We start from the raw sequence: 57,671 nt of genomic DNA, 5'->3' as shown, positions 1-57,671 counted from the left end.
CAATACGCCTATTTCCACTGGGCGCTGCATCCCTGGGCGATCTATGCCATGGCCGGGCTGGCGATGGCCTATTTCAGCTATCGCCGCGACCTGCCGATGCTGGTCTCAAGCGCCTTCCACCCGCTCTTGGGCGACCGCGTTCACGGACCCATCGGGCGCACCATCGACGTGCTGGCGATCATCGCCACGCTGTTCGGCACCGCGACCTCGCTGGGACTGGGTGCGCAGCAGATCAACAGCGGCCTGAACTACCTGTGGCAGACCGGGGAATCGGCGACCATCGCGCTGGCCATCATCTCCGCACTCTCGGTGCTGTTCATCCTGTCGGCGGTGTCGGGCGTGGGCCGGGGCATCCAGTTCCTCAGCAACATCAACATGGTCGTCGCCGTGCTGCTGCTGCTGTTCCTGGCGCTGCTGGGCCCGACCGTCTTCATCCTCGACACGCTGATCGAGGCGATGGGCTATTACTTCGGCGACCTGGTGTCGATGTCCTTCCGCACCTCGGCCTTCAGCGACAGCAAATGGCTGGCCAGCTGGACGATCTTCTACTGGGCCTGGTGGATTTCCTGGGCGCCTTTCGTCGGCGTGTTCATCGCCCGCATCTCGCGCGGGCGCACCATCCGGGAATTCGTCGTGGGCGTGCTGATGATCCCCAGCGCCGTGACCTTCATCTGGTTCTCGGTCATGGGCGGCAGCGCGCTGTTTTCCGAGCTTGCCGGCGCCGGCGGGCTGGTCGAGGCCGTCGCGCGGCAGGGCGAGGCGGTGTCGCTGTTCGCGCTGCTCGAACAATATCCGCTGGCGGGGCTGACCTCGACCGTGGCGATGTTCCTGGTGGCGATCTTCTTCGTCTCGGGGGCGGATGCGGCCTCGGTGGTGATGGGGATGCTGTCCTCCTACGGCACGACGCATCCGCGCGCGGGCGTGGTGGTGCTCTGGGGCCTGCTGGCGGGCGCCTCGGCCTCGGTGCTTTTGGTGATGGGCGGGCTGAACGGGCTGCAGACCGCCTCGATCATCGCGGCGGCGCCGTTCCTGGTGGTGATGGTGGGGCTTTGCGCCTCGCTGTGGAAGGGGCTGCTGGACGATATCGAGGTCCATGGCCATTTCGAGGAGATCGACCCCCATACCGGCGGCATCAAGGACCATCCCTGACCGGCCCCGCGCCTGCCCCCGCCAGGGCGCCGGTGCCGTCGCCCCGGCCCCGGCCGCACCCGTTCCGTCGGCGGACGGTGGGGGGCGCCCCCGCCCCCTCGCCCTTCTGGTAGAGGGGGCGGGCACCGGCAAGGTCAGGCCAGGTCGCGCAGCGTCGCCTCGCGCGCCCAATAGCGGCGCTTCGCGGTCTCGGGCAGCCGGTCATAGGGCACGACGCCCTCGTCCGGCGCGATTCCGGCGCGGTCCAGGATGACCTGCGATCCCTTGCAATGCCCGATGGCCTTCAGATGGGCATAGGCGTCCATGACGAAGCCGATGGCCGCGGCATCGCGGGCCAGCTTCTGCGCCGCCTCGGGCGCCAGGATCATCCCAACGGCATCGAACAGCACCGAGGGCGAGCCGGCGAGCTGGCCGTCCGCCTGCATCTCGCCGCCCTGCAGCTTCAGCGGGCCCAGCTTGGGGGCGATGGTGAAGACGCTGCCGCCCTCGGCCCGGATCGCGGCGATCAGCCCGTCGATCCCGTCCTTGTCCGAGCCTTCGTCGAAAAGCAGGCCGACCTTGCGGCCCTTGAGGGTCTCGTTCCAGTTCTTCTGGATCGACAGCGCATCCGAGGGGTCGAGGTCCAGCGGCGCGCGGAAGGGCTTGGCGGCCTCCGGCAGCGCCATTCCCAGCCCCTTGGCCACCCGTTCCGCCAGCACTTCATCGATGTTGCGCAGCTGGCTGACGACGCGCCGCCGCACATGCTCCAGCTCCACCTTGGACAACTCGAAGACCAGGGCCGAGGCGATATGCGCCTGCTCGTTCTCGGTCTGCGAGCGCCAGAACAGCCGCGGCTGGCTGTAATGGTCGCCGAAGCTCTCGGCCCGGATGCGCAGCTTGTCGCCCTGCACCCCGGCCGGGGCGGTGGCGAAGCCCTCGGCGCTGGCGCGGGGGCCGGGGTCCTCGCCGGCCTCGTCCAGGCTGTTCGGCTCGTAATTGGCGCGGCCGCTGGGCACCCGGGTCTGCATCATCCCGTCGCGCATCATGTTGGCATAGGGGCATTTCGGCGCATTCACCGGGATCTGGTGGAAATTCGTCGTGCCCAGCCGGGATTTCTGCGTGTCGAGATAGGAAAACAGCCGGCCCTGCAGCAGCGGATCGTCGCTGAACTCGATGCCCGGCACGATGTTCGAGGGCAGGAAGGCGACCTGCTCGGTCTCGGCGAAGAAATTGTCCGGGTTGCGATCCAGCACCAGCCGGCCGACCACCCGCAGCGGCACGATCTCTTCGGGGATGATCTTGGTGGCGTCCAGCACGTCATAGGGCAGGCTGTCGGCCAGCGCCTGGTCGAAGATCTGCAGGCCCAGATCCCATTCGGGGTGATCGCCCGCGGCGATCGCCTCGTAGAGGTCGCGGCGGTGATAATCGTTGTCGGCGCCCTGCAGCTTGGCGCTTTCGTCCCAGACCAGCGACTGCATGCCCAGCCGCGGACGCCAGTGGAACTTGACGAAATGCTCCTCGCCCTTTTCGTTGACCAGCTTGAAGCTGTGCACGCCGAAGCCCTGCATCATCCGGTAGCTGCGCGGGATGGCGCGGTCGGACATCGCCCACATCACCATATGCAGGCTTTCCGGCATCAGCGAGACGAAATCCCAGAAGGTGGCATGCGCGGTCGCGGCCTGCGGATAGCCGCGGTCGGCCTCCATCTTGACCGCATGCACCAGGTCCGGAAACTTGATCGCGTCCTGGATGAAGAAAACCGGGATGTTGTTGCCGACCAGATCCCAGTTGCCGGCTTCGGTATAGAACTTCACCGCAAAGCCGCGCACGTCGCGCGGCGTATCGACCGAGCCCGCGCCGCCCGCGACGGTCGAGAAGCGGACGAAGACCGGGGTCTTCTTGCCCTTCTCGGCGAAGAGGCCGGCGCGGGTCAGCTCGGGGATCGGGTCGGTGCATTCGAAATAGCCATGCGCCGCCGAGCCGCGGGCATGCACGATGCGCTCGGGGATGCGCTCGTGGTCGAAGTGGAAGATTTTTTCCCGCAGCAGGAAATCCTCCAGCAGCGTCGGGCCGCGATGGCCCGCGCGCAGGCTGTTCTGGTTGTCCGAGATCGGGATGCCGTGATTGGTGGTCAGCGTCTCGCCGCCGCGCTGCTGCGTTTCGCCGGCATTGCCGCGTTCCGTCTGGTAAGAGCGTGCCATCTTTCCTGCCTTCTTCCGAGGTGGGGGCGGCGGGAAGGCTGGGCCGCCCGCCGCGGGCTCGGGGGGCCAACGTCACGGCAGGGCGCGGGTTCCATGCAGCCCGCATCGGCACGCCACGGGATCCTTGGGCTTTCGCGGCATCCGGCGGTTTCGGAGGGAGCGCGCCTAGACCCTCTCCAGCGCCACGGCGATGCCCTGGCCGACGCCGATGCACATGGTCGAGAGCGAGCGCCGCCCGCCGGTCCGGGCCAGTTCCAGCGCCGCCGTGCCGGTGATGCGGGCGCCCGACATGCCCAGCGGATGCCCCAGCGCGATGGCACCGCCGTTCGGGTTCACCCGTGGGTCGTCCTCGGCGATGCCCAGCTGGCGCAGCGTGGCGATACCCTGCGCGGCGAAGGCTTCGTTCAGCTCGATCACGTCGAAATCGGCCGGGGTCAGGCCCAGCCGCGCCATCAGCTTCTGCGACGCCGGCGCCGGGCCGATGCCCATGATGCGCGGCGGCACGCCGGCCGTCGCCCCGCCCAGCACCCGGGCGATGGGCGTCAGGCCGTGCTTCCGGGCCGCCGCCTCCGAGGCCAGGATCAGCGCCGCCGCCCCGTCGTTCACCCCCGAGGCATTGCCCGCCGTGACCGAGCCGTTCGGAAACAGCGGCCGCAGCTTGGCCAGCGCCTCGGCCGTGGTGGCGCGGGGATGCTCGTCGGTATCGACCACGATGGGCTCGCCCTTGCGCTGCGGGATCGTCACCGGGGTGATTTCCTGCGCCAGCCGGCCGCTGGCGATCGCCGCCGCCGCCTTCTGCTGCGAGGCCAGCGCCATGGCATCCTGCGCCTCGCGCGAGATGCCGTAATCGTCGGCGACGTTCTGGCCGGTCTGCGGCATCGAGTCGGTGCCATAGGCCGCCTGCATGGCCGGATTCACGAAGCGCCAGCCGATGGTGGTGTCGTGGATCTCGGCATGGCGGGAAAAGGCAGTCTCGGCCTTGGGCAGCACGAAGGGCGCGCGCGACATCGACTCGACGCCGCCGGCGATCATCAGCCCGGCCTCGCCCGCGGCGATCTGGCGCGCGGCGACCAGCACCGCGTCCATGCCCGAGCCGCAAAGCCGGTTGATGGTGGTGCCCGGCACTTCCAGCGGCAGGCCGGCGAGCAGCAAGGACATGCGGGCGACGTTGCGGTTGTCCTCGCCGGCCTGATTGGCACAGCCATAGATCACGTCGTCGACCGCCTGCCAGTCGAGCCCGGCATGCCGCGCCATCAGCGCGCGCAGCGGGATGGCGCCCAGGTCGTCGGCCCGCACCGGGGACAGCGCGCCGCCGAAGCGGCCGATGGGCGTGCGGATATAGTCGCAGAGGAAAACTTCGGTCATGTCACAGCTCCGGTGCGATCAGGTCGCCGACCGCTCCGTCCAGATGCAGCCGCGCGCCGGTCACGGCTTGCAGGTCGTCAAGGGAAATCGTGACCAGCTTCTCGCGCAGCACGAAACGGCCGCCTTCGATGTCCACCACGGCGAGCGAGGTATAGACCCGGGTCACGCAGCCCACGCCGGTCAGCGGCAGGGTGCAGGCCTCCAGCAGCTTCGGCTTGCCGTCCTTGGTGACGTGATCGGTGATGACGGCGACGCGCTTGGCACCATGCACCAGATCCATCGCGCCGCCCACCGCCGGCACGCCCTTCGGCCCGGTGGACCAGTTCGCCAGGTCGCCGTTCTGCGCCACCTGATAGGCGCCGAGGATCGCCACATCCAGATGCCCGCCGCGCACCATGGCAAAGCTGTCGGCATGGTGGAAGAAGGCCGCGCCCGGCTTCAGCGTGATCGCCTTCTTGCCGGCATTGATCAGATCCCAGTCCTCCTCGCCCGCCGGCGGGGCCTCGCCAAAGCCCAGCACGCCGTTCTCGGTATGGAACACCGCCTGACGGCCGGGGGGCTGGAACTTGGCGACCATCTCGGGAAAGCCGATGCCCAGGTTCACATAGGCGCCGTCGGCGATGTCCTGCGCCGCGCGCCAGGCGATCTGGGCGTTGGAAAGCTTCGTGGTCATGCCTGCACCTCCTGGGGACGGACGGGGGGATGGGCCGCATCGGCGCGGTTCAGCGCCTCTTCCTGCGCCGGGTTGGCGACCTCGACGATGCCGGAGACGAAGATGCCCGGCGTCACCACATGCTCGGGGTCGATGCCGCCCGGCGCGACCGCTTGCGTCACCTGCGCGACGGTGCGCGCCGCCGCCATCGCCATCAGGGGCGAGAAGTTCCGCGCCGCCATGCGATAGGTCAGGTTGCCGTAATGGTCGCCCAGCTCGGCCTTGATCAGCGCGAAATCGGCCTTGAGCCAGCGTTCCTGCACATAGGGCCGGCCGTCGAACTCGGCGACCGGCTTGCCCTTCGCCAGATCGGTGCCGTAGCTCGTCGGCGTATAGAAGGCCGGGATGCCGGCGCCGCCGGCACGGATGCGCTCGGCCAGCGTGCCCTGCGGGACCAGTTCCAGCTCGATCTCTCCGGCCAGATACTTGTCGGTAAAGACCCGCGGATCGGCCGAGCGCGGGAAGGAACAGACCATCTTGCGGACCATGCCCTGCTCGATCATCGCGGCGATGCCGACATGGCCGTTGCCGGCGTTGTTGTTGATGACGGTCAGGTTGCCGGGGCTGCCGGTGGCCAGATAGCGGTCGATCAGCGCGTGGATCAGCTCGATCGGCGCGCCCGAGCCGCCGAAGCCGCCGATCATCACCGTCGCACCGTCCGGAATGCCGGCGACCGCCTCGGCCAGATTGGGGATGCGTTTGTCCATGACCTCCTCCTGCGGGTTCCGGGGATGTCATGCGCGCATGGCCGTCGTGATGCCAGAGATTTCGTGCGTATGTTGACATTTGTTCAAACTGCGTAAAAATCTGTGCGCATGGTGAACAAGACCGATTTCATCGCCTCGCTGGCCAAGGGGCTTGGCGTGATCGAGGCGTTCCGGGCGGAACGTCCCCGGCTTTCCATCGCCGAGGTGGCCGAGGCGACGGGGCTGGACCGGGCGACGGCGCGGCGCTGCCTGCTGACCCTGCACGAGCTGGGCTATGCCGATTACGACGGCAAGTTCTTCACCCTGACGCCGCGCGTCCTGCGGCTGGGCATGGGGGCGCTGGCGGCGCTGCCGCTGGCGCAATTGGTGCAGCCCTGGCTGGACCAGCTGTCCGAGCAGATCGGGCAATCCACCTCGGTCTCGATCCTCGACGGGACCGAGATCGTCTATCTGGCGCGGGCGGCGCAAAGGCGGGTGATGTCCATCGGGCTGATGCCGGGTTCGCGGCTGCCGGCGCATTGCACCTCGATGGGCCGGGTGCTGCTGGCCGCCCTGCCCGAGCCCGAGGCGCGCGCCATCGTCGAGCGGTCCGACCTGACGCCGCGCACCCCGCACAGCCTGACCGCGCCGGACGAGATCATGGCGCGCATCCGGCAGGCCCGCGCCGAGGGCCATGCGGTGATCGACCAGGAGGTCGAGTTGGGCCTGCGCTCGCTTGCCGTGCCGCTTTACAACGCGCATGGCCGGGTGGTGGCGGCGCTGAACACCGGCGTGGCGGCGGTGCAATCCTCGGCCGGCGAGCTGGCGGCGCTTTACCTGCCCGCGCTCCTGAAGGTGCAGGAGGGGCTGCGCCGGGTGCTGCGCTGAGGCCGGGGCGACGGGGGCGGCTTGGCGAATTGACGAACATTCCGTGAACATCTAACTTGTCCGCATGACAAGGACGACTCTTCAGGACAAGCTCGCCATCCTTGCGGATGCGGCGAAATACGACGCCTCCTGCGCGTCGGGCGGCGGCCGGGACGGGTCTTCGGGAATCTGCCACGCCTATACGCCGGACGGGCGCTGCATCTCGCTGCTGAAGATCCTGATGACCAATTTCTGCATCTTCGACTGCGCCTATTGCGTCAACCGCGTGTCGTCCAATGTCGAGCGGGCGCGCTTTTCCGTCGAAGAGGTCGTCACGCTGACGCTAGAATTCTATCGGCGCAACCATATCGAGGGGCTGTTTCTCTCCTCGGGGATCATCCGCTCGCCCGACCAGACCATGGCCGAGATGGTGCGCATCGCCCGGACCCTGCGCGAGGGGCACGGCTTTCGCGGCTATATCCACCTGAAGACCATTCCCGACGCCGCGCCCGACCTGATCCGCGAGGCCGGGCTCTGGGCCGACCGGCTGTCGATCAATGTCGAGCTGCCGCAGGATGTCAGCCTGCGCAAGCTCGCCCCCGAGAAGCGCCCCGAAACCATCCGCAACGCCATGGCGCAGGTGCGGCTGGAAAGCGAGGCCGCGCAGGAGAAAAGCCACAGCGGCCGCCCGGCCCCGGCCTTTGCCCCGGCCGGGCAGAGCACGCAGATGATCGTCGGCGCGGACGGCGCGGACGACGTGACGATCCTGAACAGCGCCAGCCGGCTTTATGCGGGCTACGGGCTGCGGCGGGTCTATTACTCGGCCTTCTCGCCGATCCCCGACGCCTCGGCGGCGCTGCCGCTGGTCCGGCCGCCGCTTCTGCGCGAGCATCGGCTTTATCAGGCGGACTGGCTTCTGCGCTTCTACGGCTTCACCGCCGAAGAGATCGCGGCCGGCGCGACGGCCGGCCATCTGGATCTGGACCTGGACCCGAAGCTCGCCTGGGCGCTGCGCCATCGCGGGCTGTTCCCGCTGGAGGTGAACCGCGCCAGCCGGGACATGCTGCTGCGGGTTCCGGGCTTCGGCAGCCGCACCGTCGAGCGGATCATCGCCGCGCGCGCAAACCGTGCGCTGCGATACGAGGACCTGGCCCGCATGGGCGCGGCGATGAAGAAAGCGCAGCCCTTCATCACCCTGCCCGGCTGGTCGCCCGGCAAGCTGACCGACAGCGCCGGCCTGCGCGCCCGCTTCGCCCCGCCGGCCGAGCAGCTGCGCCTGCTGTGAACTACGCCGCCCCCCTGCCCGAATGCGGCACCTTCGAGGCCTGGCACGACGCCGCGCGCGTCGCGATCTCGCATCGCATCCCGCCCGAAGCCATCGACTGGGAGGCAGCTGCCGGGCTTTTCGCGGCCGGTCCCCTGCCCCCGGCCCCGGGCAGCCATCGCGCCCGGGTGCCGCCGGCCTTCATGGCGCTGGCCCGGTCGGTGATCTGGCATTCCGCGCCGGCGCGCTTCGGGCTGCTTTATCAGGCGCTGTGGCGCATCGACCGCCGGCAGGGCGATCCGCTGTCGCAGGCCGATCCCCTGGGCCGGCGGCTGGCCCTGATGGCGAAATCGGTCGAGCGCGACATCCACAAGATGCATGCCTTCCTGCGTTTCCGCGAGCTCCCGGCCGAGGGTTCGCGCCGCCGCTTCGCCGCATGGTTCGAACCCGGGCACAACACGCTGGAGCCCGGCAGCCGCTTCTTCGCCGAGCGTTTCGCCGACATGGACTGGGTGATCGCGACACCGCGCCTGACCGCCCGTTTCCGCGACGGACGGCTCGGCTTCGGCCCCGGCGGCATCAGGCCCGACCTGCCCGAGGATGGCGCCGAGGCGCTTTGGGCGACCTATTTCGCGAATATCTTTAACCCGGCGCGGGTCAAGCTGGACGCGATGCGGTCGCATATGCCCAGGAAATACTGGAAGAACCTGCCCGAGACCCGGCTGATCCCCGCCATGCTGAAGGATGCCGGCGCGCGGGTCGAGCGGATGCGTCAGGCCGGGGCCACCTTGCCCCGGCCCGGCGCCGCCGCCGTTTCCGCCCGCTACCGCGCCGGCCTGTCCCGGCTGCCCGACCAGCCCGAAATGCTGCCCGAAACGCTGAACGAGGCCCGCGCCGGCGCGCGTCAGTGCCGCCGCTGCGGGCTGTGCGAGGCGGCGACGCAGACCGTCTGGGGCGAGGGCGCGCCCGATGCCCGGCTGATGATCGTGGGCGAGCAGCCCGGCGACCGCGAGGATCTGGAGGGCCGCCCCTTCGTCGGGCCTGCGGGCCAGCTCTTGCGCGCGGTCATGGCCGAAGCCGGGGTGGACCCGGCGCAGGTCTGGCTGACCAATGCGGTGAAGCATTTCAAGTTCGCGCCGCGCGGCAAGCGGCGCCTGCACCGCAATCCCGACCGGCAGGAGATCCGGCATTGCCGCTGGTGGCTGGGTCAGGAGCTGGGCCTGATCCGCCCCGGCGCGGTGCTGGCCCTCGGCGCCTCGGCGGCCTATGCGCTGACGGAACGGGACGGCGCGCTCGCCGCCCGGCGGGGCGGGGTCGAGACGGGCCTGCATGGCGGGCCGGTGCTGGTCACCTGGCATCCCGCCCATATCCTGCGCCTGCCCGATCCCGCCCGGCAGGCGCAGGCCCGGCGGCAGCTGGCCGCCGACCTGGCCGCCGCCTTCCGGATCAGCGGCGCGGCCGGAGCCGCCTGACATAGGGTCCGGGACCGCCCCGCCCGACCGGCACCGCCGCTATGCCCGGCGGCGCAGCCGGCCCCAGCCCTTGAACAGCCCGCGTTTCGCGGTGCTCTCGAATATCTCCTCGGGGCCGTTCGGGTCGAGGATCTCGTTCTCGGCCAGCCATTCCTCGATGCCGGTCAGTTCGGGGACGCGATAGGGAACCAGGCTGCGGCCCGGCCCGCGCAGCGCCTCGACCGTGGCGATCAGCGAACCGGTCTCGGCAAGCTTCGCCGCCACCTGCTCCGCGCTCACGCCCAGATGCTCGGCCAGCAGGTCGTCGCGCAGCGCCGCGATCCGGGAAGCGGCATGGGCATTGCCCGGCTCGTCGGCCGACAGGATCACGTCGCATTCGGTATCCAGCCGCATCGAGCGGTTGTTGAAATTCGACGAGCCGACCCGCAGCACCCGGTCGTCCACCACCATGACCTTGGCATGGACATAGATCCCCGCCCCGCCCCGGGTCTGCGGATGATAGATGCGCAGACGGCCCCGGCTGTCGATCCGGCGCAGGGCCTCGACCAGCCGCGCCCGGGCGGTGTCCATCGCCAGCGGCTCCAGCCAGCCGTTGGCGGTATGGGGGTTGACGATGACGATCTCGGGCGGGTTCTCGCCGGCCAGCCGGCGGGCGATGGCATGGGCGATCCGGCGCGAGGCGAAATACTGGCTTTCGGCATAGATCATCCGCTCGGCCCCGGCGATCAGGTCCAGATAGGCGGCCTCGATCTCGTGCACCGGCTCCACCCCGTCCATCGCCGGGATGCTGCGGGCGATGCCCAGGCGGATGTCGGTGAAGGTCGGCCGCGATCCTTCCGGCCAGCAATCGTGGCAATCCTCGCAGGCCGGCAGCGTCTCGCCGGTCGCGGCCCGCCAGCGCGCGCGGGCCAGATCCCCCATCGCGCGCGCCGCCTCTCCGTCGAAGGCGCTGGTGGCGTCGTGCCAGGGGTCGTGCGGGCGGCCGCCCGGCCCGATGCGGCGCGGGTCGTCGTCCAGGTGCTCGCGCCGGTCCCAGCGTTCGACGGTCATGTCGATGCCGCCGCAAAAGGCCAGGCAATCGTCGATCACCACGATCTTCTGGTGATGCGAGCCGGCCGGCGGATGGGCGCCGTCCAGCCGCAGGGTGATGCGCGGATGCGCCTTCCAGCGCAGGATCGTCCAGAGCGTATTGCCGCGGAACATCGCCTTGACGGCGCCGGTATCCCAGCGCAGCAGGCGGATTTCCAGCGCCGGGCTGCGCTCGGCCAGCCAGAGGATGAAGTCGCCCAGCCGCGCGGGGCCGCCGTCCCCGGCCTGTCCCATCTCGATCCTTGCGTCGAAATCCCAGCCGATCAGCATGATCGAGCGCCGCGCCTTGAGCATGGCCCGGCGGGCGGTCAGGAAATAGTCGGCGGCATCGACGATAAAGGCGAAACGCTCTGCCGGCGCGACGCGCCAGCAGTTCCGCCCGGGTTGCAGCAGGGTCTCGGGACTCATCACCATCCGGTTTCCGCAAGGAACTGTTTCGCCACGCAACCTCTGCCCGCCGCTGCGGTTCCCCGGACCGGGACGAAAATCGTACCCGGCGCAAAGAACCCGGCCGGTCCCGCCGGGTCATGCGCATCCCGGCGGGCAAAGAAGCGGCGGGCTATTTCACCAGCTCGCGGAGGATCGTGTCCAGCCCGATCACGCCATTGCCCAGCTGGCCCTGGTTGATCAGCCGGTTGCGGCGCTGGCGGGCCTGCTCGGCATGTTCGCCGCGCGGCCAGTTCTGCAGATATTGCGTATAGCCCTGCACGGTATCGAGCTGCCGCGCCCGGGCCCAGGCGCGGTCCTCGCGGTCGCCGCGCGGCGCGTCGTCACCCCTCGCCGCGGCCGCGGCCAGGCGCTGCCGCGCGTTCTGGGCATAGATGCCGTTCGGATAGCGGTCCAGATAGGCGCGCAGGTTGCGCACCCCGCCCTTGGCGCCGGTCTGCTGCCAATAGGCGCGGTCCTGCTGCTCGCGGCTGGGCGCCGCCGCATTGGCCTGGCTCCGCAGCGTGCCCAGCTGCGCCGAGGTCAGGTAGCCCGTCACCGCATAGCCGTTGCGTTGCTGCCAGCCGCGGATGGCCGAACGGGTGCGCGAGCCGAAGACCCCGTCCGCCCCGCCGGTCGAATAGCCCAGCGTGTTCAGCCGGCGCTGGATCGTCACCCGGTCGGCGCGCGACAGGTTCAGCCGGCTTTCGGCCAGTTCGGCCTGCGACGGCTGGCGCGCGGGCGCGGCTTGGCGCGGCTGCTGGATCTCGGGCTCGCGCGGCTGGACCGGAGCGGGCGCGGGGGCAGGCGCCGGCCGCAGCTCGGTCAGCCGGTTCTGCGCCGCCTCGGCGAATTCCCCCCGGGGATAGCGGGCCAGATAGTCCTCATAGGCCGCAGCGGTATTGGCCGCCGCCGCCTCGGCCCAGAGGTCGCGGTCGGCCTGCGCCGTCCCCAGCGCGTCCAGCCGCGCCTTGGCGGCCGCCGAATAGATCCCGCTGGGATAGCGGTCGAGATAGCCGCGATAGGCCGACGCCGTGTCCTCGGCCGCCGCCTTGGCCCACAGATCGCGGTCGGCCTCCAGCGGATCGGCCGGGGCCTCGGCGGTCCCGGCACCGGCTTCGGCGGCCACCAGCACCAGCTCCGCATCGCCGCCCTCGGCCATGACCAGCCGGTCGTCGGCGCGCAGCAGATCCGCGACCGAGGTGCCGGGCTGCAGCAGCGCCGCCGCCGCCGCGCTGGTCGCCGCGGGCGGACCCGACAGCACCGTCACCCCTTCCGGCGGGGTCAGCGGGCCGATGCCGTTTTCCAGCCCGGCGGCATGTTCCATGCCCTTCTCGTCCAGGCCGAGCAGCAGCACCGCCCCCGGCCGCGCCTGCTTCATCAGGTCCAGCACCATGGACAGCGGCACGCCCTGCCCGCCGGCGCCGACCAGATCGGGCTTCTCGGCATCGGTGCCCATATACCAGCTGTCGCTGCCGCCATGCAGGAAATGGCCGTTCAGCAGCACGATCCGCGCCCCCGGGTCGTCGTCGGGCCGCAGCAGATCGGCCAGCGCCTGCCGCACGTCCTTGACCGTCAGGTCGGCGCCGGCCACGGTGCGGAACCCCGCCGCCTTCATCGCGTCCGAGGCGGCGCCGGCATCGGCATCGGCCAGTTCCGGCGCGTGCCGGTAGCGGGCATTGGCGATCACCACGCCGCGATTTTCGGCCAGGGCCGGTCCCGCCGCGACCAGCGCGGCCAGAAGAAGCGACAGGTGGCGCATGGCTTTCTCCTTCATCGGCAATGCCCTCATAATGCCGCAGGGGCGGTATCGTTCCCGGTTAGCGGCCTGCCCGCAGCCTCACAAGTCCGGGACCGGACACATGGCCGCGAGGGTCCGCAGCTTCGGCGACGGATCGCCGAATGGCCGGTCAGTAGATCGGCGGCGAGACGATCCAGATCACCTCGGCGGGCTCGTCGCCGGGATTTTCCCAGGCATAGGCCGCGCCCCTGAACTGGAAGCTGTCGCCGGGGCCAAGCGCAAAGCGCCGCCCGCCGATCTGCAGCACCAGCCGTCCCGAGATCACCACGCCGCCGTCCTCTTTCTCGCGCGCGGGGCGGATGCCTTCGCTTTTCGAACCGGGCGCGAAGACCGAGCGGATCATCTCGAAGCCCCCGGTCAGCCCGGGCGAGAGCAGCTCTTCGGAAAGCCCGGTATCGGCCGAGCCGATGCGGCTGCGGTCGGCGGCGCGCACGATCAGCCCCTGCTCCTCGGGCTGGCGGGCGGCCGAGCGGAAGAAGAAGCTGATGTTCAGGTCGAAAAGCAGCGCGATCCGGCCCAGGTCCTGGACCGAGGGCGCGGTCACGCCGCGCTCGACCTGGCTGAGCCAGCCGACCGATCGGTCCAGCCGCCCGGCGCATTCCGCGATGGTCATGCCGCGCGCCTTGCGCAGCGCCCTGATGTCCTGACCGATCCTGTCCATGGCCCCGTGCTAGAGGAACGGCATCGCCTTGGCCAGAGAAATGATGCTGATACCCCGCCGCATCACCATAATGAAAAACAATGCTTGAAATTTCATTCAGACGTGGCAGGGTGGCGGGCAGGATTCTCCAGCCAGGAATGCGCCCATGCCCGACCTTCCCCGCTCCGCCCGCGTCGTCATCATCGGCGGCGGCATCTCGGGCTGCTCGGTCGCCTATCACCTGGCCGAGCGGGGCTGGACCGACATCCTGCTGCTGGAACGCAGGCAGCTGACCTGCGGCACGACATGGCATGCGGCGGGGCTGGTCGGGCAGTTGCGCGCCAGCCAGAACATGACCCGGCTGGCGAAATATTCGACCGACCTCTACACCCGGCTGGAGGCCGAGACCGGGCTGGCCACCGGCTTTTCGCAGCGCGGTTCGATGACGGTGGCGCTGACCGAGGCCCGGCGCGAGGAACTCTTGCGGCAAGCCTCGATGGCGCGCGCCTTCGGCATCGAGGTGAACGAGCTTTCCCCCAGCAATATCAAGGATCTGTATCCGCATCTTGAGATTTCGGATGTGGTGTCGGGCGTGCATCTGCCGGGCGACGGGCAGGCCGATCCGGCCAATATCGCGTTGGCGCTGGCCAAGGGCGCGCGGATGCGCGGCGCCCGCATCCACGAAGGCGTCAAGGTCACCCGCGTCACCGCCGACCGCGGCCGCGTCACCGGCGTGGACTGGCAGGCGGGCGACGAGCGCGGCCATATCGCCGCCGCTCATGTGGTCAATTGCGGCGGCATGTGGGGCCGCGACCTTGCGGCGCAGAACGGCGTCACCCTGCCGCTGCATGCCTGCGAGCATTTCTACATCGTCACCGAGGCGGTGCCGGGCCTGTCGCAGCTTCCGGTGCTGCGCGTCCCCGACGAATGCGCCTATTACAAGGAGGATGCCGGCAAGATCCTGCTCGGTGCCTTCGAGCCGGTCGCCAAGCCCTGGGGCATGGCCGGCATCCGCGAGGATTTCTGCTTCGACCAGCTGCCCGAGGACGTGGACCATTTCGAGCCGATCCTGGAAAAGGCCATCGCCCGCATGCCGATCCTGGCCGAGACCGGCATCCATACCTTCTTCAACGGGCCGGAAAGCTTCACCCCCGACGACCGCTATTACCTGGGCGAAGCGCCCGAGCTGGCCGGCTACTGGCTGGCGGCGGGCTACAATTCCATCGGCATCGTCTCGTCCGGCGGGGCGGGCATGGCGCTGGCGGCCTGGATGGACAAGGGCGAGCCGCCCTTCGACCTGTGGGAGGTGGATATCCGCCGCGCCCAGCCCTTCCAGCGCAACCGCCGCTATCTGCGCGAGCGCGTGACGGAAACGCTGGGGCTGCTTTATGCCGATCATTACCCTTACCGCCAGATGGCGACGGCGCGCGGGCTGCGCCGCTCGCCCCTGCACGAGCACCTGAAGGCGCGCGGTGCGGTCTTCGGCGAGGTCGCGGGCTGGGAGCGCGCCAACTGGTTCGCCGGGCCCGGCGAGCCGCGCGAATACCGCTATTCCTGGGGCCGGCAGAACTGGTTCGCAAACAGCGCCGGGGAACACCGGGCGCTGCGCGAGGGCGTCGGGCTGCTGGACATGTCGAGCTTCGGCAAGATCCGGGTCGAGGGGCGGGATGCGCTGGCCTTCCTGCAGCGGCTCTGCGGCAACGACATGGACGTGACGCCGGGACGCATCGTCTACACGCAGATGCTGAACGCGCGCGGCGGCGTCGAGTCCGACCTGACGGCGACGCGGCTGTCCGAGACCGCCTTCCTGCTGGTGGTGCCCGGCGCGACGCTGCAGCGCGACCTGGCCTGGCTGCGCCGGCATCTGGGCGACGCCTTCGTCACCATCACCGACATGAGCGCCGCCGAGGCGGTGATCCCGGTCATGGGGCCGCGCTCGCGCGCGCTTCTGTCCCGCGTCTCGCCGGACGATTTCTCGGAGGCGGCGCATCCCTTCGGCACGGCGCGCGAGATCGAGATCGGCCTGGGCCTGGCCCGCGCGCATCGCATCTCTTACGTGGGCGAGCTGGGCTGGGAGCTTTACGTCAGCTCTGACCAGGCCGCGCATGTCTTCGAGGTCCTGGCCGAGGCGGGCGAGGATCTGGGCCTGCGGCTTTGCGGCCTGCACGCGATGGACAGCTGCCGCATCGAAAAGGCCTATCGGCATTTCGGCCATGACATCACCGACGAGGATCACGTGCTGGAGGCCGGGCTGGGCTTCGCGGTCAGGACCGGCAAGGGCGATTTCATCGGCCGCGAGGCGGTGCTGCGCAAGCGCGAGCAGGGCCTGACCCGCCGGCTGCTGCAGTTCCGCCTGCGCGACCCCGAGCCGCTCTTGTTCCATAACGAGCCGATCCTGCGCGACGGGCGCATCGTCGGGCAGCTGACTTCGGGCGCCTATGGCCACACGCTGGGCGGCGCCATCGGGCTGGGCTATGCGCCCTGCCGGCCGGAGGAGACCGCCGAGGAGCTGCTGGCCTCGGCCTGGCGGATCGAGGTTGCGGGCCGGCTGGTCGAGGCCGAGGCGAGCCTGAAGCCGCTCTACGACCCCCGCTCGCTGCGGGTCGCGGGCTAACGGGATGCGGCGGCGGCCGGCCGCCATGCGAAAGATCGCCTCGGGGCGCGCGCCACGCGCCGGACGGTAGCGGTCCCGGCCATTCGACGTCCGAGAGGGGAACGGGCGGTTCCCCCGCCTCCGGGCGGGCGTCGCGGCGCCGGTCCGCGGCCGGGTCCTTCCTGCGGAGGCGCCCGCCGTGCCGTTTTCCCTGCCCGGCGACGGCCGGAAACCTGCCGCAAAGATACGTTGACCCTGCGAATGGTCCTGTGCGTAAATTTTTCCGACCGGCCGCGCCGGCGCGAAACAGACCCGTCAGCAAGTCAAAGCATGGTTCCCAGTTCCCTTTACCGCCCCGATATCGATGGATTGCGCGCTGTCGCCGTCGGCCTTGTGGTCCTGTTCCACGCCGGCGTTCCCGGGCTTGACGGGGGCTTCGTCGGCGTCGACGTCTTCTTCGTCATCTCGGGCTATCTGATCACCTCGATCCTGCTGCGCGAGGCGCGCGACGGCAGCTATTCCCTGGCCCGATTCTACGAGCGCCGGATCAGGCGGATCTTTCCGGCGCTGGTCGTCGTCCTTGCCGCGACCACGCTCGCCGGGTTCCAGATCCTCACCCCCGAACAGCTGGCCGCCTATGGCAAGAGTATGATGGCCACCATGCTCTTCGTGGCGAATTTCCATCTGGGCATGACCTCGAACTATTTCGCGCCGGACGCGGAAACCCAGCCGCTGCTGCATACCTGGTCGCTGGCGGTCGAGGAGCAGTTCTACATCGTCTTCCCCCTGGCCCTCATCGCGCTGCTGCGCTGGTATCCGCGCGGTGCGAAAGCGGCGCTGTGGCTGGCGGCGCTGCTCAGCTTTGCGGCCTGCGTGGTGCTGACCGGGCTGCGGCCGACCATGGCCTTCTACCTCGCCCCCACCCGCGCCTGGGAACTGCTGGCCGGCAGCCTGCTGGCGATGCACGCGCCGCGCGCCTTGCCGGCGGGGCGGGACTGGATCGCGCCGCTGCTGGGCGCCGCCGGGCTCGGCCTGATCCTGGCGGCGGGGATCGGCATCACCGCCGACACGGCCTTTCCCGGCTGGGCGGCGGCGCTGCCGGTGCTGGGCGCGGCGGCGCTGATCCTGGCGGGCGGGCTGGGCGGCGGGGCGGCGACCCGGCTGCTGTCCACGCCGCCGATGCGCGGCCTGGGGCTGATCTCGTATTCCCTTTACCTGTGGCACTGGCCGGTGATGGTGCTGTTGCGATTCTGGACCATCGATCCGCCGACACCCCTGCAAAGGACGCTGGCGGTGGCGGCGTCGGTCGCCCTGTCCATCCTGTCCTGGAAATATGTCGAGCAGCCGTTCCGCCGCCCCCGTCGCGGGCCCGGACGGCTGCGTCACCCGGCGCTCTGGGCCGGGGCGGGCTGCATCCTCGCGGTCTGCGCCCTCTCCGGCCTGATCGTCCAGGGCCGGGGCCTGCCGGGCCGCTTCACCGCCGAGGAGCGGATGCTGCTGGTCGAGGAGGTGAAGGACGGCAGTCTGCCCTGCGACGGCTTCAGGAACTGGCGCGAAATCGCGCATTGCCCGGTCGGCGCGCCGGACGGGCCGGAAAGCTTTCTGGTCTGGGGCGATTCGCACGGGTTTTCGCTGCTGCCGGGGCTGCACGAGGCGATGAGGTCGCTGGACAGGCGGGGGCTGTTCGTCGGCATTCCCGGCTGCGTTTCCCTGCTTGGCCTGACCCGGACCAGCGAGCCCTTTCCCCGGCTGTGCTACCCGCTGGGGGATCACGTGCTGTCGCTGCTGGACGAGCGGCCGGACATCCGCACGGTCTATCTGGTCAGCCGCTGGTCGGTCTACGCGCAGGGCATGCGCTTCAAGCATGCGCCCACCGCCCGCCAGAGCCTGATCGTCGATCCCGAAAGCCCGGGGCCCAGCCTTGCCGAGAACCCGCGCGCCTTTCGCCGGGCGCTTGACCGCACCATCGCGGAATTCCGGCGCCGGGGGCTGGAGATCGTGGTGGTGAACCAGGTGCCGGACGTGGGCTATCACGTCTCGATCGCCACGGTGATGACCGCCCGCACCCACAGAAAGCTGGACCTGCGCACCAGCCGCGAGGAATATCAGGCCTTTCAGCACTCGACCCGGGCGATCTTCGCCCCCTATGCCGCGCGAAAGGACATCGCGCTCTTGCCGCTGGAACAGCTGTTCTGCGAGGGCGCGATGTGCCGGATCACCACCCGGGACGGCCTGCCCGCCTATTGGGACGACAATCACCTGTCCCGGCGCGGCGCGCTGGAACTGGCCCCGGCCCTGGCCGAATTGCTGCGCCGGGGCCTGGCCGACGGGCCGCCCGGCAGGCGGGACTGACGCGGCGCCCTGGCTAGTCCGGCAGCGCCCCGCGCCGCGCAAGGCGGATCAGCGCGCCCGGATCGTCGTCGATCAGCACCAGCAGGGCGCCGTCGGGGGCGACCTCGATGTCGCGGATACGGCCCAGGCCCGCAGCCAGCCTCTGCTCTCCGGTGACGCGGTCGCCCTCGATCTTCAGCCGCACCACCGCCTCGGCCCGCAAGCCGCCGATCAGCGCGTCGCCCTGCCATTCGGGGAACATCGGCCCGTCATAGAACGCCATGCCGCTGGGGGCGATCACCGGGTCCCAGTAATAGACCGGCTGCTCCATCCCGTCCTGCGCGGTCAGGCCGGCGCCGATGGGCCCGCCGTCATAGGTCAGCCCATAGCTGATGACGGGCCAGCCGTAATTGCGCCCCGGTTCCGGGCGGTTCAGCTCGTCCCCGCCCATCGGCCCGTGCTCGACCGTCCACAGCCGGCCCTGCGGGTCCAGCGCCGCGGCCTGGATGTTGCGGTGGCCGTAGCTCCAGATCTCGGGCTGGGCCTCGGGCGCCGAGAAGGGATTGCCCGGTGCCGGCTCGCCGGTCGCCGGGTCCAGCCGCAGGACCTTGCCCAGATGGTTCTGCAGGTCCTGCGCCACCGGCTCCTCGGGCGGGATGGCGCGCTCGCCGGTGGTCACGAACAGATAGCCGTCGGCGCCGAAGACCAGGCGCGAGCCGAAATGCAACGGCGATTCCACCGCGGGCTGCTGGCGAAAGATCACCCGCACGTCTTCCAGCCTGCTGCCGTCCTGCGACAGCCTGCCGGTCGCGACCGCCGTGGCGCTCTGCCGCTCGCCGCGCGGTTCCGAGAAGCTGAGCCAGACCTGCCGCGTGCTGGCGAAATCGGCGGCGACGGCCACGTCCAGCAGGCCGCCCTGGATCTGGGCATCGACCTCGGGCAGGCCCTGGATCGGCGGCGACAGCTGCCCGTCGCGATAAAGCCGCAGGGCCCCTGCCCGTTCCGTCAGCAGCAGCGCGCCATCGGGCAGCAGCGCCATGCCCCAGGGATGGCGCAGATCCTCGACCAGCGTGGTCCGGCTCAGCCGCAGCGCCCCGGCGATGACCGGGGCGCGGGTCTGGCCGTCGAAGGCCGGGCTCTGGTCCGGGGCATTCGGCGGCGTATCGTTGAAATCCGCCCGCGCGGGCAGGCCGGCCGCAAGCGCCAGCAGCGCGGCGGCGGCAAGGGGACGAAGCGGGGTCAGCATGGTTTCCTTTCCTGTCCAGCCCGTCGGGCGCCCTGGCCTTCACGGCGATTTGCGCTTGCTTTTGGCCTGCCGGAAACGGCGCGGCCACGGGCTATTCTGTAGCCGTTCCGGCAAGCCTTCGTCAATGCGGCGGACCCGGAGGAAAACGGCAGGAAAAAACCCGCAAAAGTTGTCGAAACAGGCAGGAAATACAAGCCAGAAATTGCTTGTCTTTATGCGGAGATGCGGGCAGGCTTTGCCCTATCTTGTCGAATTGTATCGAGGAATCGGAAAGGCATATCGGCACCGGTCGCCCCGGCATCGCCGGCGCGCAGGGGAACTTGCAATTTTTGCCACACAATAACCTTTGAGAAAGCCAATGTCTCAGCGGGTTATCTGGTCAGTTTTTGAATATCTGCTGTGATGAGGCTGCTAAACTCTGGGCGATGTGGACATGTCGTATATCTCTTGGTCGCAAGGCATTATGGTCAGCGTCGTCGTGCCGGTCTATTCCGGCAGCGATTATCTGGAATCCCTGGCCGGCGCGCTAAGCGATCTGCGCCGCGACTGGCAGGAACAGGAAGCGCCGTTCCTGCTGGCCGAGGCGATTTTCGTGGACGACGCGGCCATCGACGATTCCGGCGCCAAGATCGACCGGCTGGCCCTTCAGCACGACTGGATCGTGCCGCTGCACCTGTCGCGCAATTTCGGCCAGCATCCGGCCACCATCGTCGGCATCCTGCACAGTTCCGGCGACTGGGTGGTCACCATGGACGAGGACATGCAGCACCGGCCCGAGGTGATCGCCGCCATGCTGCGCAAGGCCGTGACCGAACATGCCGACATCGTCTATGCCAATCCCGCCTCGGCGGTCCATAACGCGGCGATCCGCGACCTGACCTCGCGCAGCTTCAAGCGGCTGATGCAATGGCTGACCGACAATCCCAGCCTGACCAGTTTCAACAGCTTCCGGCTGATCCGCGGCCCGGTGGCGCGGGCCGCGGCCAGCGTCTGCTCGCACGACACCTATCTGGACATCACGCTGAGCTGGTTCACGCAAAGCATCCGCGCCATCCGGGTCGAAATGAAGGACGAGCGATATATCCGCACCGGACGCAGCGGCTATAGCCTGAAATCGCTTTTCTCCCATGCCTGGAGGATGATCTTTTCCAGCCAGATAAAACTGCTGCGCATCGGCGCGGGGCTGGGATTGCTGGCCATGGCCGTTTCCGTTCTGGCGGCGCTGTATTTCCTGACGGTCAAGCTGTTCTTCCCGGCGGATATTCAGGTGCAGGGCTGGACCTCGCTGTTTCTGGCGATCATGTTTTTCGGCGGGCTTTCCGCCTTCATGCTGGGGATCGTGCTGCAATATCTTTCCTCGCTCGTGCTCAAGGTGCATGGCAAGCCCACCTTCTTCACCATCGACCGCTCCGGCGACGCGGCGGCGGCGCAATGGTTCGACGATGCGCGGGACCCGCGGCCATGAGGATCCTGCAGGTCGAGGGCGCTTCGGTTCTGCTGTTCGGCCTGGGATTGATCGGCAGCGCCGTGGACCGCGCCCTGCGCCTGCGATTCCGGGCGCAGGGATGCGACCGGCCCTATGACTGGCACGATGCGGATCTGCGCCGCGCGCAGGCGGCGGCGATCCGGCTGGCGCTGCGGGATGCGGACAGGGTCGCCGTGGTCTGGACCAGCGGCCAGAGCGGCTTCGGCTCGACCGAGGCGGACATGGGCCGGGAAACCGCCCTGCTGGCCGAGGTGATCGGCATGGCCGAGACCCTGCGGCAGGGCCGGCAGGTCGATTTCCACATGATCAGCTCGGCCGGCGGGCTGTTCGAAAGCCAGACCCATTGCTCGGCCGAAAGCCGCCCCCGGCCGCTGCGCCCCTATGGCCTGGGCAAGCTGCGGCAAGAGCAGGCGCTGGCCCGGGCCGACGGGCTGGACCGGCGCTATGTCTATCGGCCGAGCTCGGTCTACGGGGCCACCCGCTCGAAGCGCGTCGGGCTGGTGACGGCGCTGGTCACCAATGCGCTGACCGGCCGGACGACGCGCATCTTCGGCAATCCGAACACGCTGCGCGACTACGTCCTGTCCGACGACATCGGCCATTACATCGCCGGCAAGGCCGCAGGCCCCGACGAGCCCCCCGGAGAGCGGACCTTCCTGCTGGCCCGCGGGCGCTCCGCCTCGGTCTTCGAGGTCATCGAACGGGTGCGGGAACGGGTGGAAAGGCCGCTTCTGCTGCAATTCGACCCGCATCCCTCGAATGTCCGGGACATGAGCTTCCTGCCCTCCGCCCTGCCCCGGGACTGGCATGCGACCCCGCTGGTCGCCGGGATTTCCCGGATCGCCACCATGGCCCGCAGCGGCATTGCCTGAAAGGAGCCCCGATGTCCGTGCCTTTCCCCGCATATGCTGCCACGACCGGCGGGCCGGCGCTTTTGCGGCGCGGGCTGGTGCTGCTGTGGCTGGTCTCGGCCCCTGTGCTGTGCCTGCTCTACCTGAAGATCGAGCCCTCGCCGGATCAGGCGCAGTTCGACTACATGGCCTGGATGGCCACGCAGGGCCACCCGTTCTATGCGGGCAGCTTCGACATGAACTGGCCGGGCGGCATGCTGCTGCACCTGGCCGCGGTGCGGCTGTTCGGTCCCGCCCCCTGGGCCTGGCACCTGGCGGATTTCCTGCTGGTGCAGGCGGCGGCCATTGCGGCGGCGCTGTTCCTGAAACGGGCGGGCTTCCGGCTGGCGCCGGCAGTCGTCCTGCTGCTCTATCCGCCGATCTATGTGACGGCCGGCGGCTGGATGGCCGGCCAGCGCGACATCGTGGCGATGGGCCTTTTGGTCATGGCCTGCTGCGCCATGCTCGCGCCCCCGCCGGCCGAGCGGCGCGCCCTGTTCTGCGCCGGCATGCTGGTCGCCTGCGCGGTGCTGATCCGGCCCACCTATCTGTCGGTGCTGGCGGGCCTGCTGATCCTGGAAGGATTGCCGCGCGCCTGGCTTGGCCAGCCCCGCCGCCACGGGCCGGCGGCCCGCATGGCCGCGATCCTGGCCGGTTTCGGGCTGGTGGTGCTGGCGGTCCTGGCCTGGGCGCTGGCTATGGGGAACCTGGACGACTGGTATCAGCAATCGGTGCTGTTCACCGCGCAGGTCTATGTGGCCGAGCCGCCGATGGACATGGTGCAGACCCTGGTCGTGCTGTTCACCCGCTGGTGGCACTGGCTGACGCTGTGCGCCGGGATCGGCCTGCTGCTGTGGGTGCTGCGGGATCGCGGTCTGCGCTATCCGCTCTGGCTGCTGCTAGGCCTTGCGGCGGCGATCCTGCTGTCCTACGCGGCGCAGCGCAAGGGCTTCGGCTATCACATCGCGGGCTTCCTGCCGCTGCTGGTGATGCTTGGCGCGGTGGCGCTGGACCAGACCGCCGAACGCTGGCGCGGGGCGGCGGATCCCCTGCGGCAAAGGGCCTTCGGCGCCGCGCTGCTGGCGATGGCCGCCCTGGCGGTCGCCGGCACCGGCGCCAAGCTGGCCAGCGATGCCTGGCTGCTGAAGGATGTCCGGGCCAACGGCATCGTGCCGGTGACGGGGAATTACGACATCCCCGCCGACGATCAGGCCCGGCTGGTCGAGATGATCCGCAGCCAGACCGGCCCCGAGGACCGGATGGTGCTGTATGGCACCGCCTACCAGATCCCCTATCTGGCGCAGCGCCTGCCCGCCTATCGCTTCATCACCCCGGCGATCGAGCTGATGGCGCCGGATTTCGTGCTTTACGATGCCTGGCTGGAGGAGGTCCGGGCCGGCCTCGACCGGCACCGGCCGCGCTTCGTCCTGATCGTCGGGGCGCCCTTCCAGCAGAGCCCGGCCGGACTGCGGCCCCGCGAGGCGGACCAGCCGGTGCTGGCCACCCTCCTGTCCCATATGGGCGACGATTACGCGGTGGCCATGCAGGGCGAATTCGGCACGCTGTTCAGGAGAGCGGCGGATTGAGCCGGGGCCGGACCGATCTGCGGCAGGTCCTGCGCTTCGTGCTGGTCGGGGCCTCGTCGACCGGGCTCTACTTCCTGCTGCTCTGGCTGTTCCGGGACCGGGTGGAAAGCATCATCCTGCTGACCTCGTTCTGCTATGCGGTCAGCATGGTCTACAATTACGCGCTGCAAAGCTGGCTGACCTTCCGGGCCGGGCCGCCGAACCTGCGCAGCATGCTGCGCTTCCTGGCGATGCACCTGACCGCGATGGCGCTGAACTCGCTCATGATGGCGGCGCTGGTCGACGGGCTGGGGGCCCCTCTGTTTCCGGCGCAGATCCTGGTGACGGCGATCATCTCGGCGATGATCTTCCTGGTCTCCAAGCACTGGGTCTATCGCCGGGCCGGCTAGGGGATGGCGGCCCGGCGGCCCCTTCAGTTCAGCATCACCATGGCCAGAAACGGCCCGGTCTCGAACAGCATGTCCGAGAAGCGCCGGAAATTCTCGGGGCTGACCGGCGGCGCCTCCGAGAAATAGTCGGCCAGCGCCCAGCCCTGGATCACCCCGTCGACCGGCAGCGGCGCCGGGTTGTCCAGCCAGGCGGCCAGATCGATGCCCAGCGGCCCGCGCCAGAACGGGACGGTCCTGTCGCCCGCCAGCAGCGCCTCGCCATCGGCCAGAACCGCCTGCCAGGCGATGCCGGTGCCGGGCGGAAAGGCGATGCCGGTGGCCGAGACCTGCCGGTCGTTCGGAATCCATTCGCCGGCATTGTCGGTTTCCTGCCCGACCAGCGTCCAGAAGCGCCGGTTCTCGGCGATGGTCTGCCGCCAATGCGCGCGGGCGGCGCGGGTGCGCCCGGCGTCGGGCTGATGGCGAAGCATATCGATGGCGATGGCCAGCGGGTCGATGGCATCGTCCATCATCGGCGGCAGCACGCCTTCGCCGCCCGCGCGGCGGCTTTCGTCGATCCGCGCCCGCGTGGCAAAGACCTTTTGCAGGCTGGGCGTCGGGTCGAAGGCCAGCAGCAGCTCGGCCCCGCCCGAGACCAGATGCGTATAGGCCGCAAGCCAGGCGGCATCGGCGCGGTCGAAGCGGATCACCGGCAGCGCGGGCGGCACCGGCTTGCCCGTGTCGGGATCCAGGGCGGGACTGCCGGACCAGACGACGCCCTCCAGCAGCTCGGCCGCCCCCTCGCCCGGCGCGCGCCGGCCGTCCCCGTCGAGGTCGAACCACAGATCGCCCAGCGAGATCGCCAGCCCGAAATCCTCGCCCCCGGCCAATCCCTCCAGCGCGGCGCGGCTGCGCGCCATGGCGGCCAGCGTGGCTTCGGTCTGCTCGGCCAGCGCCTCGGGCGGCATCGGCTGCGGCGTGACGGTCTGCGGCAATTCGGTGGAAAAGCCGAAGAGCGCGGCGCCGAAAGGGGTGATGCCATGGCGCACCCGCCAGCGCCAGGCGGACTCGACCGCGCCGAGGAACTCCAGCCCGGCGATGGCGAAACGTTCTTCGGGGGTGGGCGCGGGCAGCGCCTGCAACCGCGCCAGCACAGGCGCGATACCCTTTTCCGCGATGTCCCGCGACAGGGCCGAGGGCTCGACGGGTTGCGGCTGGGCCTGCTGCGGCTGGGCCTGCGCCGGCAGCGCGGTCAGGGCCAGGATCAGCGGAAAGGCCAGCCCTCTCATGGCCGGCCCCCGGACAGGCGGCGCGCCAGATCCTGCCGGGTCCAGTCCGCCAGCGCCAGATCCGCAGCCTGATCGCGCGCCTCGATCCAGGCCGGATCGGCGCCGAAACGTGCGTCGAGCCGCGCCATCAGCGCCCGCGCCGGACCGTCGCCCGCCGCCGCGGCCGAGGCGGCAAGCCGCCAGGCCAGCGCATAGCTGCGCGGCACGCCATCGCCCTGCTCATGCGCCAGCGCCGCATCGCGCAGCGCCACGGCCGAGGCGAAAGCGTCGCCGGGCGGCTCGGTCCCGGCGGGGTCCTGCGCCGCCAGCAGATCCGCCGTTGCCAGCAGCGCCTCGATTCGGTCCAGCGCCGCCGCCGCGCCTTCCGCCCCCTGCGCCGCGGCCCGGAGCGCATGGCCATAGGCGGCGGCCGGATCGCCCTCTGCCGTCAGCCGCGCCAGCGTCAGCGCCACCTCGGCATCCTCCTGCAGCGGCGTCAGCAGCGTGATGGCGCGGCGGGCGCTCTGCGGCACCCCGCGCCCCTCGGCCAGCGCCAGACCCAGCGCGCGGTCGTCCTGCCCCGCCTGGGGATCGGCGATCAGCGCCACGGGGGGCGTGGGCGGCGCGTTGGAAAAGCGCGGCCGGAACAGCGCCGCCGCGTCCTCGGGACCGGTCCAGAGCGTGCTGTCGAAGGCCACGGGCTCGGCCGGGCGCAGCTCGGCGGTGACGCGGCCCGGCTCGGCCAGGAAGGCCCGCAAGGCACGGACCAGCCCCTGCTGCGTCTCGTGCAGGGCGCTGCCCGGCTCGGCGGTCAGCAGCGCCTGCAGCGCCTCGGGGCTGCTCGCCTCGGGCGGCAGCAGCGGCTTCAGCCGTTCCCAGACCCCGAGGTTCTCGGCCGACAGATGTGCCGCCCGCAGCGTGCCGCGCAGACCGATCCGCGGCGCCTCGTCCGCGGGCAAGTCGTCGGGCGCCGCCTCGGCGTCCGGAGGGGTGCCGCCCGCGCCCCTTTCCGCCAGTTTCGCGAAGAAGTCCGGTGAAAACAGGGAAATATAGTCGAAATCTGCACTGCTTTCGAGCCGGGCGATGCCGGGGCTGATCGCCTCGATATCGGCCAGCAGCGCGCCGCTGCCCGCCGATTGGTGCAGATCGACCGACAGGGTGGATAGGGGGATGCTGTCGCCGCCCGTCACCACGCCGATCATCACCGCATTCGGGCCGAAGCAATTGTTGGCGATGCGCAGGTCAGAGGCGTCGAAGCGCAGCCGCGACGTCTCCTCGGTCCAGAGGCTGAGCCCCGAGACCTGCAGCCGGCCCAGCGAAATGCGGCAGTTCTCGTGCCTGCCCAGCCCGGCGACCTGCAGGTCGCGCAGCACAAGCCCGCCGCGCGCCGCGTCGATCTCCAGCCCGCCATAGCGAATATCGGCCAGCATCCTGCCATAGGACAGCGCGCCGCGCACCAGCCCCGCGGCGATATTGGCCGGCGAGAAGATGCTGCCGGGCGCGGGCTCGGCGATGGCGCCGGCGGCCAGCAGCGAGATCGCGGTGCCGGCGGCAAGGCAGCGGGCGAAGGGGCTCATCGGCTTTCTCCTCTTGCAGCTTCGGCCAAAGGGGAAAGCATCGGCGCGGAAGTTGCAAGCCCGCGCGGCACGTCGCATCCGAGCTTGCCGGGGACCGCGCTCGGCCGCCATGCGGACCGGCCTTTGGCCGACCCGCCGCAAGGCGGTGGATCGGCGGGCCGCGGAACGCGCGCGTTCAGCCGGCGGCGCCGGGGCGGCGCCAGCGCCGGCCCTGCTGCAGCGCGCCCCTTGACAGCCGGTCCATGAGCAGCGCCACCGCGACGATGGCGAGGCCGGCGCGCAGGCCGAGGCCCATCTCCATCCGCGTCAGGCCGCGCGTCACCTCGGCGCCCAGGCCGCCGGCGCCGACCAGGCCCGCCAGCACCACCATGGCCAGCGACAGCAGGATGCACTGGTTCAGCCCGACCAGCAGCGTGGGCGTCGCGGCCGGGAACTCGATCTTCCACAGGATGGTGCCGGGCTTCGCGCCGATGGCCTCGCCCAGTTCCTTCAGGTCCTTGGGCACGCCGCGAAAGGCCAGCGTCGTCAGGCGCAGCATCGGCGGGATGCCGTAGACGATGGTGGCGATGATCGCCGGCACCCGGCCAAGGCTGAAGATCATCACCGCCGGGATCAGGTAGACCCAGGGCGGCACGGTCTGCATGATGTCCAGCACCGGGCGCAGCGCCGCCTCGATGGCGGGGCGGCGCGCGGCCAGGATGCCCAGCGGAAAGGCGATGGCGACCGAGATCGCCACCGCGACCGCCACCAGCGCGATGGTCTGCATCGAGCCGGTCCACAGCCCGGTCAGCCAGCAAAAGCCCAGGCAGCAGCCGGCCAGGATCGCGGCGCGCAGGTTGATGGCCAGGAAGGCCGCCACCGCGACCACCGCGATCAGCGCCCAGGGCGGCAAGGCCAGCAGCGCGCCCTCGAAGGCGCCCAGCACCGCTTCGATCACGCGGGTAACCAGGGCGAAGAACGGGTGGAAATTGGCGTTCAGCCAGTCGATGGCGGGCGCGAGGAAGGCGCCGGGGGAAAATGCGGTCGGCAGGGTCACTTCCGTGCTCCTTTGCGGGGCCGGGCGGCGCCCTGGGTCAGGCGGTCCAGCATCATGGTCAGGATGACGATGGCGATCGAGGCGTCGATCGAGGTGGCGATGTCCAGCGTGCGGATGGCGCCGTAGATCGTTTCGCCCAGCCCGCCCGAGCCGACGATGCCGGCGATCACCACCATGCCGAAGGCCATCATCAGGCTCTGGTTGATGCCGGCCATGATCGAGGGCACGGCGAAGGGCAGCCGGATCTTGAAGAACATCTGCGCCGGCGTCACGCCGGTGGCACGGCCCAGCTCGATGAATTCGTGCGGCGTCTGGCGGATGCCGAGGCTGGTCAGGCGGATCGCCGGCGGCATCGCCACGATCACCGTCGCGACCAGCGCCGTCGCCGGCCCGTAGCCCAGAAGCGCGATGGAGGGCAGCAGGTAGATATAGGGCGGCAGGGTCTGGATCAGGTCCAGCACCGGGGTCAGCGCCCGGTCGAGCCGCGGCATAAGCCCGGCCAGCACCCCCAAGGGCAGGCTGACCGCCAGCGCGATGATGCTGGCGGCGATGACCAGCGCCAGCGTGCTCATCGTCTCGGGCCACAGCCCCATGGCGGCGCAGGCCAGCAGCGCCACGGCGATGCCCAGACCGAAGCCCCGGCCGACGACGCGCCAGCCGAGGAGCCCCGCAGCCAGCGCCACGACGTAGAAGGGCGGCAGTTCCAGCAGCCACAGCGCGCCGTCGTAAAGCCCCTCGAGCACCACGCGGAAGAAGTCGAAGAGGAAGGCGGCGTGATCGCCAAGCCAGAACAGCGCGTTGTCGACCATCTCGTCGAAACGGGCGATGAGGGCGGAGATCTCCATCGGCCCGCCCCTCAGGCCGCCGCGGCGGGGGCGGCGTCGGCATCGCCGCGCACGCCCAGCAGCAGGTTGCGGATGGTGACGATGCCGACCAGCTTGCCGGCGTCCTCGACGGCGATGGCATCGCTGCCGGTCTCGGTGATCTGGCCGATCAGCGCGTCGATATCGGCCTCGGGCGAGCAGCGCGGCAGGCCGTCGACACTGCCCTGCCATTGTTCGGCCGGGATCATCACCGAATGCGCCTTGATCAGGTGCAGCCGCGAGATGCCGGCGACGAAATCCGCGACATACTGGTCGGCGGGATTCATCACGATCTCCTCGGCTGTGCCGGTCTGGATGATGACGCCGTCCTTCATGATGGCGATGCGGTCGCCGATGCGGATCGCCTCGTCGAGGTCGTGGGTGATGAAGACGGCGGACTTGCCCAGATCCTTGGTCAGCTGGCGGAACTCGTCCTGCAATTGCCGGCGGATCAGCGGGTCGAGCGCGGAAAACGGCTCGTCCATCAGGATGATCTCGGGGTCCGAGGTCAGCGCGCGGGCCAGGCCGACGCGCTGCTGCATGCCGCCCGACAGTTCCGACGGATAGCGCGCGGTCCAGTCCGACAGGCCGACCTTGGCCAGCGCGGCTTCGGCGGCGCGGTTGCGTTCGTCGCGGGGCACGCCCTGCACCTCCAGCCCGAAGGCGGCATTCTCCAGCACGGTGCGCTGCGGCAGCAGGGCGACCGACTGGAAGACCATGCCGATATGGCGGGCCCGCATCTGGCGTAGGGCGGCGGCGTCCAGCGTGGCGATGTCCTGGCCCTTGACCAGGACCTTGCCCAGGCTCGGCTCGATCAGCCGATTAAGCAGCCGGATCAGCGTCGACTTGCCCGAGCCGGACAGGCCCATGATGCAGAAGATCTCGCCGCGCCGCACCTGCAGCGTTGCGTCCGAAACGCCCACCACGCAGTTGTATTCCTGCAGGATCTCTGTCTTGGTCAGGCCGCGTTCGGTGATCGCGCGGATCGCCTCGGCATTGCGGTCCCCGAAGACCTTCCACACCGACCGGCAGTCGATCAGAACGTCGCTGGTGTCTGCTTGCGTCATTTCCATTTCCCTGTGCGCCTTCTCTCGTGCCATGCGGACGGCCCGCGGCCGGGCCGCCCGTGCGGTGGGCTCAGTAGGACTTGATGGTTTCCCAGCGGCTCAGCCGGTCGCCATGCTCGCTGATCCAGCCGGCGATCGCCTCGTCCATGCTCTGGCCGTCGTTCACGGCGGCGTTGATCTGGGCGACTTCCTCGATCGGCACATAGACGCTGGCGATGACCTCGCGCGCCTCGGGATTGGCTTCGGCGAAGCCCTTCTGCGCGATCCAGTAATAGGTTTGCGGCGGCGCGAAGATGCCCTTCGGATCGGCCAGGAACTTGGTGTCGAACTTCAGCGCCATCCAGGTCGGCTCCCACAGGGTGACGGCGATCCAGTCCTGGCGGTCCACGGCGGATTTCAGCGCCGCGGTCATGCCGGCGGTCGAGCCCTCGACCAGCTGCAGCTTCAGGTCATAGGCCGAAACCGCATCGGCCGTCTCGCGCATCAGGCCGGCGCCCGGCTCGATGCCGATGATCTTGCCGCCGAACTTGTCGGCATTCTCGTTCAGCTCCTCGACCGAGTCGATGGGCACGTATTTCGGCACCGCGATGCCCTGATACAGCCCGTGCGAGACCGGCGACAGCTTTTCCAGCCGGTTCAGGTTGCGCTTCCAGTAGTCGTGGGCGACGTAATCGACCTGCGAGGCCAGGATCTGCACGTCGCCCTTGGCCAGCGCCGCATAGGCGATGCCCCATTCCGAGAATTCGGTCAGCTCGACGGTGAAGCCCTTGTCCTCCAGCACCTTCTTGGTGATGCCCGAGATCGGGGCCAGGTCCTCCCAGGCCATGGTGCCCATCTTGATCACCTTGTCCTGCGCCAGCACCGGCGAGGCAAGCCCCAGCGCCACGGCACCGGCAAGGACGGCTTTGAAAATTCTGCGCATCTATTCCTCCACTGATCGGGTTGGTTCGCCGGCCCTGCCATCGGACAGGGGCCGTCATTCGCCGCGCAGCCTGTCGCGGCGGGACTTGCCCGGATCTCTCCGTTACGGGGCCGGGCGGCGTTTGCCGGGGATCGTCGGCCGTTTCCTCCTGGGCGTCCTCCACGCCCGGAATGGGGGGATTTATCCCCCAGGGCCGCTGCGCAGGCAAACGAGATTTTCCTGCAGTGGGGCATTAGAAAATCTCCGGCAGGCGCCGGAACGCATCAGCCGGGCTGCGGCCGGGCTGCCATCGCCGAAGACCGCCGCCGTCAGCCCTGCGCCTGCGCCCGCGTCGCCGCCAGCAGATGCTCGACAAAGGCCGCGACACCGGGACGCTTCAGGGATTTCTTCTTGCAGTTCAGGAAATTGCCGCGCCCGGCGGTGATCGGCGCGGGATGGGCGAAGACCATCCGCCCCTCGGCGATCGGCGCGCGGACCATATGGTGCCAGCCCAGCATCACCCCCTCGCCCCGCAGCGCGGCGTTCATCAGCAGGCTGACCTTGTTCGTGGACAGGCTCGACGGCGCCTTGGCCCATTCGGCGCCCTGCGCGCGGAACCATTCCGCCCAGCCCAGCGGCTGCCAGCCGATGGCGTCCGCGCTCCAATGCCGGTCGTGCAGGTGCAGAAGGTTCACCCGGTTGAATGCGTCGGCAGTGTCGAAGGGGCCGTGCTCGGCCAGGAAACCGGGCGAGCAGACCGGCTGCGCGATCTCCTGGAACAGGAAATGCAGCTCCTCGCCGACCTCGCAGCGTTCGTTGCCGCAGAGGATGGCGATGTCCACCTCGGAATAGTTGCGCAGCGTGTCGTCGGCATCCGAGGCCAGCACCACGAAGCCGATATCCGGATGCTGGCTGCGGAAGCTGTCGATCAGCGGCTGCAGCCAGAACAGCGACATGCCGTCGGTGGCCGAGACGGTCACGGTCTGCGGCCCCTCGTCCCCCGCCAGAACCGCGACCGCGGCGCTGATCGTGTCCAGCCCCGCCGTCACGGCATGGAACAGGCCCGCGCCTTCGGGGGTCAGTTCCAGCGCGTTGTGCTTGCGGATGAACAGCGGCACCTCCAGCGCGCGCTCCAGCAGGCGGATCTGCTGGCTGACCGCGCCCTGGGTCACGTTCAGTTCCTTCGCCGCCAGGGTGAAGCTCAGATGCTTGGCCGCGACCTCGAAAGTGGCAAAGGCCCCCAGCGAGGGCAGGTAACGGCGCTTGATCGGCGGCATGGCGGCGATGCTTCCCCTTGGACAGGGCATCATTCTAGCCGCGATTGCCACTCTTTCCAGCGCATATAGGCATTGGCGCCGATGGTGTCGAAAGGATGCGGCGGCAGGCGGCCCGGCTCGGCCTCGGCGGTGAAGAACTCGGTGATCATGCTCGACCGCCCGCACAGCATCTCGGCCGCGCCGATGCCGGTCAGGGTGCTGCGGGTGGTGCCCAGCCCGTTGTCCACGCAGGCCGCGAACAGGCCCGGCTCCAGCTCGCGCATGACCGAAACGCCGTTCTTCGACAGGCACAGATGCCCCGACCAGCAATATTCGAAGCGCAGCCCCTTCAGCATCGGGAAGCGCGCGTCGAATTTCCGCCGCATCTGCCGGACCAGCCGGTCGAGGTCGGCGGCGCTGGTGCGCATCTGCGGCCGGTAATATCCGCCCTGGCGGATGACGATGCGGTTGCCGCCCTGCGCCGGGCCGATCCGGCGCACCGTGGTGCCCATCGGGTCCGAGGGGGTGGCGCCCCAGCATTCCTGGCCGCCAAGCGCGCGGATCGCCTCGAGCGACAGCTCCTCGGTCATGCAGGCGTTCAGCATGATGTGCATCAGCCGGCCGCGCTTGAAGCCGAAGCTTTCCAGATGGCCGTTATTGGCCATGATGACCCGTTGCGCCCGGACCTCGCCCTGCGCCGTCGCCAGCCGCCAGCCCTGCGGCGCGGTCTCGATGGTCAGCACCGGCGCGTTTTCATGGATGCGCACGCCGCCGCGCTCCAGCCCGGCGGCAAGGCCCTGCACATAGCCCGCCGGCTGGATCATCGCCGTGCCGGGGGTATAGAGCCCGCCCTTGTAATAGCCGGTGCCGGTGATTTCGCGCATGGCGCGGGCGTCCAGCATCTCATGCGCCTCGCCCAGGTCGCGCAGGTGCCTGGCATAGCTTTCGTTCGCGGCCAGCCCGGCGGCCGAGGCGGCGGCGTTGATCTTGCCGCTGCGCTGGAACCAGCCCTCGGGGATGGCGTATTCCGCCACCGCCTGCGCCGCGAAATCGATGGCATGGCGGTTCAGCCGCGTCAGCTGCCGGTCGTGGCTGTCGCCCGAGCCGGCATAATCCGACGAGGTCAGCTCATGCGGCAGGTCGATCATGAAGCCGGAATTGCGCCCGGTGCCGCCTTCGGAAATCCGCGCGGCGTCCAGGATCAGGACATCCAGGCCGGGGTCGATCTGGTGCAGGCGCCGGGCGGCCGAGAGCCCGGCGAAGCCGCCGCCGACGATGGCGACGTCGCAGCCCGTGCTGCCTTCCAGCCGCGCGCGGGGCGCGACCGGGGGCAGGATGACGCTCCACCCGGCCGGGCCGTTGAAGACCGGGGTGCGGACGGCCTGATGCCGGGCCATGTCAGTCGAGCGCCGTATCAGCGTTGTCGGTCAGGTCCAGCCAGATGGTCTTGAGCTGGGTATACTGGTCATGGGCGTGGACGCTGTTGTCGCGCCCGCCGAAGCCCGATTGCTTGTAGCCGCCGAAGGGGGTGGTCACGTCGCCCTCGCCGAAGCTGTTCACCGTCACCGTGCCGGCCCGCAGCATCCGCGCGCCGCGCAAGGCCCGCTTGCCGTTGGCCGAGAAGATCGAGGCGGCGAGCCCGTATTCGGTGTCGTTGGCCACCGCGATGGCTTCCTCGAAACTGTCCACGACCACCACCGTCAGGATCGGGCCGAAGATCTCCTCGACCGCCAGTTTGGAATCGCGCGCGGTCTCGACAATGGTCGGCTCGATGAAGCCGGGGCTGACGACATTGCCGCCGACCAGCACGTTTTCCGATTTCGCCGCATCCAGATAGCTGCTGACCTTGTCGAAATGCGCCTTCGAGACAAGCGGGCCGACGCGGTTCGCCGGGTCCAGCGGATCGCCGACCAGCCAGCCGGCCGCCTCGGCCCGGACCTTCTCCAGCAGCCGGTCCTTGATGCCGCGCTGCACGATCAGCCGCGAGCCGGCCGAGCAGTTCTGCCCCATGTTCCAGAACGCGCCGTTGACGACATGGCCCGCCACCGCGTCCAGGTCCTCGGCATCGTCCAGCACCACGCAGGGGTTCTTGCCGCCCAGTTCCAGCACCACCTCCTTGAGGTTGCTGTCGGCGGAATAGTTCAGGAAGCGCCGCCCGGTGGCGGTCGAGCCGGTGAAGCTGACCATGTCCACGTCCGGGTGCCGGCCCAGCGGCTCGCCCACTTCGCGGCCCGAGCCGGTGACGATGTTCAGCACCCCCGCCGGCAGCCCGGCCTCGGCGGCCAGTTCGGCGACGCGCAGCGCGGTCAGCGTCGTCTCGCCCGCGGGCTTCATCACCACCGAGCAGCCGGCGGCCAGCGCCGGGCCGATCTTCCAGGCCAGCATCAAGAGCGGGAAGTTCCAGGGCAGCACCAGGCCCACGACGCCCACCGGCTCGCGCACCACCATGGCGATATGGTTGTCGGATGCGGGCGAGACCTGGTCGTAGATCTTGTCGATCAGCTCGGCATGCCACTTGATGACATGGATCGTTTCCGGCACGTCGACGGTTTCGCAGTCGAAGATGGTTTTGCCGGCGTCGAGGCTTTCCTGCACGGCGAGTTCGCGGGCATTCTCCTCCATCAGCGCGGCGAGGCGCAAAAGCGTCTCCTTGCGCTCGCCGGGATGCAGTCGCGACCAGCGCCCGTCCTCGAAGGCGGCGCGGGCGGCTGCGACGGCCAGGTCCACGTCCTGCGCGTCGCAGGCGGCGATCTCGGCCAGCGCCTCACCGGTTGCGGGGTTGGTGGTGGTGAAGGTCTTGCCCGAAATCGCCGGACGGAATTCCCCGTCGATGAAGGCCAGCTTCGGGAAGGTGAGGCCGGCAGCGATGGACTTGTATTCCCCGGTGGTCAGCAGATCGCTCATCTCATTTCCCCTCGACAATGGCCTGGACGGCGGTTTTCAGCGTGGCGATGACGGCTTCCAGCTCGGCCTTCTCCTCGGCGTTCAGGCCCTGCAGCGGCGGGCGCATCGGGCCGGCGCGCAGGCCCGAGACCTCGACCCCATGCTTGACGCATTGGATGAACTTGCCGCCCTGCTCCAGCACCGCCATCAGCGGCATCATCGCCGACATGATCTTGCGGCCCTTGGCGAAGTCGCCGCGCACGGCGCAGGCTTCGTAAAGCGCGACATGCTCCTCGGGCAGGAAGTTCGAGCCGGCGCAGATCCAGCTGCGCGCGCCCCAGGCAAAGAATTCCAGCGCCTGGTCGTCCATGCCGCAAGACATCTGGATCTGCGGATAGTCGCAGGCCAGCGTGTGGATGCGGTTCACATCGCCCGAGCTTTCCTTGATGCCGATGACGTTCTTCGACTGGCTGACGATGTCCAGGAACTCGCGCCCCATGCTGACGCCCATGCGGCCGGGATAGTTGTAAAGGATCACCGGCAGGTCGGCGGCGCGGTCGATCTCCAGCGCGTTGGCGGCGTTCTCGGCCTCGGTCGGCACCGAATAGGGCGGGGTGCCCAGCAGGATCGCATCGGCGCCCATCTCGCGCGCGCCCGTCGCCAGCGCGACGCTGTCGGGGGTGCGCATGGCGCCGGTGCCGACGATGACCGGCAGCCGGCCATCGGCGCGCTCGGTGATGAAGCGGGCCAGCGCCAGCCGCTCCTCGACCGTCTCGGCATAGTTCTCGCCGGTCGAGCCGCCCGAGATCAGGCCATGGACGCCCGCCGCCACCAGCCGCTCGACCAGATCGGCAAGCGCGTCGTAGTCGATCGCGCCATCGGCCTGGAACGGGGTGATGACGGGCGTGTAGATGCCTTCCAGAACCATGCGGGGTGTCATTCGCGGCCTCCTCTGCGCGGGAATATCTCTGCCCAGTTGGTAAGGCAGCCACCGGCGGCGCCGCAAAGGAGAATGTTCAGGCCCCGGGCATTAGAAAAACTACGTCAGCCGCGGGGCGGCGCCGCGCTACCTGATCCCCAGCAGCGACAGGATGAACAGCACCACCACCACGAGGCCGACGAGATAGATGATCGAATGCATGGCGACGCTTCCTCCTGATGCCGGCCCGGATCGCCCGGCCGGCATCGGCTGGCGCGCGATCCGCTGGACCCTGTCGCCCCCGAACAGCCGCCGAGCGGCAAGGTTTCCCGGCTTGATCTTGTTTAAGCCGGCAGGAGGCGCATCCGCGCCGGGGTGCGGCCCGGGCCCCCGGCGCCGGCGCGGGCCGCCGCAGGGAGGGGCTTATTGCGCCGCCAGAAGCTCCGGCACCGACAGCAGGATGAATTCGTTATCCGCCGCCTCGCCGATCTGCCGCCCGCCCGAGAAGGGCAGGTTGTTGTCGTTGGCCAGGATGATGTGCTCTGCGTCGACCCGCGCCACGTCCTCGATGGTGAAGAAGGGGAAGCTGAAATTCCCCTCGGCCGGCTTCAGGCCCGGCAGTGCCTTGCCGTCGGGATCGGCGATGTCCAGCAGGTCGACATGGCCGATGCGGCGCAGATAGCCCTCGGCGTCCCGGCTGGCCGTATCGACCAGCACCACCCGCTTGACCCGCGCGGGCAGCGGATAGCAGGCCGAGAGGTCGGCGGCATCCTCGGGGCAGGCGCGGGCCGCGTCGCCCTCGCCATTGTCGCGCTCGACGATCAGGGCGCGGGTCTCGTCGATGAAGTTGAAATCGCCGATGGCCGTGGCGCCCTCGGACAGCCTGAAGCGATAGCTGTCGCCGGTCCAGTCGGCCTTGCCGGTGTCAAAGGTCATCACCCGCAGGAAATCGCCCTCGGGCTGGCCGTCATCGCCCAGAAGCGGCTTTTCCAGCATCGCCCAAAGCAGGCCGGTGCCCGGCTGCAGCGCCATCCCCTCGTAGCCGCCCGACCGCTGGACGCGGAAATCCTTGCCGGACTGCGCCGGCACGGCGATGCCGGGCGTGTCGGGGCCGGCCAGCGCCTCGCCCTCCAGCAGGGTCGGATGCACCGACAGCACCCGCCCGTCCGGCGCCACCCGCAGGAGATAGGGGCCGAACTCGTCGCCGATCCAGAACTCGCCGTCCAGATACTGGATGCTTTCCGGGTCGAAATCGGCGCCGGTCAGATAGCGGCTCTCGGTCGTCTCGTTGGCGATGCGGAACGGCACCTTGCGGTCGGGATCGCGCAGGAACACGGTCTCCCGCCGCTCGACCGTGCCGGCGGCGAAATCCGGCTGCATGCGGTGAAAGAACAGCATGGCGTCGGGGCTGTTGGCCTTGGAGCCGAATCCGTTGTCGGTCAGGGCGAACCAGCTGCCGTCCTCGGCCCGGTTCATCGCGAAGCCCGACATGCCCTGCACCGGCTGGCCCAAGAAGGGCAGCGCGATGCCCGTCTTGTGGTTGCCATAGGTCGGCCCGGTATCGCCCTCGACCGACATGGGCGTGTCGTTGCGCGCCGCCCCGGTGAAGCGGCCCGACAGCCAGAGGTCGCGCGGCGCATCCGCCGGGGGCGGGATCATGCTGAAGGCGGGCAGGACCGCATGGCCGGCCAGCCGGGCCGGGAAGACCTCTTCTGCAAGGGCGGGAGCGGCGGCAATGGTGCAGGCAAGCAGGGCAGGGCCAAGGCGCATGGGAATTCTCCGTCATGGTTGATCCCGCCGCTTTAGGCCGGGCAGATGACGGGAATGCAGCGGGTCGGTGTCAGAACGGTGATACCGCCCTGCCCCGCACTTCCCTGCCCCGTCCGGCGGCTTGCCGGCAGGGGCGCGATATGGCCCCGCCCGCGGGTTTTTTGGGAACCCGGCCGCGGCCGCGATCCTTTCCCCCGGGGGATGGAACGGGACGGAGTCGGAACCATGCAGCCAGACGGGGGCGGAGCCGGGGCGCAGGACGGGGGCCGGGCGGGCAGGACCGCCGCCTCGGTCTTCGAGGCCGCCGGGCGCGCGGTGCTGCGGCAGGGCCGGCTGCAGGCCGCAAGCTTCGATCCCCGCGCCGCGCGGTTCGAGCTGGCGCAGGCGGCCCGCGACCAGCGCGCGCTTTACCAGGCCGCGCTGAAGGCCGATGCCGAAAGCGAGCATATCACCACCGCCACCCGCTGGCTGCTGGACAATTACCACACCATCGCCGAGACCTATCGCCACCTGACCCGCGACCTCAGCCCGGCCTTCCTGCGCTCGCTGCCGCGGGGCCGTTTCCAGCCGGTGGCCGAACCGATCCCGCGCGTGCTGGCGTTGGCCTGGGACTATGTCGCCATGACCGACGGCGACCTGCGCGAGCGCAGCTTCGCCGATTTCATCGCCGGCGCGCAGCAGGTGGACTGGCTGACCATCGGCGAGCTGTGGTCGCTGCCCTCGATGCTGCGCTATGCGCTTCTGCTGCGCATGCTGCGGCTGAGCGAGGAGACCGAGCACGCCCGCCGCGGCCGGCGCGAGGCCAATGCCGCCATGGACCGGCTGATGGCGCAGGACGAGCCGGGCCCCGCCGATTTCGACCTGGTGGTGCCGGGGCCGGCGCTGCGGAACCCGGCCTTCGTCGCGCAGGCGATCTATCGCATCCATACCGGGCTGGACCGCACCCATGCCATTACCGAGCAGCTGGCCCGCCGCCTTGAGGCGCGCGGCACCACGGCCGAGCAGGTGATGGCCAGCGAGCAGACCCGCCAGACCGAGAACAACGTCACCGCCGCCCATATCATCCGCGCGCTGAAGCGCCTGGACGAGATCAACTGGCGCGAATGGTTCGAGGCCACCAGCCGCACCGAGGCGATCCTGCGCGAGGATCCCGACCACCAGCGGCTCGCCCCCCAGACCCGCAACGCCATCCGCAACCGCATCGAGATGATCGCCCGCCATTCCGCCCTGGCCGAGCCCGAGGTCGCCGAGCGTGCGCTTGCCGCCGCGGCACGGCGCGGCATCCCGGTCTCGGTCGTGCTGCTGGGCGACGACGCGCCGCATTTCGAGGCCGATTGCGGCTATCGCCCGGTCTGGCGCGAGCGGCTGGCGCGGCTGGCGCGCCGCCACGGCATCCTCAGCCTGATCCTGCCGCTGGCCGTGCTGGTGACGGCGGCCTTCGGCCTGGCGCTGGCCTATGTCTCGGCCCAGACCGGCGGCTTCCTGGCCGCGACGCTGATCGTGCTGTCGCTGCCGGCCTTCCTGGACGCCTCGCTGGCGCTTCTGCGCTTCGTCGCCAGCCGGGTGATCCCGCCGGCGCAGCTGCCGGCCTACGGGTTCAAGGACGGCATCCCGCCGGACCATGCGACGCTGGTGGCGATCCCCTGTCTGCTGAGCGGCTTCGACACCATCGACGACCTGCTGAGCAATCTCGAGGTGCATTACCTCGCGAATCCCGACCCGGCGCTCAGCTTCGCGCTGCTGACCGATTTCACCGACGCGCCCGAGGAAACCGCGCCGCGCGACGCCGAACTGCTGGCCTATGCCCGCCGCGGCATCGCCGCCTTGTCCGAGAAATACGCCCATACCGGCCGCCGCTTCTACCTGCTGCACCGCCGCCGGCAGTGGAACGAGGCCGAGGGCGTCTGGATGGGATGGGAGCGCAAGCGCGGCAAGCTGGTCGAGCTGAACGCGCTGCTGCGCGGCAGCGCCGACACCAGCTTCGTCGATACCGGCCCGCGCCCGCCCGAGGGCATCCGCTATGTGGTGACGCTGGACGCCGACACGCGCATGCCGCGCGACACCGTGCGGATGCTGGTCGGGATGATGGCGCATCCGGTCAACCGCCCGGTCTACGACCCGGCGCTGCGGCGCATCGCCCGCGGCCACGGGCTGATCCAGCCGCGCGTGACCTCGCTGCTGAAGCACGGCAGCCAGACCTCGCCCTTCCAGCGCATCCTGTCGCAGGACAAGGGGCTCGACCCCTATGTCTTCACCGTCTCGGACCTGTATCAGGACCTGTTCGACCAGGGCACCTATACCGGCAAGGGCATCTATGACGTCGATGCCTTCATCGCCGCCGCCCAGGACGGCATCCGCGAGAACACGGTGCTGAGCCACGACCTGATCGAGGGCGCCTGGCTGCGCGCAGCGCTGGCGACCGACGTGAACTTCATCGAGGAATATCCCAAGCGCTTCGACGTGGACCTGTCGCGCCAGCACCGCTGGGCGCGCGGCGACTGGCAATTGCTGCCCTATCTGCTGGACCCGCGCAACGGGCTGGACGCGCTGGCGCGGTTCCGCATCGTGGACAACCTGCGCCGCAGCCTGCTGCCGGTGCTGTTGCTGCTGGCCGGGCTGGTGGCGCTGGTCGGCCTGCCCCATGCCGATGCGGTGCTGTGGCTGGGCGTGCTGGGCCTGTCCATGTGCCTGTCGCAGCTGCTGGGCTGGCTGATGGGCTTGATGCCGCGCCAGTCCGGGGTGGCGCCGCTGCGCCACATGCTGGTCATCGGCAACGAGCTGATCGACCAGCTCATGGCCTTCATGATGCGGCTGACGCTGCTGCCGCAGATGGCCTGGAGCATGGTCGACGCCACCGTGCGCAGCCTGTGCCGGGTCTATCTGTCGCGCCGGCACCTGCTGGAATGGACCACCACCGACGCCGTCGCCAGCCGCCGCCACGAAACGCCGACCGGCTATCTGGCGCTGATGCGCGGCGGGCTGGCGCTTGGCCTGGGCTTCATCGCGCTGGTGGCGGCGCTGCGCCCCGACAACCTGGCCCCGGCGCTGGCCATCGGCGTGCTGTGGCTGGGCGCGCCGCTGATCGCCTGGGTCAGCGCCCGCCCGATCGAGCGCGAGGGCGCCCGCCCCCTGACCGGCGAGGAGCGGCTGGAATGGCGGGCCGAGGCGCGGCTGATCTGGCGCTTCTTCGAGACCTTCGTGGACGAGCACACCCATCACCTGCCGCCCGACAACCACCAGGACGATCCGCAGCCGAAACTGGCCGAGCGCACCTCGCCCACCAATATCGGGCTCTACCTGCTCTCGACCGTCAGCGCGCACGAGTTCCGCTGGATCACCCTGGGCGAGGCGCTGGACCGGATCGAGGCCACGCTTTCCACCATCGAGCGGCTGGAGCGCCATCACGGCCATCTCTACAACTGGTATGCCACCGACACGCTGGAGCCGCTGGGCACGCGCTACATCTCGGCGGTGGACAGCGGCAATCTGGCCGGGCATCTCATCACCCTGTCCTCGACGCTGAAGGAATGGGCGCGCAACCCGGCGCTGTATCTGCTGCCCGAGCTTTCGGGCGCGGTCGACATCCTGTCGCTGATGCGCCGGCTGCACGCGGCGATCCCGCGCGAGCGGCGCAGCCTGAACCCGCTGCGCAACCGCATCGAGGAGCGCATCGCCGGCTTGTGGCGCAGCATGGCCACCGGCGACGCGCCGCATCTGGCGCCCCTGCATGTGCAGGGCCATGCCCGCGCCGCCGCCAATCTGCAGGTGCTGATCCAAGGCCTGGTCACCGAGGTTCCGACCGATGCCACGCGCGAGCTGGACTGGTGGGCCAGCCGGCTGGTCCGCACCTGCGACGAGATGGAGAGCCTGGGCCGGATCGACCCCGAAGAGGTCGCCGTGGCGGCCCGGCGCATGGCGGCGCTGGCCGAACGCGCCCGCGCCTTCGCCTTCCAGATGGATTTCGGCTTCCTCTACGACCCCGAGCGCCAGCTGCTCGCCATCGGCTACAATTGCGCCGAGGGCACGCTGGACCAGTCCTTCTACGACCTGCTGGCGTCCGAGGCGCGGCTCGCCTCGATTTTCGCCATCGCCAAGGGCGACCTGCCGACCGAGCACTGGAACCGGCTCGGCCGGCCGATGACGGCCATGGCCTACGGCTCGACGCTGGTCAGCTGGTCGGGTTCGATGTTCGAATACCTGATGGCGCCGCTGATCATGGACGAGCCGCCCGGCTCGATCCTCTACAGCTCCTGCGACGTGGCGGTCGAAGCGCAGATCCGCGACGGCTGGCGCGCCGGCCGGCCCTGGGGCGTGTCGGAAAGCGCCTACAACGCCCGCGACGCCCAGATGAACTATCAGTATTACGCCTTCGGCGTGCCGGAACTGGCGCTGCGGCGCTGGCTGCGCGACGATCAGGTGGTGGCGCCCTATGCCAGCTTCATCGCCGCCACCTTCCGCCCGCGCAGCGCGCTGCGCAACCTGCGCCGGCTGGCGACCCTTGGCGCGCGCGGCGAATACGGCTTTTTCGATGCGGTGGACTTCACCCCCTCGCGCCTGCTGCAGGGCCACAAATGCGCGGTGGTGCGCAGCGTGATGGCGCATCACCAGGGCATGAGCCTGATCGCCATCGCCAATTGCCTGATGGACGGGCTGCACCGCGTCCGCTTCAACGCCGATCCGGTGATCGAAAGCGTCTCGACGCTCTTGCAGCAAAAGACCCCGCGCGAGGTCTCGCCGCTGCTGCGCGAGACGCTGCGCCGCCGGCTGCCCGGCCCTTCGGAGCTGGGCCAGACCGAGATCGTCGAAGTGGCGGATGCCGCATCGGCGCCCCATACCGTCGCGATCATGTCGAACGGGCGGCTGTCGATGCTGCTCGACGCCAGCGGCGCCGGACGGCTGCGCATGGAGGGCGCGGCCATCACCCGCTGGCGGCCCGACCCGGCGGCGGACGTCTGGGGAGAATTCCTGTTCATCCGCGACGTCGGCTCGGGGCGCTGGTGGTCGGCGACGGCGGCGCCGGGCTTCGATCCCGGCATCGCCTATTCCGCCCGGCTGTTCGACTACAAGGCGAATTTCGCCGCCAGCGGCGAGGGCATCCATTGCGAGACCGAGGTGATCCTGTCCGACGACCTGGACGCCCGCGGCGCGCGGGTCAAGCTGCGCAACACCTCGGACCGGCCGCGGCAGATCGAGCTGACCAGCTACGGCGAGATCGTGCTGGACCTGAACGAGGCCGACCGCGCCCATACCGCTTTCTCGCGCATGTTCGTCGCCACCGAGGCCCAGCCCGAGCGCGGCCGCATCTTCGCCCGCCGCAACAAGCACAACCCACAGGACCCCGACCGCCACCTGATGCACATGAGCGCGGGGGCGGGCGTGGCCGATGCCACGGCCACCGACCGGCGGCTGTTCGTCGGACGCGGCCGCAGCATCCGCGCCCCCCAGGCGCTGGACAATCCCGACCTGCTGGCCCAGGCGGCGGCGGGCGAAACCTATACGCTGGACCCGATCTTCTCGCTGACCCGGCGGCTGACCATCGATCCGGGCAAGGAGGCGGTGGTGACCTTCTGGACCGTCGCCGCCACCAGCCGCGAGGCGCTGGAGGAGGCGCATCCCCGGCTGATCGACGAATCCGCCTATGAAAACGAACACCAGATGGCCTGGACCCGCAGCCAGGTGCAGCTGCATCACGCCGACATCACCCCCGAGGAAGCGGCGCTGTTCCGCCGCTATGCCGCGCTGCTGGTCTATCCCAACCAGGCGCTCAGCTCGCAGGTGCGCCACGAGATGGGCTCGCAATCGGCGCTGTGGCCGATGTCGGTCTCGGGCGACAATCCGATCATGGTGCTGCGCATCAACGACCCCGACCTGATGCCGGTGGCGCGGCAGGCGATCCGCATGCAGGAATACCTGCGCATGCGCGGCCTGGACTGCGATCTGGTGATCCTGAACGAACAGCGCGTGAGCTATGCCGCGCATCTGCACGAGGCGCTGAACAACCTGTGCCACAGCATGCAGCTGCTGCATTCGCGCCCCTCGGTCTTTGCCGTCGATGCCAACGGGCTGTCGCCCGAGACGCGCGACACGCTGCTGGCCGTCGCCCGCGTGGTGATCCATGCCCAGAACGGCAACCTGGCCGAGCAGATCCAGCGGCTCGAGCCGGCCGAGCTGCGGCGCGGCATCACCCGCCCGCCGTCGCGGCCGCTGCAGCGCCCGGCGCTGCGCCCCGACTTCCCCGCCGAGGAGCTGCATTTCTGGAACGGCACCGGCGGCTTCGACGCGCAGGGCAATTACCTTGTCCGCCTGCGCCATGGCGAGACTACGCCCAATCCCTGGATCAACGTCGTCGCCCGCAGCGATTTCGGCTTCCACATCTCGGCCGAGGGCGCGGGCTTTTCCTGGTCGGCCAATTCGCGCGACCACCAGCTGACGCCCTGGTCGAACGACGCGGTCAGCAACCCGCCGGGCGAAGGCATCCTGATCCGCGACGTCGGCACCGGCGCGATCCATACCCCCTATGCGGCGCTGTCAAGCCAGCGCGAGGCGCTTTACCAATGCCGGCACGGCGCCGGCTTTTCCGAATTCGCCGCCTGGTCGGGCGAACTGGAGATCACCGCGCTGCATAGCCTGACGCCCGACGCGGCCCTGCGGGTGATCGGGCTGCGGCTGGTCAATTGCGGCACGCGCCGGATGACGCTGGACGTGGCGCAGTTCCTTGAGCCGGTGATGGGCGGCTCGCGCGCCAAGACCGCGCCCTATCTGCAGCTGCGCTACCTGCCCGAGGCGCGCGCCGTGGAATGCGAGAACCCCTATTCCATCGATTATGCCGGCCAGCGCATGATCCTGTCGGTGGACAGCGAGGTGACGGGGCTTTGCCTGTCGCGCCTGATCTGGCAGGGCCGCAACCGCGACGCCTGCCTGCCGGCCTGGTTCGATTCCACCCTCAGCCACCGCTTCGTGCGCCGCCATGACGGCGACCCGGTGATGATGCTGGAAACCCGCATCGAGATCGAGCCGGGCGAAAGCCGCACCGTCACCTTCCGGCTGGCCGCCGCGTCCGGCGCCGCCGCCGAGCCGCTGCCGGCGCGGGCCGACACCGCCCGGCAGGCCGCCACCGCGCAGACCGACCACTGGCAGCACATCTTCGGCCGCCTGCAGGTCCAGACCCCCGACCCGGCCTTCGACCTGATGGTGAACCGCTGGCTGCCCTATCAGGCCATCGCCTGCCGGATCCGGGCGCGCTCGGCCTTCTACCAGGCCTCGGGCGCCTATGGCTTCCGCGACCAGTTGCAGGACACCTCGGCCATGCTGGTCTATGACCCGGCGCTGGCCCGCGCCCAGCTGCTGGAGGCCGGCTCGCGCCAGTTCCCCGAAGGCGACGTGCAGCACTGGTGGCTGCCCGGCACCGGCGCGGGGGTGCGCACCATGATCGCCGACGACGTGGTCTGGCTGGGCCATGCGCTGGCGCGCTATGTCGAGGTCACCGGCGACCGCGCGATCCTGGACGAGCCCCTGCCCTTCATCCTGGGCCGCGCGCTGGGACCGGGCGAGCACGACGCCTTCTACACGCCCGAGATCAGCGACCGCACCGCGCCGCTTTACGAACATGCTGCCCTGGCGCTGGAGCTGGCCATCGCCCGCACCGGCGAACAGGGCCTGCCGCTGTTCCTGGGCGGCGACTGGAACGACGGCATGAACCGGGTGGGCGCGGCCGGGCGCGGCCAGTCCGTCTGGATGGGCTGGTTCCTGGCCCAGACCATCGCCATGATGGCGCCCCTGGCCGAGGCGCGGGGCGAGGAGGAGCGCGCGAAACGCTGGCGCGGCCATGCCGCCAAGCTGTCCCGCGCGCTGGACCGGCACGGCTGGGACGGCAGCTGGTATCTGCGCGGCCTCTATGACGACGGCACGCCGCTGGGCTCGGCCTCGTCGCAGGAATGCCGCATCGATTCCATCGCGCAAAGCTGGTCGGTGATTTCGGGCGCCGGCCGCAAGGACCGCCGCAACCCGGCGCTGGACGCGGCGCTGGAACACCTGCTGGACGAGGACGGGATGCTGCTGCGGCTGTTCACCCCGCCCTTTGCCGATGCGCCGCAGGACCCCGGCTATATCAAGGGCTACCCGCCCGGCGTGCGCGAGAACGGCGGGCAATACACCCATGCCGCGATCTGGATGGTGCAGGCGCTGTGCATGGCGGGCCGCGCCGACGACGCCTGGCGGGTGTTCCGGCTGCTCAACCCGATCAGCCATGCCAGCGACGCCGCGACCCTGCGGGTCTATCGCGGCGAGCCCTATGTCGTCGCCGCCGACGTCTACGGCGCCGAGGAAAAGACCGGCCGCGCCGGCTGGACCTGGTATACCGGCTCGGCCGGCTGGCTGCACCGCGTCGCGGTCGAGCATATCCTGGGCCTGCGCATCAGGAACGGCGAACGGCTGGAGGTCGCGCCCGCCCTGCCCTCGCACTGGCCGGGTTTCCGCGCCAGCGTGATGATCGGCGACCGCCGGCACGAGGTCGAGGTCGCGCGCGACCAGAGCGGCGCGCCGCAGGTCCGTGTCGGCTGACGGGACGGGAGGCGGCGGCATGACGGCACGGTCCCGGCACAGGCCGCGGCAGGGAAAGGCCCCGCCTGCTGCCCGCCTTCGCGGCGCGGGCTTACTCCGCCTCGGCCAGCAGGGGCAGGATGCTGCCCCGCTCTTTCAGGCAGCGCAGGGTGAAGATCGAGCGGGCATGCCGGATGCCCGGCACCCGATAAAGCTTGCGGCGCAGGAATTCCTCGTATCCCCGGGTGCCGCTGACCGCCACCTTCAGCAGATAGTCGTAGGCGCCGGTGGTCAGCCAGACCTCCTGCACCTCGGGGATGGCGGCCATGGCGCGGCCGAATTCCTCCAGCCCCTTGTCGTCGTGCCGTTCCAGCGTGATCTCGATGATGACGGTCTCGGCGGCGCCGAGGCGCGACTGGTCCAGGATGGCGGCATAGCCCTTGATGACGCCCTCGGCCTCCAGCCGGCGGGTGCGCTGCCAGCAGGGGCTGGGCGACAGGCCGACCGTTTCGGCCAGCTGGCTGTTCGACAGCCTGCCGTCGCGACTCAGCGCCCGCAGGATCCGGAGGTCGGTCGCGTCCAGCGGGCGCGGGGCAGAAGTTTCGCTCATCATATTACGGTATTGCCAAAAGAATCTTTTGCATTCTTGCTTAGAGGCAGAAATAAAGAAAGGAAATTTTGCAAGGATTTGTGGCATCATCCCTGTGGGAGGAGCGAGATGGAAAGCCTGCAAATCGTCAGTTCTGCCGCCGCCGTCCGCCCGCCGCGGATCGCCCCGGCGGCCGCGATCCGCGGCGCGACGCGCGGGCGGACCCGCCCCTGACCAGTTCCCCGAGGCAAAGGAGGTGCCGATGGAGACGCCAGACCCGAATGACTATCCGCCGCTGAGCCTTGTGGTCCCCGAGCCCGAGGTGCGGCCCGGCGGGCAGCCGGATTTCTCGCATGTCGCGATCCCGCGCGCCGGCACGGTGCGCCGGCCGCCGGTCGATGTGGATCCCGAGGAGATCCGCGACCTGGCCTTCACCATCATCCGGGTGCTGAACCGCGAGGGGCAGGCGGTGGGGCCATGGGCCGAGGCGCTGGACATCACCCCCGAGGACCTGCTGACCGGGCTGCGCCACATGATGACGCTGCGCATCTACGATGCGCGGATGCTGAACGCGCAGCGCCAGCAGAAGACCAGCTTCTACATGCAGCACCTGGGCGAAGAGGCGATCTCCTGCGCCTTCCAGCGGGCCTTGGCGCCGGGGGACATGAACTTCCCGACCTACCGGCAGGCCGGGCTGCTGATCGCCGCCGGCTATCCGCTCAGCTCGATGATGAACCAGATCTTCTCGAATTCCGAGGACCCGATGCGCGGCCGGCAGCTGCCGGTCTGCTATTCCTCGCGCGAGCACGGCTTCTTCACCATCTCGGGCAACCTCGCCACGCAGTTCATCCAGGCGGTGGGCTGGTCCATGGCCTCGGCCATCTCGGGGGACCGCAAGATCGCGGCGGGCTGGATCGGCGACGGCTCGACGGCAGAGAGCGACTTCCACGCCGCGCTGGTCTTCGCCTCGACCTACAAGGCGCCGGTGGTGCTGAACATCGTCAACAACCAATGGGCGATCTCGACTTTTCAAGGCATTGCGCGCGGAGGTTCAGGCACTTTCGCAGCACGCGGGCACGGCTTCGGCATTCCCTCGCTGCGGGTGGACGGCAACGACTATCTCGCGGTGCTGGCGGTGGCGAAATGGGCGGCGGAACGCGCCCGGCGCAACCTCGGCCCGACGCTGATCGAATATGTCACCTATCGCGCCGGCGGGCATTCGACCTCGGACGACCCCTCGGCCTATCGTCCGGCCGAGGAAAGCGCGGCCTGGCCGCTGGGCGACCCGATCCTGCGGCTCAAGAACCACCTGATCGCGCTCGGCCATTGGAGCGACGACCGCCACGCCCAGGCCGAGGCCGAGATCCTGGCCGAGATCACCGAACAGCAGAAGCGCGCCGAGGCCATCGGCACCCTGCATCACGGCCAGCACCCGAGCCCCGCCGACATGTTCGAGGATGTCTATGCCGAGATGCCGCCGCATCTTCTGAAGCAACGTCACGAGGCGGGGTTCTGACATGGCACGCATGACGATGATCGAGGCCATCCGCGACGCGCTGGACGTGGCGATGGAGGCCGACCCGACGGTGGTGGTCTTCGGCGAGGACGTGGGCTATTTCGGCGGCGTCTTCCGCTGCACCGCCGGCCTGCAGGCGAAATACGGCCGCACGCGCTGTTTCGACACGCCGATCAACGAATCCGGCATCGTCGGCGCCGGCATCGGCATGGCCGCCTATGGGCTGAAGCCGGTGGTGGAAATCCAGTTCGCCGATTACGTCTATCCGGCCTATGACCAGATCGTGTCCGAGGCGGCGCGGCTGCGCTATCGCTCGGCCGGGCAATTCACCTGCCCGATGGTGGTGCGCATGCCCACCGGCGGCGGCATCTTCGGCGGCCAGACCCACAGCCAGAGCCCCGAGGCGCTGTTCACCCATGTGACGGGCCTCAAGACCGTGGTGCCCTCGAACCCGCGGGACGCCAAGGGGCTGCTGCTGGCCGCCATCGAATGCCCCGATCCGGTGATCTTCCTGGAGCCGAAGCGGCTTTACAACGGGCCCTTCGACGGTCATCACGACCGCCCGGTGACGGCCTGGAAAAGCCATGAGCTGGGCGAGGTGCCCGAGGGGCATTACACGGTCCCGCTGGGCAAGGCGGTGCTGCGCCGCCAGGGCCGGGCGGCGACGGTGCTGACCTATGGCACCATGGTGCATGTGGCGCTGGCCGCGGCCGAGGAATCCGGCGTCGATGCCGAGGTGATCGACCTGCGCACCCTGCTGCCGCTGGACATGGAGACCATCGTCGCCTCGGTGAACAAGACCGGCCGCTGCCTGGTGCTGCACGAGGCGACGCTGACCTCGGGCTATGGCGCGGAACTGGCGGCGCTGGTGCAGGCGGAATGCTTCTGGCAGCTGGAGGCGCCGATCCGCCGGGTGACGGGCTGGGACACGCCCTATCCGCATACGCATGAATGGAGCTATTTCCCCGGCCCCGCGCGGGTGGCCGAGGCATTGCGTCAACTGGTCGAGGTGGCCTGAGATGGGTATTCACGCAATCCGCATGCCCGATATCGGCGAAGGCATTGCCGAGGCCGAGATTTCCGAATGGCTGGTCAAGCCCGGCGACATCCTGCGCGAGGACGATCCGATGGTCGCCGTGATGACCGACAAGGCGACGGTGGAAATCCCCTCGCCCGTGACCGGCACGGTGGTCTGGCAGGCCGGGGCGCCCGGCGACGTGATCGCCGTCGGCGCCGAACTGATCCGGCTGGAGGTGGACGGGCCGGGCAATGTCGCGGGCGACACGCCCGCCCCGGCGGCCGCCCCGGGGCCGTCGCGGCAGGCCGAAACCGCGCCACCCGATCCCGAACCCGCGCAACCGAAGGCCGAAGCGCCGCCCGAACCCGAGCCCCAGGCGGAAAAGCCGGCACCGAAACCGGCGGCGAAACCCGCGGCGGCCGCTTCCCCCGCGCCCCTGCGCCCCGAGGGGGAAAGGCCCATCGCCTCGCCCGCCGTCCGGGCCCGGGCGCGCGAGGCCGGGGTGGACCTGCGGCTGGTGCGCGGCTCGGGTCCGGCCGGCCGCATCGGTCACGAGGATCTGGACGCCTTCATCGCCTCGGGCGGCATCCCGGCCCCTTCGGGTCCGCAGCCCGACGGTTCGGTCGAGGAGATCCGCGTCATCGGCCTGCGCCGCAAGATCGCCGAGCGCATGCAGGCCGCGAACAGCATCCCGCAGATCACCATCGTCGAGGAGATCGACGCCACGGCGGTCGAGGATCTGCGCGGCCGGATGAACGCGCAGGGCAAGGGCGCGCGGCTGACGCTGCTGCCCTTCATCGCCCGCGCCATCGTGCGCGCCGTGCATGAACAGCCACTGATGAATGCGCATTACGACGCCGAGGCGCAGCTGATCCGCCGCTTTGGCGGGGTGCATCTGGGCATCGCGGCGCAGACCCCGACCGGGCTGATGGTGCCGGTGGTCCGCCATGCCGAGGCGCTGGACCTGCGCGCCACCGCGGCCGAGATCGCGCGGCTGGGCACGGCCGCCAAGGAAGGCACCGCCAAGCGCGACGAGCTTTCCGGCTCGACCATCACCATCACCTCGCTGGGGCCGCTGGGCGCCATCGCCTCGACCCCGATCCTGAATGTGCCCGAGGTCGCCATCGTCGGCGTCAACCGGCTGGCGGTCAGGCCGTTCTGGAACGGCGCCGCCTTCGAGCCGCGCAAGATGATGAACCTGTCCTGCAGCTTCGACCACCGGGTGATCGACGGCTGGGACGCCGCCGTCTTCGTGGCGCGGTTGAAAGAGCTGCTGGAAACCCCGGCGCTGATCTTCGTGGAGGGCTGAGCGATGCGCGAGATCCAATGCAGGCTGCTGGTCATCGGCGCCGGTCCCGGCGGCTATGTCTGCGCCATCCGCGCCGGGCAGCTGGGCGTCGACACGGTGATCGTGGATGCCGAGCCGCCCGGGGGCACCTGCCTCAATGTCGGCTGCATCCCCTCCAAGGCGCTGATCCATGCAGCCGATGAATTCCATAGGCTTGCAGAGCTTTCCTCGAATTCTTCGATGGGCATTTCCGCCGGCGGCGCCCGGCTGGACCTTGGGGCGACGATGGCCTGGAAGGACGGCATCGTCACCCGGCTGACCGGCGGCGTGGCGACGCTGCTGCGCAAGGCCAAGGTGCGGCTGGTCACCGGCCAGGCCACGGTCCGCGACGGCAAGACCGTGCTGGTCGAGACGCCCGAGGGCCCGGTGCAGATCCGCGCCGAGGTGCTGGTCATCGCCACCGGCTCGGAGCCGATCGAGATCCCGGCGCTGCCTTTCGGCGGCAAGGTCATCTCCTCGACCGACGCGCTGGCGCTGACCGAGGTGCCGGGCCGGCTGGCCGTGGTCGGCGGCGGCTATATCGGGCTGGAGCTGGGCATCGCCTATGCCAAGCTGGGCGCCGAGGTGACGGTGGTCGAGGCCGCGCCGCGCATCCTGCCGCAATACGATGCCGAGCTGACGCGGCCGGTGGCGCAGCGCCTGACCCAGCTGGGCGTGCGCGTGCTGACCGGGGCGCGGGCCGGCGGGCTGTCGGACAGCGGCGCGCTGCGCGTCGCCGGCGTGGACGGGGCCGAGGACATCCAGGCCGACAAGGTGCTGGTCACCGTCGGCCGCCGCCCCCGCGCCACCGCCGCCGGGCTGGCCGGGCTGCGGCTGGAGATGGCGGGACCGTTCATCCGCATCGACGAACGCTGCCGCACCTCGATGGCCGGGGTGCTGGCCATCGGCGACGTGACCGGAGAGCCGATGCTGGCGCATCGCGCCATGGCGCAAGGCGAGATGGTGGCGGAACTGGTCGCGGGCCAGCGCCGCGCCTGGGACAAGCGCGCCATCCCGGCGGTCTGCTTCACCGATCCCGAGATCGTCAGCGTCGGCATTTCCCCCGAGGAGGCGGCAGCGGCGGGGCGCGAGGTCGTCACCGGCCTTTTCCCCTTTGCCGCCAACGGCCGGGCGATGACGGCCGGGGACGAAACGGGCTTCATCCGCGTCACCGCCCGCGCCGATACGCATGAGGTGCTGGGCATCCAGGCGGTCGGGGCCGGCGTGGCCGAGATGGCCGGCGGCTTCGCCCTGGCGCTGGAGATGGGCGCCCGGCTCGAGGACATCGCCGCCACCATCCACGCCCACCCGACCCGCGGCGAGGCGCTGCACGAGGCCTGCCTGCGGGCGCTCGGCCACGCCCTGCATATCTGACAGGCCCGCATCCCGGCCGGGCGGCGACCCCGTCGCCGCCCGGCCGCAACGCCGCGCCGTCATGGCCCGGCCGTCCCGCCCGCAGGGCCGCGCAGGCCGCAGGATCTTCAACAAAGCTTCACGAAGCTGAGCCGTTTTCGTCACGCAAGCCCTCTATCAGCCCCCCAACCGCTCATGGAGGGCCCGCCTTGCTTGCAGTTCAGAACGTCACCCGCGTCTTTTCCGGGCGTGCCGCGGTGGACGATATCAGCTTTGCCGTGGACGGCCCGGCCTTCGTCGGCATCATCGGCCGGTCGGGCGCGGGCAAGTCCACCTTCCTGCGGATGATGAACCGGCTGACCGACGCCTCGGCCGGGCGGATCTGCGTGGACGGGCGCGACATCCTGGCGCTGCGCGGCCGCGACCGCCGCGCCTGGCAAAGCCAATGCGCGATGATCTTCCAGCAGTTCAACCTGGTGCCGCGCATGGACGTGGTTTCGAACGTGCTGCACGGGCTGCTGAACCGCCGCCCGGTGCTGGCCACGCTGTTCAACCTCTGGCCGCGCGCCGACATCCTGCGCGCGCTGGAGATCCTCGACCGGCTGGGCATCGCCGAACAGGCCCCCAAGCGGGCCGAGGCGCTGTCGGGCGGCCAGCAGCAGCGCGTCGCCATCGCCCGCGCGCTGATGCAGGACCCCCGGATCATCCTGGCCGACGAGCCCATCGCCAGCCTCGACCCGATGAATGCGCAGATCGTCATGGACACGCTCAAGCGCATCAATGTCGAGGACGGGCGCATGGTCATCGCCAACCTGCATACGCTGGACACGGCGCGGCGCTATTGCGACCGGGTGATCGGCATGCGCGACGGCCGCATCGTCTTCGACGGCACGCCCGCGCAGCTTTCGACCGGCGTCGCCCGCGACATCTATGGCGCGGACCACAGCTTCAACGAGGCCGCGACCTCGACCGCCATCCCCGCCGACGCCGCGGCCGATGCGGCCTATGCCGCGCGGCTAATGGCCTGACGATCCCTGCATACTCGCAACCCATGGAGAGACCATGAAACCGCTTGCCCTGGCGCTTGCCGCCGCCACCGCCTTCACCTCGGCCGCCACCGCCCAGCCGATCACCGGCTTCAACCTCGGCATCATGGGCGGCGAGAACGCGCAGGACCGCATGACCTCGAACGAATGCTACCGCGCCGCCATCGAGGCCGAGCTGGGCGTGCCGGTCAAGGTCTTCACCCCCGCCGATTACGACGGCGTCATCCAGGGCCTGCTGGGCGGCACGCTGGACATGGCCTGGCTGGGCGCCTCGGGCTATGCCAAGATCCATCTGACCGATCCCGAGGCGGTCGAGCCGGTGCTGACCAAGCAGAACATGGACGGCTCGACCGGCTATTACGCCATCGGCTTCGCCCGCAAGGACAGCGGCATCGCCTCGATCGAGGATGCCAGGGGCAAGTCCTTCGCCTTTGCCGAGCCGAACTCGACCTCGGGCTATCTGGTGCCGGGCGCCGAACTGGCCGAGACCCATGGCAAGCTGGAGGATTTCTTCGGCCAGGTCCGTTTCGCGGGCGGGCATGAACAGGCCATCATCGGCGTGGCCAACGGCGATTTCGACGCCGGCGTCAGCTGGGCCGACGGGCTGGGCGACTGGGAGGACGGCTATAACTCGGGCGCCTTCCGCAAGGCCGCCGATGCCGGGCTGGTCGAGATGAACGACCTGGTCGAGATCTGGAAGTCCAAGCTGATCCCGGAAGGGCCGATGGTGCTGCGCAAGGCCCTGCCGCAGGAGGTCAAGGACAAGGTCACGAAGCTGACCGCCGACCTGCACGAGACCGACAAGGCCTGCGCCTATGGCGTCGCGCATGGCGAGGCCATGGATTTCGTGCCGGTGACGCATGACGCCTATCTGGGCGTGGTCGCCGCCCGCAAGCTGCAGGAAACGGCGCAGTAAGCGCCTTTCCCCGGCCGCGTCCCCGTGCCGGGGCGCGGCCTTCGCATTTCAGCCGCAGGACTCTCATGGCCGCCCTTGCCCCGGACCATATCCGCGATGCCTATCTGGAACTGGCCCGACGCCGCCGGCTTTACGGCGGGCTGTTGCTGGTGCTCTTCGTCGCCATGATGGCGGCGGGGTTCCGGCTGGCCGAAAGCCGCAATGCCGGCGGCTTCGTCGACGGGCTGCCGATGGTGCTGGCCTTCCCCTCCGAGGTGCTGACCGAGGCCTGGCAGAAGCGCGCGAACCTGCCGGGCCTGCTGGCCAAGCACCTGCCCTCGCTGGTCGAGACGCTGAACATCGCCGCCGTCTCGACGCTCATGGGCGGGCTGATGGCGATGGGGCTGGCGCTTCTGTCGACGCGCGGGCTGGCGCGCTGGCCGCGGCTGACCGGGCTGTTCCGCCGGCTGATGGACGCGCTGCGCGCCGTGCCCGAGATCGTGATCGCGCTGGTGCTGATCTATATCCTCGGCGGCGGGCCGGTGCCGGCGGTCATCGCCATCTCGCTGCATACTGCCGGCGCGCTCGGCAAGCTGTTTTCCGAAGTGGCCGAGAATGCCGACCTGAAGCCGGTCGAGGGGCTGGCCTCGGTCGGCGCCGGCTGGGGCCAGCAGGTCGGGCTGGGGGTGCTGCCGCAGGTCGCGCCGAACTGGCTGTCCTATGCGCTGATGCGCTTCGAGATCAACCTGCGCGCCAGCGCCATCCTGGGCTTCGTCGGCTCGGGCGGCATCGGCTACGACCTGAAGCTGGCGATGCAATGGGGCACGGGCCGCTATGACGAGGTGGTGGCGATCTTCCTGCTGCTGTTCGTGGCCATCGTCGCCATCGACCGGCTGTCCGACCACGCGCGCAGCCGGCTGGTAAGGGGCTGAACCATGACGACCACCGCCACGCTTTCCCCCGCGCTGACCGATACCGTGCTGACCCGCTTTGCCCGCCGCCGGCTGGCAGCCTTTGCGGTGCCGCTGGCGATCCTGGCCTATCTGGCCTATGCCGCCATCGCCTTCGACATCGCCGGGCTGGCCGGGCGGGCGCGGATGGACAATGCCGCCGTGCTGCTGGCGGATTTCTGGCAGCACAAGACCCATGTGACGCGCGACAACCGCACGGGCGCCTTGCGCGTCGCCATCGACGGCGAGGCCAAGGGCACCTATCCGCCGGATCGCCTGCCCACCTGGATCGCCGCCGAGGGCGATGCGACCCGCATCGACCTGGGCCACGGCCATGTCGTCACCTATGACGCGGAGGGCGCGCGCTACGACGTGCCCGGCTACGGCCTGATCGACATCCGCCAGCAGGACGGCGGGCTGCACCTGACCGCGCCCGAGCCGCTGCCGGACTGGATCAACGCCACGGACAGCCGCGTCAGCGTCACGACCGAGGCCGGGCGCTTTGCCTATACCCGCGCCAAGGTCGAGACCTTCCGCTATCAGCCGGGCTGGGCGCTGTTCTTCTTTACCCTGGACAGCCCGTTTCACTACATGAGTTGGCCCGAGATCGCCGCCAGCGCGCTTTGGGGGCCGCGCGTCGATCCCGGCCTGCCCAACATCGCCGCCATGGCGCGCGATTTCTGGACCAATGCGATGTGGCGGCATGGCGACGTGATCTGGGCGATGTTCGAGACGGTGCTGATGGCCTTTCTGGGCACGTTCGGCGCGGCGCTGGTGGCGCTGCCGCTGGGCTTCATGGCGGCGCGCAATATGATGCCGCTGGGCGCGCTGCGCTTCGGGCTGCGGCGGGTCTTCGACTTCATCCGCGGCGTGGACGGGCTGATCTGGACCATCGTGCTGGCCCGAGCCTTCGGTCCCGGCCCGATGACCGGCGCGCTGGCGATCCTGCTGACCGACACGGGAAGCTTTGGCAAGATGTTCTCGGAAGCCCTGGAAAACATCGACGAAAAGCAGGTCGAGGGCATCCGCTCGACCGGCGCGGGCGCCGTGCAGCGGGCGCGCTTCGGGGTGATCCCGCAGGTGACGCCGGTGCTGCTGAGCCAGGTGCTGTATTTCCTGGAATCCAACACGCGCGGCGCCACGGTGATCGGCGCCATCGTCGGCGGCGGCATCGGCCTGTTGCTCACCCAGGCGATCCAGACCCAGAAGGACTGGGAGGACGTGGCCTATTACATGGTGCTGATCGTGCTGATGGTGATGGCGATGGACAGCTTCTCTGGCTGGCTGCGCCGCAGGCTGATCCGGGGCTAGACGCCTCTCCGTCGCGGCGATCCGGGATCGCGGGTCGCCGCCCCAAGGCCGCGCCGCCCAAGGGCGCCTGAAGCCAGGGCGGCGCGCTCTCCCTGGCGTCCAGCGTTCTTTTCGGGCTGCTGCTTTTGGCCTGCGTTGCGCTGTGGATCATGGTGCGGCGCGGGCTGGTCTGAGCCTGCGCCGCGGCGGGCTCACATGCCGCTGTAAAGCGGGAAGCGCGCGCAAAGCGCCTCGACCTCGGCCTTGACGCGGGCCTCGACCTCGGCATTGCCCGCCTCGCCATGCGCGGCCAGCCCGTCCACCACCTCGACGATCCAGCGGGCGATCTGGCGGAACTCCTCCTCCTTGAAGCCCCGCGTGGTGCCGGCCGGGGCGCCCAGACGGATGCCCGAGGTCACGAAGGGCTTCTCGGGATCGAAGGGCACGCCGTTCTTGTTGCAGGTGATATGGGCGCGGCCCAGGGCCGCCTCGGTCGCCTTGCCGGTCACGCCCTTGGGGCGCAGGTCCGCCAGGCACAGGTGGTTGTCGGTGCCGCCCGAGACGATGTCGATGCCGCCGCGCATCAGCTCGTCCGCCATGGCGCGGGCATTGGCGACGACCTGCGCGGCATAGTCCCTGAACTCGGGGCGCAGCGCCTCGCCGAAGGCCACCGCCTTGGCGGCGATCACATGCATCAGCGGGCCGCCCTGCAGGCCGGGGAACACGGCCGAGTTGATCTTCTTGGCGATCTCGGCATCGTTGGTCAGCACCATGCCGCCGCGCGGGCCGCGCAGCGATTTATGCGTGGTCGTGGTCACCACATGGGCATGCGGCAGCGGCGAGGGATGCTGGCCGCCCGCCACCAGCCCGGCGATATGGGCCATGTCGACCATCAGCCAGGCGCCCACCTCGTCGGCGATCTTGCGGAATTCGGCCCAGTCCCAGATCCGCGAATAGGCGGTGCCGCCGGCCAGGATCAGCCTGGGCTTCGTCTCATGGGCCTTTTTGCGGATCTCCTCCATGTCCAGCAGCTGGTCCTGCTGGCGCACGCCGTAGCTGACGACGTTGAACCACTTGCCCGACATGTTGACCGGCGAGCCATGCGTCAGGTGGCCGCCCGAATTCAGGTCGAGCCCCATGAAGGTGTCGCCCGGCTGCAGCAGCGCCAGGAACACCGCCTGGTTCATCTGGCTGCCGCTGTTCGGCTGGACATTGGCGAAGCCGCAATCGAAGAGCTGCTTGGCGCGTTCGATGGCCAGCTCCTCGACCACGTCGACATATTGGCAGCCGCCGTAATAGCGCTTGCCGGGATAGCCTTCGGCATATTTGTTGGTCAGGACCGAGCCCTGCGCCTCAAGCACCGCCTTCGAAACGATGTTCTCGGACGCGATCAGCTCGATCTCGTCGCGCTGGCGGCCAAGCTCCTGGCGGATCGCCCCGAAAATGGCAGGGTCGCGG

General features: G+C 69.7%; 40 protein-coding genes (1 of these 40 running past the window's edge). 19 read left to right on the top strand and 21 right to left on the bottom strand.

Annotated elements, in window-relative coordinates; genetic code table 11:
* On the top strand, positions 1-1,149 hold the 3' portion of the coding sequence (locus tag PARJ55_RS0115205) for a BCCT family transporter (protein ID WP_028713814.1). It extends 411 nt beyond the left edge of the window; the window shows 1,149 of its 1,560 coding nt (coding positions 412-1,560); its start codon lies off the left edge, out of view; its stop codon occupies positions 1,147-1,149.
* Between the two features lie 134 nt (positions 1,150-1,283).
* Here PARJ55_RS0115205 and PARJ55_RS0115200 read toward each other — a convergent pair whose 3' ends face one another.
* The 4 genes from PARJ55_RS0115200 to PARJ55_RS0115185 all read right to left on the bottom strand — a co-directional run bounded on the left by PARJ55_RS0115200 (position 1,284) and on the right by PARJ55_RS0115185 (position 6,113).
* Entirely contained in the window at positions 1,284-3,329 is a 2,046-nt protein-coding gene (locus PARJ55_RS0115200) for a catalase (RefSeq protein WP_028713813.1), read from the bottom strand.
* A 165-nt stretch (positions 3,330-3,494) separates the two neighbouring features.
* Positions 3,495-4,694, bottom strand: coding sequence for a 3-oxoadipyl-CoA thiolase (gene pcaF / locus PARJ55_RS0115195; protein WP_028713812.1), 1,200 nt, complete (start codon positions 4,692-4,694; stop codon positions 3,495-3,497).
* A 1-nt stretch (position 4,695) separates the two neighbouring features.
* Positions 4,696-5,367 (bottom strand): 3-oxoacid CoA-transferase subunit B, encoded by a 672-nt coding sequence (locus PARJ55_RS0115190; RefSeq protein WP_028713811.1) that lies wholly within the window; start codon positions 5,365-5,367, stop codon positions 4,696-4,698.
* Positions 5,364-6,113: a 3-oxoacid CoA-transferase subunit A gene (locus PARJ55_RS0115185; protein WP_028713810.1), complete on the bottom strand. Its 750-nt coding sequence runs from the start codon at positions 6,111-6,113 to the stop codon at positions 5,364-5,366. The genes PARJ55_RS0115190 and PARJ55_RS0115185 overlap by 4 nt, the downstream gene beginning before the upstream one ends.
* Positions 6,114-6,221: 108 nt before the next feature.
* Between PARJ55_RS0115185 and PARJ55_RS0115180 the strand changes: the two genes are divergently transcribed.
* From PARJ55_RS0115180 to PARJ55_RS0115170, 3 genes are all read left to right on the top strand, one after another.
* Positions 6,222-6,980, top strand: coding sequence for an IclR family transcriptional regulator C-terminal domain-containing protein (locus tag PARJ55_RS0115180; protein WP_028713809.1), 759 nt, complete (start codon positions 6,222-6,224; stop codon positions 6,978-6,980).
* 64 nt (positions 6,981-7,044) lie between these two features.
* Positions 7,045-8,244: a putative DNA modification/repair radical SAM protein gene (locus PARJ55_RS0115175; RefSeq protein ID WP_028713808.1), complete on the top strand. Its 1,200-nt coding sequence runs from the start codon at positions 7,045-7,047 to the stop codon at positions 8,242-8,244.
* Complete coding sequence (locus PARJ55_RS0115170) at positions 8,241-9,695, top strand: UdgX family uracil-DNA binding protein (protein ID WP_028713807.1); 1,455 nt, start codon at positions 8,241-8,243, stop codon at positions 9,693-9,695. The genes PARJ55_RS0115175 and PARJ55_RS0115170 overlap by 4 nt, the downstream gene beginning before the upstream one ends.
* A gap of 39 nt (positions 9,696-9,734) precedes the next feature.
* Here the strand turns inward: PARJ55_RS0115170 and PARJ55_RS0115165 are convergent, their stop codons facing one another.
* From PARJ55_RS0115165 to PARJ55_RS0115155, 3 genes are all read right to left on the bottom strand, one after another.
* Positions 9,735-11,192, bottom strand: coding sequence for a phospholipase D-like domain-containing protein (locus PARJ55_RS0115165; RefSeq protein WP_028713806.1), 1,458 nt, complete (start codon positions 11,190-11,192; stop codon positions 9,735-9,737).
* A 151-nt stretch (positions 11,193-11,343) separates the two neighbouring features.
* Positions 11,344-12,987, bottom strand: a complete 1,644-nt coding sequence (locus PARJ55_RS0115160; RefSeq protein ID WP_232215720.1) for a peptidoglycan-binding domain-containing protein — start codon at positions 12,985-12,987, stop codon at positions 11,344-11,346.
* A gap of 133 nt (positions 12,988-13,120) precedes the next feature.
* Positions 13,121-13,672: a helix-turn-helix domain-containing protein gene (locus tag PARJ55_RS0115155; RefSeq protein WP_028713804.1), complete on the bottom strand. Its 552-nt coding sequence runs from the start codon at positions 13,670-13,672 to the stop codon at positions 13,121-13,123.
* Between the two features lie 145 nt (positions 13,673-13,817).
* Between PARJ55_RS0115155 and PARJ55_RS0115145 the strand changes: the two genes are divergently transcribed.
* Positions 13,818-16,265 (top strand): FAD-dependent oxidoreductase, encoded by a 2,448-nt coding sequence (locus PARJ55_RS0115145; protein WP_028713803.1) that lies wholly within the window; start codon positions 13,818-13,820, stop codon positions 16,263-16,265.
* 309 nt (positions 16,266-16,574) lie between these two features.
* The gene (locus PARJ55_RS0115140; protein WP_028713802.1) at positions 16,575-18,596 is read left to right on the top strand and encodes an acyltransferase family protein; all 2,022 of its coding nucleotides are present in this window, start codon (positions 16,575-16,577) and stop codon (positions 18,594-18,596) included.
* A gap of 13 nt (positions 18,597-18,609) precedes the next feature.
* Here PARJ55_RS0115140 and PARJ55_RS0115135 read toward each other — a convergent pair whose 3' ends face one another.
* Positions 18,610-19,821: a PQQ-dependent sugar dehydrogenase gene (locus tag PARJ55_RS0115135; RefSeq protein ID WP_036697628.1), complete on the bottom strand. Its 1,212-nt coding sequence runs from the start codon at positions 19,819-19,821 to the stop codon at positions 18,610-18,612.
* A gap of 433 nt (positions 19,822-20,254) precedes the next feature.
* Between PARJ55_RS0115135 and PARJ55_RS22270 the strand changes: the two genes are divergently transcribed.
* The 4 genes from PARJ55_RS22270 to PARJ55_RS24325 are packed head-to-tail and all read left to right on the top strand — an operon-like array spanning position 20,255 to position 24,172.
* Positions 20,255-21,286, top strand: a complete 1,032-nt coding sequence (locus tag PARJ55_RS22270) for a glycosyltransferase (RefSeq protein WP_084637875.1) — start codon at positions 20,255-20,257, stop codon at positions 21,284-21,286.
* Positions 21,283-22,179, top strand: a complete 897-nt coding sequence (locus PARJ55_RS0115125; RefSeq protein ID WP_028713800.1) for an NAD(P)-dependent oxidoreductase — start codon at positions 21,283-21,285, stop codon at positions 22,177-22,179. The genes PARJ55_RS22270 and PARJ55_RS0115125 overlap by 4 nt, the downstream gene beginning before the upstream one ends.
* A gap of 11 nt (positions 22,180-22,190) precedes the next feature.
* A complete protein-coding gene (locus tag PARJ55_RS24330; RefSeq protein ID WP_028713799.1) occupies positions 22,191-23,783 on the top strand; it encodes a hypothetical protein in 1,593 nt (530 codons plus the stop codon).
* Positions 23,780-24,172, top strand: a complete 393-nt coding sequence (locus tag PARJ55_RS24325) for a GtrA family protein (protein ID WP_036697631.1) — start codon at positions 23,780-23,782, stop codon at positions 24,170-24,172. Before PARJ55_RS24330 ends, PARJ55_RS24325 begins: the two co-directional genes overlap by 4 nt.
* Before the next feature lie 23 nt (positions 24,173-24,195).
* Here the strand turns inward: PARJ55_RS24325 and PARJ55_RS0115110 are convergent, their stop codons facing one another.
* The 11 genes from PARJ55_RS0115110 to PARJ55_RS0115055 all read right to left on the bottom strand — a co-directional run bounded on the left by PARJ55_RS0115110 (position 24,196) and on the right by PARJ55_RS0115055 (position 37,691).
* Complete coding sequence (locus PARJ55_RS0115110; RefSeq protein ID WP_028713798.1) at positions 24,196-25,440, bottom strand: hypothetical protein; 1,245 nt, start codon at positions 25,438-25,440, stop codon at positions 24,196-24,198.
* A complete protein-coding gene (locus PARJ55_RS0115105; RefSeq protein WP_028713797.1) occupies positions 25,437-26,996 on the bottom strand; it encodes a hypothetical protein in 1,560 nt (519 codons plus the stop codon). The genes PARJ55_RS0115110 and PARJ55_RS0115105 overlap by 4 nt, the downstream gene beginning before the upstream one ends.
* Positions 26,997-27,171: 175 nt before the next feature.
* Positions 27,172-28,032, bottom strand: a complete 861-nt coding sequence (locus tag PARJ55_RS0115100; protein ID WP_028713796.1) for a proline/glycine betaine ABC transporter permease — start codon at positions 28,030-28,032, stop codon at positions 27,172-27,174.
* Positions 28,029-28,877 (bottom strand): proline/glycine betaine ABC transporter permease, encoded by an 849-nt coding sequence (locus tag PARJ55_RS0115095; RefSeq protein WP_028713795.1) that lies wholly within the window; start codon positions 28,875-28,877, stop codon positions 28,029-28,031. Before PARJ55_RS0115095 ends, PARJ55_RS0115100 begins: the two co-directional genes overlap by 4 nt.
* 11 nt (positions 28,878-28,888) lie before the next feature.
* The gene (locus PARJ55_RS0115090) at positions 28,889-29,962 is read right to left on the bottom strand and encodes a glycine betaine/L-proline ABC transporter ATP-binding protein (protein WP_198019368.1); all 1,074 of its coding nucleotides are present in this window, start codon (positions 29,960-29,962) and stop codon (positions 28,889-28,891) included.
* Positions 29,963-30,032: 70 nt separating this feature from the next.
* The gene (locus PARJ55_RS0115085) at positions 30,033-30,884 is read right to left on the bottom strand and encodes a glycine betaine ABC transporter substrate-binding protein (protein WP_028713793.1); all 852 of its coding nucleotides are present in this window, start codon (positions 30,882-30,884) and stop codon (positions 30,033-30,035) included.
* 308 nt (positions 30,885-31,192) lie between these two features.
* Positions 31,193-32,140, bottom strand: a complete 948-nt coding sequence (locus PARJ55_RS0115080) for a LysR substrate-binding domain-containing protein (RefSeq protein WP_036697633.1) — start codon at positions 32,138-32,140, stop codon at positions 31,193-31,195.
* Between the two features lie 29 nt (positions 32,141-32,169).
* Positions 32,170-33,516, bottom strand: a complete 1,347-nt coding sequence (locus PARJ55_RS0115075; RefSeq protein ID WP_028713791.1) for an FAD-binding oxidoreductase — start codon at positions 33,514-33,516, stop codon at positions 32,170-32,172.
* Position 33,517: 1 nt separating this feature from the next.
* Positions 33,518-35,023 carry an aldehyde dehydrogenase gene (locus PARJ55_RS0115070; protein WP_028713790.1) on the bottom strand — a complete coding sequence of 502 codons (1,506 nt, stop codon included), beginning with the start codon at positions 35,021-35,023 and terminating at the stop codon, positions 33,518-33,520.
* A 1-nt stretch (position 35,024) separates the two neighbouring features.
* A complete protein-coding gene (locus PARJ55_RS0115065; protein WP_084637874.1) occupies positions 35,025-35,942 on the bottom strand; it encodes a dihydrodipicolinate synthase family protein in 918 nt (305 codons plus the stop codon).
* A 402-nt stretch (positions 35,943-36,344) separates the two neighbouring features.
* A complete protein-coding gene (locus tag PARJ55_RS0115055) occupies positions 36,345-37,691 on the bottom strand; it encodes an esterase-like activity of phytase family protein (protein ID WP_028713788.1) in 1,347 nt (448 codons plus the stop codon).
* Positions 37,692-37,916: 225 nt separating this feature from the next.
* Here PARJ55_RS0115055 and PARJ55_RS22260 point away from each other — a divergent pair, with 225 nt between their 5' ends.
* Positions 37,917-46,250, top strand: coding sequence for a GH36-type glycosyl hydrolase domain-containing protein (locus PARJ55_RS22260; protein ID WP_051416299.1), 8,334 nt, complete (start codon positions 37,917-37,919; stop codon positions 46,248-46,250).
* A 91-nt stretch (positions 46,251-46,341) separates the two neighbouring features.
* On the opposite strand, the gene PARJ55_RS0115045 is transcribed toward PARJ55_RS22260, so the two are convergent.
* A complete protein-coding gene (locus PARJ55_RS0115045; RefSeq protein WP_028713787.1) occupies positions 46,342-46,839 on the bottom strand; it encodes an Lrp/AsnC family transcriptional regulator in 498 nt (165 codons plus the stop codon).
* Positions 46,840-47,080: 241 nt separating this feature from the next.
* On the opposite strand from PARJ55_RS0115045, the gene PARJ55_RS0115035 reads away from it, so the two are divergent.
* The 8 genes from PARJ55_RS0115035 (at position 47,081) to phnE (PARJ55_RS0115000) (ending at position 56,234) form a co-directional block, all read left to right on the top strand.
* Positions 47,081-48,334, top strand: coding sequence for a 3-methyl-2-oxobutanoate dehydrogenase (2-methylpropanoyl-transferring) subunit alpha (locus tag PARJ55_RS0115035; protein WP_028713786.1), 1,254 nt, complete (start codon positions 47,081-47,083; stop codon positions 48,332-48,334).
* A gap of 1 nt (position 48,335) precedes the next feature.
* Entirely contained in the window at positions 48,336-49,352 is a 1,017-nt protein-coding gene (locus PARJ55_RS0115030; protein WP_028713785.1) for an alpha-ketoacid dehydrogenase subunit beta, read from the top strand.
* 1 nt (position 49,353) lies between these two features.
* Positions 49,354-50,661, top strand: coding sequence for a dihydrolipoamide acetyltransferase family protein (locus tag PARJ55_RS0115025; protein ID WP_028713784.1), 1,308 nt, complete (start codon positions 49,354-49,356; stop codon positions 50,659-50,661).
* Between the two features lie 3 nt (positions 50,662-50,664).
* Positions 50,665-52,053, top strand: a complete 1,389-nt coding sequence (lpdA, locus tag PARJ55_RS0115020; protein WP_028713783.1) for a dihydrolipoyl dehydrogenase — start codon at positions 50,665-50,667, stop codon at positions 52,051-52,053.
* A gap of 188 nt (positions 52,054-52,241) precedes the next feature.
* Complete coding sequence (gene phnC, locus PARJ55_RS0115015) at positions 52,242-53,060, top strand: phosphonate ABC transporter ATP-binding protein (protein ID WP_028713782.1); 819 nt, start codon at positions 52,242-52,244, stop codon at positions 53,058-53,060.
* 34 nt (positions 53,061-53,094) lie between these two features.
* A complete protein-coding gene (gene phnD, locus PARJ55_RS0115010) occupies positions 53,095-53,994 on the top strand; it encodes a phosphonate ABC transporter substrate-binding protein (protein ID WP_028713781.1) in 900 nt (299 codons plus the stop codon).
* Positions 53,995-54,059: 65 nt separating this feature from the next.
* Positions 54,060-54,905, top strand: a complete 846-nt coding sequence (phnE, locus tag PARJ55_RS0115005; protein ID WP_028713780.1) for a phosphonate ABC transporter, permease protein PhnE — start codon at positions 54,060-54,062, stop codon at positions 54,903-54,905.
* 3 nt (positions 54,906-54,908) lie between these two features.
* A complete protein-coding gene (gene phnE / locus PARJ55_RS0115000) occupies positions 54,909-56,234 on the top strand; it encodes a phosphonate ABC transporter, permease protein PhnE (protein ID WP_036697637.1) in 1,326 nt (441 codons plus the stop codon).
* Between the two features lie 191 nt (positions 56,235-56,425).
* On the opposite strand, the gene glyA is transcribed toward phnE (PARJ55_RS0115000), so the two are convergent.
* Positions 56,426-57,671: serine hydroxymethyltransferase (gene glyA, locus PARJ55_RS0114995; RefSeq protein ID WP_028713778.1), on the bottom strand; the 1,246-nt coding region annotated here is incomplete at its 5' end.

The organism is Paracoccus sp. J55 (genome assembly GCF_000513975.1).
GTDB lineage: Bacteria > Pseudomonadota > Alphaproteobacteria > Rhodobacterales > Rhodobacteraceae > Paracoccus.
The sequence above is the reverse complement of the archived record's forward strand: the minus strand, read 5'-3'. Positions and strand labels throughout refer to the sequence as shown.

Excerpts from the sequence above, each read along its gene's own strand:
- PARJ55_RS0115070 (WP_028713790.1), bottom strand. The coding sequence starts at position 35,023 with ATGAGCGATCTGCTGACCACCGGGGAATACAAGTCCATCGCTGCCGGC.
- pcaF (WP_028713812.1), bottom strand. The coding sequence starts at position 4,694 with ATGACCGAAGTTTTCCTCTGCGACTATATCCGCACGCCCATCGGCCGC.
- PARJ55_RS0115065 (WP_084637874.1), bottom strand. The coding sequence starts at position 35,942 with ATGACACCCCGCATGGTTCTGGAAGGCATCTACACGCCCGTCATCACC.
- PARJ55_RS0115125 (WP_028713800.1), top strand. The coding sequence starts at position 21,283 with ATGAGGATCCTGCAGGTCGAGGGCGCTTCGGTTCTGCTGTTCGGCCTG.
- PARJ55_RS0115165 (WP_028713806.1), bottom strand. The coding sequence starts at position 11,192 with ATGAGTCCCGAGACCCTGCTGCAACCCGGGCGGAACTGCTGGCGCGTC.
- PARJ55_RS0115025 (WP_028713784.1), top strand. The coding sequence starts at position 49,354 with ATGGGTATTCACGCAATCCGCATGCCCGATATCGGCGAAGGCATTGCC.
- PARJ55_RS0115105 (WP_028713797.1), bottom strand. The coding sequence starts at position 26,996 with ATGAGCCCCTTCGCCCGCTGCCTTGCCGCCGGCACCGCGATCTCGCTG.
- PARJ55_RS0115155 (WP_028713804.1), bottom strand. The coding sequence starts at position 13,672 with ATGGACAGGATCGGTCAGGACATCAGGGCGCTGCGCAAGGCGCGCGGC.
- PARJ55_RS24330 (WP_028713799.1), top strand. The coding sequence starts at position 22,191 with ATGTCCGTGCCTTTCCCCGCATATGCTGCCACGACCGGCGGGCCGGCG.
- PARJ55_RS0115095 (WP_028713795.1), bottom strand. The coding sequence starts at position 28,877 with ATGGAGATCTCCGCCCTCATCGCCCGTTTCGACGAGATGGTCGACAAC.
- PARJ55_RS0115140 (WP_028713802.1), top strand. The coding sequence starts at position 16,575 with ATGGTTCCCAGTTCCCTTTACCGCCCCGATATCGATGGATTGCGCGCT.
- PARJ55_RS0115085 (WP_028713793.1), bottom strand. The coding sequence starts at position 30,884 with ATGCGCAGAATTTTCAAAGCCGTCCTTGCCGGTGCCGTGGCGCTGGGG.
- PARJ55_RS22260 (WP_051416299.1), top strand. The coding sequence starts at position 37,917 with ATGCAGCCAGACGGGGGCGGAGCCGGGGCGCAGGACGGGGGCCGGGCG.
- PARJ55_RS0115075 (WP_028713791.1), bottom strand. The coding sequence starts at position 33,516 with ATGGCCCGGCATCAGGCCGTCCGCACCCCGGTCTTCAACGGCCCGGCC.
- PARJ55_RS0115185 (WP_028713810.1), bottom strand. The coding sequence starts at position 6,113 with ATGGACAAACGCATCCCCAATCTGGCCGAGGCGGTCGCCGGCATTCCG.
- PARJ55_RS0115030 (WP_028713785.1), top strand. The coding sequence starts at position 48,336 with ATGGCACGCATGACGATGATCGAGGCCATCCGCGACGCGCTGGACGTG.
- phnE (WP_028713780.1), top strand. The coding sequence starts at position 54,060 with ATGGCCGCCCTTGCCCCGGACCATATCCGCGATGCCTATCTGGAACTG.
- phnE (WP_036697637.1), top strand. The coding sequence starts at position 54,909 with ATGACGACCACCGCCACGCTTTCCCCCGCGCTGACCGATACCGTGCTG.
- PARJ55_RS0115055 (WP_028713788.1), bottom strand. The coding sequence starts at position 37,691 with ATGCGCCTTGGCCCTGCCCTGCTTGCCTGCACCATTGCCGCCGCTCCC.
- lpdA (WP_028713783.1), top strand. The coding sequence starts at position 50,665 with ATGCGCGAGATCCAATGCAGGCTGCTGGTCATCGGCGCCGGTCCCGGC.
- PARJ55_RS0115045 (WP_028713787.1), bottom strand. The coding sequence starts at position 46,839 with ATGAGCGAAACTTCTGCCCCGCGCCCGCTGGACGCGACCGACCTCCGG.
- PARJ55_RS0115200 (WP_028713813.1), bottom strand. The coding sequence starts at position 3,329 with ATGGCACGCTCTTACCAGACGGAACGCGGCAATGCCGGCGAAACGCAG.
- PARJ55_RS0115080 (WP_036697633.1), bottom strand. The coding sequence starts at position 32,140 with ATGCCGCCGATCAAGCGCCGTTACCTGCCCTCGCTGGGGGCCTTTGCC.
- PARJ55_RS0115175 (WP_028713808.1), top strand. The coding sequence starts at position 7,045 with ATGACAAGGACGACTCTTCAGGACAAGCTCGCCATCCTTGCGGATGCG.
- PARJ55_RS0115135 (WP_036697628.1), bottom strand. The coding sequence starts at position 19,821 with ATGCTGACCCCGCTTCGTCCCCTTGCCGCCGCCGCGCTGCTGGCGCTT.
- PARJ55_RS0115090 (WP_198019368.1), bottom strand. The coding sequence starts at position 29,962 with ATGACGCAAGCAGACACCAGCGACGTTCTGATCGACTGCCGGTCGGTG.
- PARJ55_RS0115180 (WP_028713809.1), top strand. The coding sequence starts at position 6,222 with ATGGTGAACAAGACCGATTTCATCGCCTCGCTGGCCAAGGGGCTTGGC.
- PARJ55_RS0115110 (WP_028713798.1), bottom strand. The coding sequence starts at position 25,440 with ATGAGAGGGCTGGCCTTTCCGCTGATCCTGGCCCTGACCGCGCTGCCG.
- PARJ55_RS22270 (WP_084637875.1), top strand. The coding sequence starts at position 20,255 with ATGTCGTATATCTCTTGGTCGCAAGGCATTATGGTCAGCGTCGTCGTG.
- PARJ55_RS0115035 (WP_028713786.1), top strand. The coding sequence starts at position 47,081 with ATGGAGACGCCAGACCCGAATGACTATCCGCCGCTGAGCCTTGTGGTC.
- PARJ55_RS0115190 (WP_028713811.1), bottom strand. The coding sequence starts at position 5,367 with ATGACCACGAAGCTTTCCAACGCCCAGATCGCCTGGCGCGCGGCGCAG.
- PARJ55_RS0115160 (WP_232215720.1), bottom strand. The coding sequence starts at position 12,987 with ATGAAGGAGAAAGCCATGCGCCACCTGTCGCTTCTTCTGGCCGCGCTG.
- PARJ55_RS0115145 (WP_028713803.1), top strand. The coding sequence starts at position 13,818 with ATGCCCGACCTTCCCCGCTCCGCCCGCGTCGTCATCATCGGCGGCGGC.
- phnD (WP_028713781.1), top strand. The coding sequence starts at position 53,095 with ATGAAACCGCTTGCCCTGGCGCTTGCCGCCGCCACCGCCTTCACCTCG.